A 42,408-nucleotide genomic window follows, 5' to 3' on the forward strand; every position below is an offset into this window, starting at 1 on the left:
GCCAAGGCCCCCACCACCTGGGACGAGCTCGCCGAGGCCGCCGAGAGGCTCAAGGCCAAGGGCGTCCCCACCCCCTTCGCGCTGCCCCTCGGCCCCGAGGAGGCCCAGGCCGAGGCCCTCATGTGGCTGCTCAGCGGAGGCGGCGGCTGGACCGACGCCTCCGACCGCTACGCCGTCGACTCCGACGCCAACGTCCGCACCTTCGAGTGGCTCCGCAAGAACCTCGTCGGCAAGGACCTCACCGGCCCGGTCGCCCCCGGCCGGCTCAACCGCAAGGCCGCCTTCGCCGCCTTCGCGAACGGCCGGGTCGGCATGCTCAACGGCCACCCCTCGCTCCTCAAGGAGGCCGCGAAGAAGGGCGTCCGGGTCGGCCAGGTCCCCCTCCCCGGCGTCGACGGCCCGCCCAAGACCGCCATGGGCGTCGCCGACTGGATCATGGGCTTCAGGCAGAACGGCCACCGCAAGGAGATCGGTGACTTCCTGAACTTCGTCTTCAGCGACGAGAACGTCCTGAAGTTCGCCGGGGACAACGACCTGCTGCCGGTCACCGTCACCGCCTCCACCCGCATGGAGACCGACCCCGCCCACGCCAACCTGCGCGTCTTCCTGGAGGTCCTCCCCGACGCGCAGCTCCCGCCGGTCGGCAAGACCTCCTGGGCCAAGGTCAGCGAGGACGTCAAGCAGAACATCGGCAAGGCCGTCGCCCCCGGCGGCCGCCCCGCCGACGTCCTCGGCCGGATCGGCCGGGCGGCGACGGCGGCGGAGGCGGCCGAGTAATAAGTTGGGTCGTATGACCGAAGAGACGGCGGACGGCGGGAGCGGGCTCGGGGAGCGCGAGCGGGCGCTCCTCGCCGTCGAGCGCCGCTCCTGGCCCGGTCCCGGCGCCAAGGAGCGGGCCGTCCGCGAGCGGCTCGGCCTCTCCCCGACCCGCTACTACCAGCTGCTCAACGCGCTCCTCGACGACCCGCGCGCCCTGGCGCACGACCCCGTGACCGTCAACCGGCTGCGCCGGGTCAGGGAGGAGAAGCAGCGGCGGAGAGAGGCGTGATCCTCCCGGGTGACCCCGGCCACGCTGACGTGACTTCCGTACCTCGGTAGGGTCGGAGCATGGTCAGCAGCCTTCAGCACCCGACCACGCCCGCCGGCCGCGACGGCCTGGACGCGCTCCTCGCGCGGCCCGAGAACGCCGTCGTCGCCCTCGACTTCGACGGCACCCTCGCCGACATCGTCCCCGACCCCGAGCAGGCCCGCGCCCACCCCGGTGCCGTGGCCGCCCTCGCCGAGCTCGCCCCCCGGGTCGCCTCCGTCGCCGTCGTGACCGGCCGCCCCGCCGGGGTCGCCGTCCGCTACGGCGGCTTCGCCGGCGTCCCCGGCCTGGAGCGCCTGGTCGTCCTCGGCCACTACGGCGCCGAACGCTGGGACGCCGTCACCGGCACCGTGCAGGCCGCCGCCCCGCACCCGGGCGTGGCCGCCGTCCGCGCCGAGCTCCCCGGCTTCCTGGACCGGGCCGGGGCCTGGCCGGGCGTCTGGATCGAGGAGAAGGGCCGCGCGGTCGCGGTCCACACCCGCCGCGCCCAGGACCCGGAGGGCGCCTTCGAGGCCCTGCGCGGTCCGCTGGGCGAGCTGGCCGTCGCCCACGGCCTGGTCCTGGAGCCCGGCCGCATGGTCCTGGAGCTGCGGCCGCCGGGCATGGACAAGGGCGTGGCCCTCGCCACGTACGTACGGGAGGTGGGCGCCGGTTCCGTGCTGTACGCGGGCGACGACCTGGGCGACCTGCCGGCCTTCGCGGCGGTCGAGAAGCTCCGCTCCGACGGCACCCCCGGCGTCCTGGTGTGCAGCGGCTCCGCCGAGGTCCCGGAGCTGGCCGACCGCGCGGACCTCGCGGTCCAGGGCCCGGCGGGCGTGGTCGCGTTCCTGACGGAACTGGCGAGGGCGGTACGGGAGGGCTGAGGCCCTTCCGTACCGCCCCGTCAGGTGGAGCCGTGACCGGCGGCTTCCGTACGGATCAGTGCGCGGCCGGGTTGGCGACGCTGATCGTCAGGTCGTCGCCGGCGTCACCGGTGACCGTGACGCGCACGCCGTGGCCGGCGACCTTCACGCTGGCCTGCGGGGCCGTCGTGTCGTAGTACGCGTTCGGGTCGGTGTCGTCGAAGACCGGGATGCCCGGGACGGAGGGGGCGCAGGCCGCGAGGGTCTGGACGGTCTGGTTGCCGCCCTTGCCCACCAGGACCTCCTTGTGGAGGCAGGTCGCGTCCGTGGGCTCCAGGCCGAAGGTCGCGTCGAAGGGCTGGCGCCGGTTGCTGGGCGCGGTCCCGTCGGCGTACCGGAAGGGGGCCGGGCGGGCGTCGACGGCCATCGCCGAGCCGCCGCCGGGGTGGTTGCTGACGTTGTTGTCGTCGTACGACCGGTCGACGTACCAGACCAGCATGCCGTTCTGGAACCTGAACCACTCGACCCAGTCCGGGGCGGTGATGCCCTTGCTGAACTGGTACGGGCCCTCGGCGAGGAGCGCGTCGGAGCCGACGTACTCGCGGTTCTCCACGAGGTAGTACCGCGGGGAGGTGGCCGTCTCGGTGCCGGTCGAGATCTTCCAGCGGTCCTGCGCGGTCCAGCCGGCCACGCCCTGCTCGACGTCGTCCGAGGCCAGGGCCGTCCCGCCGGAGGTCAGCGTGATGTCGTCCAGGAACGCGCCGGCGAAGTGCACGCCGCCGTCGCTCTGGTAGCGGAAGCGGAAGAGGGAGGGCTTGCCGGCGGAGTCGTACGTGAAGCGCAGCGTCGTCCACCTGCCGGCCGAGGAGCCGGAGACGGCCGTGCCCGCGCGGGCCCAGGTGGCGCCGCCGTCGAGGGAGTACTCGGCGAAGAGGTAGTCGAAGTCGGCCTCGATCTCGTACCAGGCGCTCGCCTTGACGGTGACCTTCGGGGCGGCCGGGACGGAGCGGGTGAGGGACTGGTTGAGGCCGTCGGCGGAGCCGGTCCACCAGGCGTGCGTGCCGGAGGTGGGGGTGGCGTAGGTGGTGCTGCTCGTCTTGTCCGGGAGCGCGATGCGGACGGCCTGTTCCTTGCCGGCGACCTGGAGCGCGGCCGGGTTCAGGGTGTACGTGCCGGTGGCGCCGAGCGGCGCGTCGGCGTGGTCCAGCCAGCCGAGGAAGAGCTTCTCCTCGGCGCCCATGAGGCCCGGGTGGGTGCCGATGCCCTCGTCGGCTGCGGCGCCGTGGCCGAGCCAGGAGCCGGAGCTCATCAGGGTCCAGAAGGCGGTGGAGTTCTCGCCGCCGTCGGTGTCGTAGTAGTCCGGCAGGCCGAGGTCGTGGCCGAACTCGTGGCAGAAGACGCCGAGTCCGCCGTTCTCGCCCTCGGTGGTGTAGTCGCCGAGCCAGTACCTGGACTGGCCGATGCGGGCGCCGCCGCCCTTGTTCTGCGTACCGGCCACGACCGGGCCGGTGAGGCCGTAGTCGTCGCCGTTGACGAACCAGCGGTGGGACCAGATGGCGTCCTCGCCCTGCGCGCCGCCGCCCGCGTCCTCGCCCATGCCGGCGTGCACGGCCTGGAAGTGGTCGATGTAGCCGTCGGGCTCGTCGAAGTTCCCGTCGTGGTCCCAGTCGTTGCGGTCCCAGACGTCGAACTGGGCGAGGTAGGCGTCGATCTCGGCGGGGGTCTTGCCGGCGGCGATCTGCGCGTTCCACCAGGCGTCGCCGGTGTCCTGGATGAAGGCCCAGGAGCCGCCGGTGTCCTCGACGGCGTTGTCGCCGTAGGTGGAGGCGTTGCCGGGGACCTTGACCCAGTCCTCGACGACGTTGGAGACCGAGTAGCGGCCGTTGGACAGCTTCTCGTAGAAGGTCTTCATGGACTCGCCGGAGCCGTTGAAGTGGTTCTCGTAGTAGGCCTTCGAGAAGTCGGCGGTCCAGGCGTTGGAGTTGTCCCTGGTCCGGTCGGGCCGGGGTATCTGGTTGTGGAGGGGGCCGGGGACGGTGCCGAGCTTGCCGGAGCCCTGGTCGCCGAACTCGGAGAGGATCGTCCAGATCTTCTCCTGGCGGGTGGCGGTGGTGGTCTCGGTCTCGGCGAACTTGCCGGGCGCGACCTCGACGACGCCCTTGGCGTTCGCCTTGGCCCTGCCCTGGGCGACCAGGTCGATCGCCTGCTCGCGCAGCTTGGTGCGCTGCTTCGTGAGGGGGCCGGGACGGTTGTCGGGCCGGTGGGCGTTCGCGCCCGCCGGTGCGGCGTCCCGGGCTTCCTGCGCGGCGGCGGGGGTGAGCCCCGCGGCGAGGAGTGCGGTGAGCGCCGACCCTATGGTCATGCCCACGACAATCTTCTTCACGTGTCTTGCGATCCTTCCGCTTGCCTCATGCGCCTCATGGGGGAAAACGGATCGCCTGGGGGAACGATCGCGGCAGAGTCTGACACGGGACGACCCCTCAGGAGGAGGGGTCGTCACCGAATACCGGTCAGCGGATCACCGGTGAGCGCACCACCGGTGAGCGCACCACCGGTGAGCGCACCAGCGGCGAGCGCGTCACCGGCGAGTGCGTCACCGGTCGGCGAGCAGCAGGTCCACCACGCCGGTCAGGTCCTCCTCTCCGCTGCCGGCTTCGAGGCGGCGGCGCATGAGCGCGAAGTACGGCTGGAGCAACTCGGGACTCACCCCCTGCTGTTCGGCCGTGGCCAGGAAGGTCGGGGTCCCGGCCACCTGCATGGCGAGGTTGGAGACGACGTTCTCGGTGTAGTCGCCGCTCCTGAGCTGGGCGGCGGTCCCGTGGGCGCCCTGGGCCATGGCGGCGAGCCAGTCGACGAGCAGCGGGGCGAAGGCGACGGGATCGATGTCCTCCCGCCGGATCAGCGCGAAGGCGTGCGCGACGCCCGCGAACATCCCGTACATCGCGCTGAGCAGGGCCACGTCGTGCAGGGCGGCGAACCCGGCGTCCTCCCCGACGTACCTGGTTCCGACCGGGACGGCGAGCGCGGCTCGGTGGAGCTCGAACAGCTCCCGCGAGCCGCTGTAGAAGACGTACCCGCCGGCCTCGGGGACTCCGATCATCGGCGGTACGGCCATGATCCCGCCGTCCAGGTACCGGGCACCCCGCTCCTCGGCCCACGCGGCCCGGGCGCGGGCCCGGGCGGGGGTCGTGGTGGTCAGGTTGACGAGGTCCTTGCCGGTCAGGTCGACACCGTCCAGGGCGGCGCCCACGGAGTCGTCGTCGAGGAGGCAGACCACGACGAGGCCGCTCGCCGCGACGGCCGCGGCCGCGCTGTCCGCGGCCTTCGCCCCCTCGGCGGCCAGCGCCTCGGCGCGGGCCGGGGTGCGGTTCCAGACGGTGAGCGGATGCCCGGCGGCGAGCCAGGCGCGGGCGAGGGCGGTGCCCATGGCACCGAGGCCGAGAAGGGTGACGGGGGACGTGGCAGCACTGTTCTGCGTCATGCCCGAAAGGCTGCTCCCACCCCTCTGACCTGCTCAAGTACCCACTTGGAAGTGGGTGGTTACCCTGAGGTGAGCAAACAGGTCAGAGGGGTGGGGGCAATGGCGACGCCGAACCGGCCGGGTGGGCCCGACGGGCACGTCTGCGGCATCGACACCGCGATGGAGGTGATCGGCGGCAAGTGGAAGGTGCTCATCCTCTGGGCGCTCCACGAACGGCCCCACCGCCGCTTCGGCGAGCTCCGCCGACTGGTCCCGGGCATCACGGAGAAGGTCCTCGCCTCCCACCTGCGCGAGCTGGAGGCGGACGGCATCGTCGACCGCGTCTCCTACGACGAGGTCCCACCCCGCGTCGAGTACGCCCTGACCAGGTCCGGCATCCGCCTGAACGAGGCCCTGGAGCCCCTGGCGGCATGGGGAAGGGAACGGGCGGGGGACACCCCCTAGCCCCTGAGCGCCTCCAACTGGTCCAGGAACCAGCGCCGCGGGGGCCGGGAGGTGGCCGTGGCCGCCAGGCGCTTCGTGCGGTCCGTGCGTTCGGGCGGGGGCATCGTGAGGGCCGCGTGCAGGGCCTCGGCCGTCTCCGTCACGTCGAAGGGGTTCACCGTGAGGGCGTCCTCGTGGAGCTCCTCGTGGGCGCCCGCCTCGCGGGACAGGACCAGGGCGCAGCCCGCCTCCGAGACGACCGGTATCTCCTTCGCGACCAGGTTCATGCCGTCGCGCACCGGGTTCACCAGGGCCACGTCCGCCAGGCGGTAGGCGGCCAGGGAGCGGGTGAAGTCGTCCTTCACCGAGACCAGGACCGGCTGCCAGTCCGCCGTGCCGAACTCGGCGTTGATCTCGTCCGCCAGTTCCCGCACCGACGCCGTGTACGTACGGTACGACTCCAGGTCCTGGCGGGAGGGGTACGCCGAGGCCAGGTGGACCACCCGCTCGCGCCACTCCGGGTGGGCGGTGAGGAACTCCCGGTAGGCCAGCAGGCCGCGCAGGATGTTCTTGGAGAGTTCCGTGCGGTCCACCCGGACGATGGTCCTGCGGTCGCCGACCTCCGCGCGGAGCTCCGCCAGGCGCTCGTCCACCTCCGGGCGGTGCGCCAGCGCCCGCAGCTCCTCGCCGTCGACGCCCAGGGGATGGGCCGCCACCAGCGTGCGCCCGAGGTCGCCCGCGCCCTCCTCGAACGCCGACGCCCAGGCCCGGGTGTGGAAGCCCAGCCGGTCCGCGCCGAGCATCCCCCGCAGGAGCTCCTCGCGGATGTCGGTCGGGAGCATCCGGAGGTACTGGGGGGAGGCCCAGGGCGTGTGCGTGAAGTGGGCGATGCGGAGGTCCGGGCGGAGTGCGCGGAGCTGCCCCGGGACGAGCGCCAGGTGGTAGTCCTGGACCAGGACCGCCGCGCCCTTCGCGGCCTCCGCGGCCAGTGCCTCGGCGAAGGCGCGGTTGTAGGCGCGGTACGACTCCCAGCGGCGGCGGAACTCCGCGTCGAAGACCGGCTCGCGCGGGATGTCGTACAGGTGGTGGTGGAGGAACCACAGCACCGAGTTCGCGATGCCGTTGTACGCGTCGGCGTAGACGGACGGGTCGATGTCCAGCATCCGCACGCCCGGCTCGGCCACGCCCCGCCGGACCGCCTCCCGGTCGCCCTCGCCGAGCGCCGCGCACACCCAGAGACTGTCCTGGGTGCCGATGGCGCTCAGGCCCGAGACCAGGCCGCCGCCGCCCCTGCGGGCGTCGAGCGAGCCGCCCTCGCCGAGCGCGTACGAGACGGGGCCCCGGTTGGATGCGACGAGCACAGTAGCCATGTGGCGAACCTAGCCCGTCCCGTAAACGCTCAAACGTACGTATACGAGACGGGCTGATCCGGCCACGCTCCGTCGTCGCGGATCGATGCCGCGGATCGATGTCGCGGGCCCGTGCCGCAGACCGGTCGCGGGTGCGGCGTCCCGCCTCACGCCACGCGGCGCTGCGCGTACTCCGCGATCTCGGCCATCGGCGGGCGCTCCTCCGTGTCCACCGCGTACGTCCGCGGCTCGAAGCCCGCCTCGCCCCGCTCGAACTGGGTCAGCCAGGGGCGCACCAGGTGGCCCCGCGAGAGCCGCAGCTGCGCCGTCCGGTAGATCGCCGCCGCCATCCGGCCCAGCGCCTGCCCGTCCTGGTGCCGGTGCTTGCGCACCCCCACGTCCACCTGCGCGAGCGCGTCCAGGCCCACCGTGTGCAGGGCGTCCACGAGCAGCCCCAGCTCCACTCCGTAACCGACCGGGAAGGGGAGGCGTTCGAGCAGCGAGCGCCGCGCCGCGTACTCGCCGCCCAGCGGCTGCACGAAGCCGGCCAGCCGCGGCCAGTGCAGGTTCAGGAGCGGGCGGGCCACCAGTTCCGTGACCCGGCCGCCCTGACCTGGAGTGTCCCCGAACGGGCGGTCGTACATCGCCTTCACGAAGTCCACGTCCGGGTCCGTGAGCAGCGGGCCCACGATCCCCGTCACGAAGTCCGCCGAGAAGTCCCGCAGGTCCGCGTCGACGAAGCACACCACGTCCCCGCTCGTCACCATCAGTGACCGCCACAGGACCTCGCCCTTGCCGGGCACGGTCGGTATCCGGGGGAGTATCGCGTCACGCGCGACCACCCGCGCGCCGGCGGCCGCGGCCACCTCCGCCGTGCGGTCCGTGGAGCCCGAGTCGATCACCACCAGCTCGTCGACGAGCGGCACCGTCTCCGTCATCAGCTCGCGGCGGATCACGGCGACGATGTCCCCCACCGTCGCCTCCTCGTTCAGCGCCGGCAGGACGACGCTGACCTTCGTGTTCCGCTTGGCGGCGAGGATCCGCTCCAGCGGCCGGTCCGTCACGGACCAGGACCGCCGGTCCAGCCAGCGCTCCACCTCTTCCAGCACCTGATCTCCATCTCGCGGTTCGGACGGCCGGTCCAAGCGCCCGGGCCTTCGGTTACAGTCTTGAACAACGCGGATCCCCGATGCACGTCGGGGTGCCGACCGCGTCGGAGCGCAGGAACGAAAGTCCACCGCGCTTCACAATCGAATACCGCTCATCCAGAGGGGCAGAGGGAAACGGCCCGTTGAAGCCCCGGCAACCCTCCAGTCGGTTTGTCTCGCCCACCCGTCTCCCGGCCACCACCCCAGGTGGAGCCCTGACGGGCACAGCATTTATGCGCGAGGTCCCCGGCTAGGGAAGGTGCCAAATCCGTCTCATGGCGAAAAATTCGCCATTGGGAAAGATGAGGAGAAAGGGCCTCGCCTCCATGGCTGTACAGACCGCTACCCCCACCACCGTCGACCTCGGTCCCGCGTCCGGGCTCTCCTGTCGCGAATGTGGTGAGCACTTCCCGCTCGGTCCGATCTTCGCCTGCGAACTCTGTTTCGGACCGCTTGAGGTCGCGTACGACCTTCCCACCGGCGACCCCGAGGCGCTGCGCAAGCAGATCGAGGCCGGTCCCGCCAACATCTGGCGCTACGCCCCGCTGCTGCCCGTCCCCGCCGACGTCGCCGAGAAGCCGAACCTGAACCCCGGCTGGACCAAGCTCGTCCAGGCCGACAACCTCGCCCGCGAGATCGGCGTCGCGCCCGGCAAGCTCTTCGTCAAGGACGACTCCGGCAACCCGACCCACTCCTTCAAGGACCGGGTCGTCGCCCAGGCCCTCGAAGCCGCCCGCGCCTTCGGCTTCACCACCCTCTCCTGCTCCTCCACCGGCAACCTGGCCGGCGCCGTCGGCGCCGCCGCCGCCCGCGCCGGCTTCCGCTCCTGCGTGTTCATCCCGCACGACCTGGAGCAGGGCAAGGTCGTCATGGCCGGTGTCTACGGCGGTGACCTCGTCGCCATCGAGGGCAACTACGACGACGTCAACCGCTTCTGCTCGGAGCTCATCGGCGACCCGCTCGGCGAGGGCTGGGGCTTCGTGAACGTCAACCTCCGCCCGTACTACGGCGAGGGCTCCAAGACGCTCGCGTACGAGATCTGCGAGCAGCTCGGCTGGGTCATCCCCGACCAGCTCGTCATCCCGATCGCCTCCGGCTCCCAGCTCACGAAGATCGACAAGGGTCTGCAGGAGCTCATCAAGCTGGGCCTCGTCGAGGACAAGCCGTACAAGATCTTCGGCGCCCAGGCCGAGGGCTGCTCCCCGGTCTCCGTCGCCTTCAAGGCCGGCCACGACGTCGTGCGGCCCCAGAAGCCGAACACCATCGCCAAGTCCCTCGCCATCGGCAACCCGGCCGACGGCCCCTACGTCCTCGACATCGCCCGCCGGACCGGCGGCGCCGTGGAGGACGTGAACGACGAGCAGGTCGTGGACGCGATCAAGCTCCTCGCGCAGACCGAGGGCATCTTCGCGGAGACCGCGGGCGGCGTCACCGTCGGCGTCACCCGGAAGCTCGTCGAGGCGGGTCTGATCGACCCGGACCTCACCACCGTCGTCCTCAACACCGGCGACGGACTCAAGACCCTGGACGCGGTGGCCGACACCTCTCAGGCGACCGCCACCATCCGCCCGAGCCTGGACGCGTTCCGCGACGCCGGCCTGGCGCTCTGAAAGGTTACGAACACATGGCCGTGAACGTCCGCATCCCCACCATCCTCCGCACCTACACGGGCGGCCAGGCCGAGGTCCAGGCCGAGGGCGCGACCCTCGCCGAGGTCATCGCCGACCTGGAGAAGAACCACACGGGCATCGCCGCCCGCGTCCTGGACGACCAGGGCAAGCTGCGCCGCTTCGTCAACGTCTACGTGAACGACGACGACGTGCGCTTCGAGCAGGGTCTGGAGACGGCCACCCCGGCCGGCGCGGGCGTCTCGATCATCCCGGCCGTCGCCGGAGGCTGACCATCGAGCACGGTGCCGGCGGTCGCTGAGCCCCGGCGGAGCCCTACCAGTCAGTACGAATTGCCCCTTCCGCGCGATAAGCGGAAGGGGCAATTCTGCATGGTTGAGCGCGGTAGAGTTGGGGAAGTCCCCTCCGCTGCTCATGCCGAGCGCATATGAGAATGCGTCTCCGCCCGATAAGAAGCAGCCAAAGTGTGTGCGCGTTGTGTACCTTCTGCGTGCTTTGCCGGGCCCGACTTGCCCCGTGATCCAGGGGATTCTCCCCAATTCCCCTTTCCGTCGCGCCCAGAATTCTCGCTCGAATGACCTGTTGCAGAGGGCAGTTGGACAGATACATTCAGCCGCGGTCGACGCGTTCCGGCGCAGAGGTCTGACCCGGGTCCGCGAAGTGCGGGTCCCGCGCAAGGGCCAGTAATAGGGGAGTTAGGCATGGCTCAGGGCACCGTCAAGTGGTTCAACGCGGAGAAGGGCTACGGCTTCATCGCGGTAGACGGTGGTGCGGATGTTTTCGTCCACTACAGCGCGATCCAGATGGATGGCTACCGCAGTCTCGAAGAGGGCCAGCGGGTCGAGTTCGAGATCTCGCAGGGCCAGAAGGGTCCGCAGGCGGACATGGTCAAGCTCGCCGTCTGAGCGCGGCGCGATCGGCCACCGACGCAACGCCGTCGAGGGGTCCGCATCCCTGAGGGGATGCGGACCCCTCGCGCGTTCCCGGGCCTCCCCTTGATCCACCTCCCTGATCCACCTCTGTTCCACCTCCCGAAACTCGAGAGTCGCTTGCACTCTCCTAGGGCGAGTGCTAATCATTGGCGTTAGCACTCGGAAGGTGAGAGTGCTACGTGGATCGGGCAGACGAGGCCCGCGGCCGGGTGGGGCAAGGAACCACCGGGCACGCAGGCCGTCCGTCGCGGGCGTCGGCGCGGTCCTGGAGCGTTATCCACCCCATGTCCGGGAGGACCACTTCACATGGCCAAGATCATCGCGTTCGACGAGGAGGCCCGGCGCGGTCTCGAGCGCGGCATGAACCAGCTCGCTGACGCCGTCAAGGTCACCCTTGGCCCCAAGGGCCGCAACGTCGTCCTCGAGAAGAAGTGGGGTGCCCCCACGATCACCAACGATGGTGTCTCCATCGCCAAGGAGATCGAGCTCGAGGACCCGTACGAGAAGATCGGCGCCGAGCTGGTCAAGGAAGTCGCCAAGAAGACGGACGACGTCGCCGGCGACGGCACGACCACCGCCACCGTCCTCGCTCAGGCGCTCGTCCGCGAGGGCCTCCGCAACGTCGCCGCCGGCGCCAACCCGATGGCCCTCAAGCGCGGCATCGAGAAGGCCGTCGAGGCCGTCTCCGGCGCCCTGCTCGAGCAGGCGAAGGACGTCGAGACCAAGGAGCAGATCGCCTCCACGGCCTCCATCTCCGCCGCCGACACCCAGATCGGCGAGCTCATCGCCGAGGCGATGGACAAGGTCGGCAAGGAAGGCGTCATCACCGTCGAGGAGTCCCAGACCTTCGGTCTGGAGCTGGAGCTCACCGAGGGCATGCGCTTCGACAAGGGCTACATCTCGGCGTACTTCGCCACCGACATGGAGCGCATGGAGGCGTCGCTCGACGACCCGTACCTCCTGATCGTCAACTCCAAGATCTCCTCCGTGAAGGACCTCCTCCCGCTCCTGGAGAAGGTCATGCAGTCGGGCAAGCCGCTGCTGATCATCGCCGAGGACGTCGAGGGCGAGGCCCTGTCGACCCTGGTCGTCAACAAGATCCGCGGCACCTTCAAGTCCGTCGCGGTCAAGGCCCCGGGCTTCGGCGACCGCCGCAAGGCCATGCTGAACGACATCGCCATCCTCACGGGCGGCACGGTCATCTCCGAGGAGGTCGGCCTCAAGCTCGAGAACGCCGGCCTGGACCTGCTGGGCCGCGCCCGCAAGGTCGTCATCACCAAGGACGAGACCACCATCGTCGACGGTGCCGGTGACAGCGACCAGGTCGCCGGTCGCGTGAACCAGATCCGCGCCGAGATCGAGAACTCCGACTCGGACTACGACCGCGAGAAGCTCCAGGAGCGCCTCGCGAAGCTGGCCGGCGGCGTGGCCGTCATCAAGGCCGGTGCCGCGACCGAGGTCGAGCTCAAGGAGCGCAAGCACCGCATCGAGGACGCCGTCCGCAACGCGAAGGCGGCCGTCGAGGAGGGCATCGTCGCCGGTGGTGGCGTGGCCCTGCTCCAGGCGTCGAACGTCTTCGAGAAGCTCGAGGCCGACCTGACGGGCGACGAGGCCACCGGTGCCAACATCGTCAAGCTGGCCCTCGAGGCCCCGCTGAAGCAGATCGCCGTCAACGCCGGCCTCGAGGGCGGCGTCGTGGCGGAGAAGGTCCGCAACCTGCCCGTCGGCCACGGCCTGAACGCCGCGACCAACGAGTACGTCGACCTCATCGCCGAGGGCATCATCGACCCGGCCAAGGTCACGCGCTCCGCGCTGCAGAACGCCGCGTCGATCGCCGCGCTGTTCCTCACCACCGAGGCCGTCATCGCCGACAAGCCGGAGAAGGCCGCCGCGCCGGCCGGCGGCGGCATGCCGGGCGGTGACATGGACTTCTGATCCTGACGGATCGGCAGTCCGGCGCTGAACGCGCAGCTCGCGCAAGCGAACGAGGGCGGCACCCCCTGGTGGGGGTGCCGCCCTCGGGCGTTTCACCGTCCTGGGGAAGGGCTCACTGTCGTGCGGGAGGACTCACCGTCCTGAGGGAGGGCTCGCGGTCCTGCGGAAGGACTTGCCTTCCTGCGGTAGGACTCAGCGCACGTCGACGTAGTCGGCCCACGGGGCCGGCGAGTGGAAGTGCGTGGAGTCGCCCCAGCGCCGGATTACCGGATGCGCCGGCTGCCGTCCACGGGCGCCTTCGCCTTCAGCGAGACCCCCTCGTGCGCCCCGGCTCCGGGTCGGCGTCGGCGTTCAGCCCCATGATCCGCGTGGGCGTGCGGGAGCCTGCGCGTCGAGCGCGGCAAGAGGGACCCCCACAGGTCGTGAGGGCGGCTCGTACGATCGGGGTGGCCGCAGGGGAGCACCTTGGCCCCAGGGCTTTGAACGTGTTCACTCGCTTTGCCGCGCCGCCGGGGTGATCCTGGAATGGCCCCTTCGTGAAGGGAAGGTCCGATGGTCACCCTTCTGACGACGCCGGCCGATCGCGAGCTGGTCGTCACCCGCACCTTCGACGCCCCGCCGGCCCGCGTGTGGGAGGCCTGGACCCGGCCCGAGCACGTACGGGAGTGGTACGGGGGAGCCGGGCTGACCACGTCCGTCGTCGACATCGACCTGCGGGCGGGCGGCGCCTGGCGCTGGGGCCAGACCGGGCCGGGCGGTCAGGAGATCGTCTTCTCCGGCACGTACGAGGACGTCGTCCCGGTGGAGCGGCTCGACTACACGGAGGTCTTCGAGCAGATGCCGGACGCCGGGCCCGTCCGCGTGACCCTCACCTTCGACGCGACCCCCGACGGTGGCACGGCCCTGACCAGCATCTCCTTCTGGCCCTCGAACGAGGTCCGGGACCAGGCGCTGGCGGCGGGCATGGAGGCGGGGGTGAGGGAGCAGTACGACCGGCTGGCGCGGCACCTGGAGGGGATGCGGTGAGCCTCCGGCGGGGTCAGCGGCCGGGGTGGTGGTCGGTCCGGCGGTCGGGGCGGCGCCGGAAGAGGGCCGTCCAGAGGAAGGACTCGCCGAAGACGGGGGAGTCGGCGTCCTGGGCGCGCATGCGGCGCAGCTCGATCTCCGTCAGGTCGGTGAAGATCGTGCGGAGCGAGGCATCGGTGTAGGCGAGCCCGCCCTCCAGGCGGCCCTTCCGGTAGAACTCGGCGTCCGGGAGCTCGGAGCCCATGCCGCCCTCGCCGGCCGCGAACGCGGTGAGTGCGAAGTGGCCGCCGGGGGCGAGGACGCAGTCGAGGAGCGCGAGGTAGCTGACGCGGCGGTGCGGGGGCAGGTGGTGGAAGCAGCCGGAGTCGTAGACGAGGTCGTACGGGCCGTCGAGGGGTGCGGTGAAGGCGTCGGCGCACAGGAACCGGACGTTCTCGGCGCCCGCCTCGGCGGCCCGTTCCTCCGCCCAGGCGATCGCGGTGGGCGAGAGGTCGACCGCGGTCACGTCGAAGCCGGCCGAGGCGAGGTGGAGGGCGTTCCGGCCGGGCCCGCAGCCGAGGTCGAGCACCCGGCCGCCGGCCGGGAGCAGGCCCTGCTCGACGTACGCCACGAGGTTCTCGTCGGGCTTGGCGACGAAGAACGGCACGGGCTTCTCCCGGTCCGCGTAGAAGCCGTCCCACCATGCGGCCCCGCCCTCCGTCCACCGGTCGGCACCGGGCGAGAACAGGCCGTCGAGCAGGACGAGGACGTCGTCGATCGTGCGGATGTGGCGGTCGGTCTGGCTCATGTGGATCTCCCCTCCGAGTCCCCTAAGAATACGGGGAGTTGGGGAGAAAGCCCAGGTCAGAGGCGGTGTGGCGAGGTGGTGAGCGGGGCGTGGGCGGCCTCGTGGAAGGCTCTCGGGGGTGGGGGAGGTGCGCGGCCCCCTGGCGGCCGGGCGGGGGCCTCCAGGGCCGGGAAGGGGTCGTTCCCGGCCGTCGCCGGAGGGTTTTTCCGTCAGGTGCGGGAGGGGGAGTTGAACAGGTTCGAAAAAAGTTCCGCAGGAGCTCCGGCCTCTGTTGCTCACTGTCGGGCTGCTCGCGGGGGACGAGCGGCGAGACCACAGGCCCCTTCCCCGCGCCGTATGCCCCGGGGAGGGACTCCCACGTGATCAATCCGTCGGACCGACGGAGGATCCGCCGTGTGGCGGGTCCTCGCCGGGGACGGACCCGCCGACCTGCCGGCCCGCGACACGTCCGGGTGGCCGTGGCGCTACAGCGGTACGGGGACGGGGTTCTACGGGGCCCGGGCGATGATCGGCTCGGGCGGGTGGAGCGCCTTCAAGGTCCTCTGCCGACGGGGTCGTTCGACTCCGGGGGCCCGGTCGCGATGGCGCGGCCGGGCCCCCGGGCGTCTCCCGTCCGCTCCCCGTCCGTTCCCCGGGCGTCTTCCGTCCGCTCCCCGTCCGTTCCCCGTCCGTCTCCCGTCCGTCAGGCCGGCGGGGCCAGCAGTCCCGCCTCCTGGCCCGAGCGGCGCAGCGACTCCGCGACGAAACCGTTCGCCTTCAGCTCCTCGACCGTGTCGCGGAGGAAGGCGACCGTCTCCGGCGAACGGGACACCGTCGTCCCGACCGCCTGCCGGATCTCCATGAACCGGCCCTCGACCAGCCGGACCTCCGGATGCGCGGCGGCGTACGCGGTCATCGGCTGGCGGATGCCCGCGCCCGCCTCCAGGCCCTCGGACCGGAACGTGTCCACGCCCTCGTCGCCGCGCACCACGGTCGCGTGCACGAGGTTCCTCGACAGGAACAGGTCGTACGCGGAACCCTCCTTGACGCCGATCCGCACGCCTGGCGCGTCCACCTCGGCCACGGTGCCGAGCGCCGAGTCGCGCGGCACGGCGTACACGCCCTCGATGACGACGTACGGGGCGGTGAACGCGACCTCCGTCTCCCGCGCCGGGTCCACGGCGAGGAAGCAGAGGTCGGCCCGGCCGTCCGCCATCGCCTCGAAGGACTTCCGCGCCGCGTCGAAACAGAGCAGCTCCACGGGGAGGCCGAGCCGCGCCCCGATCTCCCGTGCCAGATCCACGGTGACCCCGGCCGGCGCGTCGGGCGTGCCCTGCGCGAGGACGGGGTTGCCGAGGTTGATCGAGGCGCGGAGGGTGCCGGTGGGGGCGAGGTCGGCGGGGACCGTGGGTGTCGTCATGGGGCGGAGTCTAGGAGCCGGCGCCCCCGCCCCCACCCTGCCGGTGCGGGACCCACGCCCTGCGGGACGGCGCCCTCCTGCACCTCCGTGTGGGGCCCGCGTCCGCGGGGACGACTCCTCCGCCCGTGCGCGCCCGCGCCCCCGCCCACCCCCGTGTGGAGCCCGCGCCCTGCGGGGCGGCGCCCCCGCCTCGCCCGTGCGGGCTGCGCCCGCGCCCGGGTGGGCGGTGCCCCTGCCCACCCGCCGTGTGGGCAATCGTCCCGCTGGGGCGGGACGGGTGGGCACACGGGACGGCGCCCTTCAGCGGCGCCTCCGCGTTCCGCGCCTGGACCCGCACCCCGTGTGCGCCGTACCTGTCGGTGCGGGTTCAGGCACATCAGCCTCGGGCGCCGGCAGGGCGCGGGTCCGTTGTGCCCACCCGTCCCGCCCCAGCGGAACGATTGCCCACAACGGGGGCGCGGGGGTGGGCACCGCCCGGCGGGCCCGCCCACAGCGGGGGCGCGGGGGCACCGCCCGGCGGTGTGCGCCTACAACGGGGGCGTGAGGGCACCGCCCGGCGGTGTGCGTCTGCAGCGGGGGCGCGGGGGTGGGCGCCGTCCCGGCGGGGGGCCGCAACAGGGGGCGTTCGGGCGGGGGTTGGCCCCACCCCCGGGGCGCCAGCCTGCCGGATGGGGCCCGGAGGACGGGTCCGCGAAGCTGTGCGCATGACAACGAATCGTGGACGCAAGGCCCTGATGCTCGCCCTCTCCGTCGCCGCCGTCGCCGGCGCCGCCCTCACCGGCGGTGGGGCCGCGCCCGCCTCCGCCGCCTCCCCCGCCGGACTCGACTGGGGTGCCTGCGACCCCGCCGTGAAGCCCCTGCCGGGGCAGCAGTGCGCCACGCTCTCCGTCCCCCTCGACTACGCCCGTCCCGACGGAGACCGGATCCGGCTCGCCGTCGCCCGGCTGCCCAGCACCCGGCCCGGTGCGCGGCGCGGGACGCTCATGGTGATCCCGGGCGGGCCCGGCAGCTCCGGGGTGCAGCGGCTCGGGCAGAAGGGGGCCGCCCTGGCGAAGGAGACGGACGGCGCGTACGACCTGGTGGCCTTCGACCCGCGCGGCGTCGGCGGCTCCACGAAGGCCCGGTGCGGCTTCGCCGAGGAGGACCGGCGCCTGGTGACCCTGCGGTCCTGGCCCGCCGCCGACGGCGGCATCGGCGAGAACGCGGCCCGCTCGCGGAGGATGGCCGAGGCCTGCGCGCGGAACGGCGGCGCGACGCTGCGCGGACTGACCACCGCCAACCAGGTGCGGGACCTGGAGCAGCTGCGGCAGGCGCTCGGCGAGCGGAAGCTGTCCGCGTGGAGCGTGTCGTACGGGACGTACGTGGCCGCCGTGTACGCCCAGAAGTTCCCGGAGCGCACCGACCGCTGGGTCCTCGACAGCAGCTCCGACCCCGACCCGAAGCGCGTCGCCCGGGGCTGGCTGGCGGGCATGGCGCGCGGCGCCGAGGACCGCTTCCCGGACTTCGCGGCCTGGGCCGCCGACCCGGACCGGGCCGGCGAAGGGCTGCGCCTCGCCGAAAGGCCCGAGGACGTACGGCCCCTGTTCCTCGACCTCGCCGCCCGCCTCGACCGCGCACCGCGCGCCTCGACGACCCCCGGCGCACCCCTGACCGGCACCGTGCTGCGGCAGGCGCTCCAGCAGACCCTCTACTCCGACGCCTCCTTCCCGGCCTTCGCGCGCCTGGTGTCCCAGGCCCTCGACCCGGCGGGCGTGCCGGTCCTCCCGCCCGAGCTGGCCGGGCCGATGCCCGACGAGGCGGCGACCGTCAGCGTGGGCGTGATCTGCAACGACGTGGACTGGCCCGCCTCCGCCCCCGCGTACGAGAAGGCCGTCGCGGCGGACCGGGAGCGGTACCCGCTGACGGCCGGGATGCCGGCGAACATCACGCCGTGCGCCTTCTGGAAGGGCGGCGCGGTGGAGAAGCCGACCCGGATCACCGACCGGGGCCCGTCCAACGTCCTCATGATCCAGAACCTGCGCGACCCGTCGACCCCGCACTCCATGGGCCTGAGGATGCGGGCGGCCTTCGGTGACCGGGCGCGCCTCGTCTCGGTCGACAAGGGCGGCCACGGCGTCTACCTCGGGAACGGGAACGCCTGCGGCGACCGTGCCGTGACCCGCTTCCTGACCGAGGGCGTGCGGCCCGCGGAGGACGTTCTCTGCCGGTGACGACGGTGACGACGGTGACGACGGTGACGACGGTGACGACGGTGACGACGGTGACGACGGTGACGACGGTGACGACGGTGACGAGGGCGACGAGGGTGACGGGCCGGGTCGGGGTCACTCGGCGGGCGTGTGCAGCGCCGCGCGCAGGTGACCCTCGGAGGCGGTCAGTCGCTCGGCGGCCGTGGGGGCGTCGATGTCGGCGAGGATCATGAGGATGGCGTTCTTCACCTCGCCGTCGGCGGCGGCGAGCGCGGTCTCGATCTGCTCGTCCGGCGCTCCGGTGGCCAGGGCGACGATCCGCCGCGAGCGGGCCTGGAGCTTGTCGTTGGAGGCGCGGACGTCGACCATCAGGTTTCCGTACGTCTTGCCGAGGCGGATCATCGTGAGGGTCGAGATCATGTTGAGGACGAGCTTCTGGGCGGTGCCCGCCTTGAGGCGGGTGGAGCCGGTGAGGAGCTCGGGCCCGGTGACGACCTCGATGCCGTGCTCGGCGGCGGCGGCGAGCGCGCTGTCCTCGTTGCAGGCGAGGCCGATGGTCAGCGCGCCCTGGGCGCGGGCGTGTTCGACGGCGCCGACGGCGTACGGGGTGCGGCCGGAGGCGGAGACGCCGACGACGGTGTCGTCGGCGGTGAGGCCGAGCGCGGTGAGGTCCGCGACCGCGAGTTCCTTGGAGTCCTCGGCGCCCTCGACGGCCTTGACCATGGCGGTGGGACCGCCCGCGATGAGGCCGACGACCTGCGTCGGGTCGGTGTTGAAGGTGGGCGGGCACTCGCTGGCGTCGAGGACGCCGAGGCGGCCGGCGGTGCCCGCGCCCAGGTAGATCAGGCGTCCGCCGCGGGCCATGCGGGCGGCGGTGGCGTCGATGGCGGCGGCGATCGCGGGGAGCTGCCGCTCGACGGCTTCGGGGACGGTCCGGTCCTCGTCGTTCATGAGGCGGGCGATGTCCAGCGTCGGGAGCCGGTCGATCTCGGCGAGTTCGGGGCGGAAGGCCTCGGTGGTGAGGGTGGCGAGCTGGGCGCGGAGTTCGGAGTACGTGGTGGGCACGGGGGCTCTTTCGGTACGGCGGCGTCGTCGGCGCCGGTGAACGTCTGGATCAGCGGGTGCGGGGGGAGTGGCGGTGGGCGAGGGCCTCGTACGAGGCGGCGAGGGCGGGGGCGGCCGTCTCGTACGTGCGCTGGGTGACGCAGGTGAACAGACAGTCCACGACCAGGAGTTGGCTGGTGCGGGACGACATGGCGGCGGGGCGCAGTTCGCTCTCGCGGGCCGTGGAGGTGGTCAGGACGTGGTCGGCGTACTGGGTGACGGGGCCGTCCGGGCGGCCGGTGATGGCGACCGTGGTGGCGCCGTGGTCGAAGGCCACGCGCAGGGGTTCTATGACGTCGCCGGTGGAGCCGGAGTGGGTGATGGCGATGGCGACGTCCCCGGAGCGGAGCTGCACGGCGTTGGTGACGGCGAGGTGCGGGTCGCTGGGGGCGTGGGCGATCAGGCCGATCCGGAGCAGCTTCTGGCCCAGGTCCTGGGCGACGAGGCCGGAGGCGCCGATGCCGTAGATGTCGATGCGGCGGGCGGTGGCGAGGGCGGCGACGGCGGCGCCGAGCTGGACGGTGTCGAGTCCGGCGGCGGTGTCGGCGAGGGTCTGCTGCTCGTCGTAGGCCAGCTTGGCGACGACGTCGGCGACGGGGTCGTCGACGGCGATGTCGGCGGTGACGGCCGGGGCGCGGCCGGACTGCTGCTGGGCGGCCAGGCCGGCGAGGGCGAGGCGGAGGTCGCGGTAGCCGGGGTAGCCGAGGAGCCGGGCGGTGCGGACGACGGTCGCCTCGCTGGTGCCGGTGAGCTCGGCGAGGCCGGTGACCGTGAGGGCGGCGCAGCCGGCCGGGTCTCCGGCGACGGCCTCGGCGACCCGCTGCATGGAGCGGGTCATGGACGGCGCGAGGGTCCGCACCTTGGCCGCGAGGGCGGCGGGGGCGGGGGGCGCGTCGCCGGTGAAACTTTCCTTCACGTCATTGGTCACACGTGAAAGCTACTTTCGGGAGGGTGGGGGGACAAGACCCCGTGGGCCCTCTTCGGCTCCGGACCGGCCTCTCTCCGGCTCCGGACCGGCCCCTCTCCGGTCCCGGAGCGGCCTCCCTCCGGTCCCGGAGCGACCTCCCTCCGTCCCGAAGCGGCCTCCCTCCGTCCCGAAGCGGCCCCTCTCCGCCCCGGAACCGGAGCGGTCCTTCCCCCTTCCTCCTCCCCGGCACGCCCGCCGGGGGACAATGTGTCCATGGACGACATCGACCCCGTGGAGCAGGCGCTGCACGCCGCTCGCGCGCTGGTTCTGGCCGACCTCGCGGCCCGGCAGGTGGCCGCTGCCCAGGTCGTGTCGATGGTGGAGGACGCGGTGACCCACCGGCGCTGGTGGGTCGAGCAGTGGCCCGAGGGGGTGTCGTACGTCGCCGGGCTCGTCGCCCAGGACGTGCAGGACGCCCTGCTCGAACGGTACGGACGCTGGCCGCTCTGCCCGGTCTGTTCCTCGGGCGACCCGCACGCCCTCGACGTGGAACCGGAGCTCGGCCCCGACCCGCACTGGGTCTGCGGCAAGCAGGGCGTGGTGGTGGCCCCGGTGGGGGGCCTGACGTGACGGGAGCCGGCGAGTGACCCTCTACATCGACCCGCCGACCTGGCCGGGCCACGGCCGCATGTGGTCGCACCTGGTCAGCGACGTCTCCTTCGAGGAGCTGCACGCCTTCGCCGCCTCGATCGGCGCCCCGCCGCGCGCCTTCGAGCGGGACCACTACGACATCCCCTCCGACCGGTACGCGGACGCGGTGGCGGCGGGCGCGGTCGAGGTCGGCTCGAAGGAGCTGCTCCGCCGCCTCACGAAGGCGGGTCTGCGCCGCCCGAAGGGCCGCCCGGTCGCCTGAGGCGGGTGCCGTTCACGGCAGGACGGTGACGCCGACCTGCATGTGGACGTGGTCCTGGTGGGCCTGGCGGAGCGCGGCGTTGGCGCTGCCGGCGGGAGCGTCCGGGGCGTAGTCCGGGTAGATCACGAAGCCGGTGCCGCCCAGTTCCGGCATGGGCCACTTGTTGGCCGGTCCGATCGCCGTGGCCTCGCACTCGAACGTGGCGAACCGGAAGGCGGTCGTGAAGAGCCCGTACCCGAGGGCGTCCGTGGCGGGGCTGATGCGGACCTTGACGCCGGGCGGGCGCGGCAGGTTGCCCCAGTCCTTCTTCACCGACCGGGTGAAGGCCGCACCGTCCGATTGGCCGGCGAAACCCGAGAGGTCGAGCGCGCGGCCCTGGTTGTGGCAGTCCTTCAGGTTCGGTCCGCCGTGCCCGATGCCCAGGTGGAGGAGCTCGGCGACGTCCGGCGCCGAGGAGTCGATCCAGCGGGTGAGGCGGTACAGCGCGATCAGCATGGACTGGTCGAGGTTGTCGATGACGGCGGACGCGGGGGCGATCTGGTTCGTGTAGCGGACCGTGCCGAACGACGGCGGGCTCACCACGACCCGCTGTCCCGGTTTCGGCGACACGATCCCGGCCGGGCCGTCCACGAAGGCCGGGCTCTTCAGGGTCAGCACGCCCCGCCGGACCAGGTCGGCCATCAGCTGGTTCGCCTGGACGGCGGTCAGCAGCCGGGCCGGGGCCAGGGCTCCGGGCGGGGTGGGCGCGAGGCGGAAGGAGGCGTCCAGGGAACCGCTCGCGTCCACCCGGTCGGCGTCCACGTCGAAGCGCTGGAACTCCTCGCCGCGGAAGAAGTAGGCGAACCGGCCGCCCGGGTGGACGACGGCGTCCACGCCCTCGGTGAAGAGCCCGGTCCAGTTGCCCGCGATCGTACGGGGATAACCGGGGTCCACCCGGTCGGCGGTGATGTCGTACCGCACGTACGAGTCGCCCTTGAAGAAGTACAGCTTGCCGTTCCCCCAGTTCACGGCCGCGTCGACGCCCGTGCGCCAGTCGGTGCCGCCGCCCGAGCCGTCGGGCATCCCCGCCCAGCCGAACGCGACGGTGAACGGGTCGTCGGGCACCAGGTACTCGGGGTCGACCCGGTCGGCGACGGCGTCGTACCGGAAGTAGACGTCCTCCGTGAAGGCGTAGGCCTTCCCCGCGCCCCACCAGACGAAGGCGTCCGGCGAGCGGGGCAGGCCGCTCCAGCGGCTGATCGGAAGGCCGGCCTCCTCGAGGCCGCCCGTGACCGAGTCGTACCGGTCGTAAGTGTCGTCGGCGTGGAACAGATACGTCTTGTCGTTCGGCCAGGAGACGGCCGACCTCACTGTGGTCATCGCGGTCTCGGCTCCTTCCCGCGGGGGCGGGCCGCTCGGCGGGCGGCCCGCCCCCTTCCCTTCCCTCACGAAGGTCTCGTCACAGGACGCCGGTCCACCGGCAGCCCGTCGGCGCGCACTGCCAGCCGCGGCCGTAGTCGTGGCCGAGCGGCCGGGGGTCGGACGGCAGCGAGCCGAAGTTGCCTCTCGGCTGCTTGTGCACCCGCTGCAAGGTCCCGTCGACGTCCACGAACGTGACGACGATGCGGTACGGCGGGTAGTGCTCCCGCCGGTCCACCGCCGGCACCTGTTTCGGCAGATCGAGTCGCATGGTTCTTCCTCGGACGGGGCGGGACCGGGCCGGTCACGGGGGCGCGGCGCGGTCCCGCCGATGGCGCGGGACTCAGAACGGCAGGACCTGGCTGAGGAGGCCGCCCAGGAACCCGCTGGCCGCCGCACCGCCGGAGGCGTCGGCGCCCTCGGGGTGCTTGCCGCGCTGGACGGGTGCGGACTGCTGCGGCAGTTGGAGCCGGAGCTGTCCCGGCGCGGAGCGGCGGGCCGTCTCGACGCCGCCCTCCTGGTGGGCTTCGGTCTCGTTGAACATGGTGCGCTCCTTTCCTTTCGTCTCCTGCGGGGGAGCGGGAGGTCCTCATCCGGGACGTCTGGTGGTCTCCGGGGTACGGGGCCTCAGATCGGGATGATGTCGCCCAGCAGGCTGCCCAGCAGGCCGCTGGCCGCCGCGCCGCCGGAGTCGTCGGCGCCCTCGGGGCGCTTGCCGCGCTGGACGGGTGCGGACTGCTGCGGCAGCTGGAGCCGGAGCTGTCCGGCGGCGGACCGGCGAGGCGTGTCACCGCCGGTCTCGGGGGTGGTGTGGGTCTCGTCGAACATGACGGTTTCCTTTCCTCTCTCTTCCGCTCCGGGCCGTCAGACGTAGACGCCGTGGCCGGCGTAGCACATCTGCCGGGCGGGGCCGGTCATGGTGGCGCAGGAGGACATGGCTGCCTCGGCGCCGGTACGGGCGTCCCGGGCTCCGGGCGCGTGGCCCTCGCGCCGCACGGGACGGGCTTGGAGCGGCACGGCTCCCGGACGGTGGTCTCCGCGTCGGGTGTCCATGGCGGTGTCTCCTCTCGGTGGTCGGCGGACGCCTCAGAACGAGCCGAGGAACGTGTGGACCGGGGCGAGGGTGACCGGCAGTTCGTCGCTCACGTCGACGGTGAACAGGTACGAGAGCCGGGACCTGCGGTCGTCCTCCGGGTCGTAGAAGGTCACGGTCACGTCCTGGCAGTCCGAACCGACCCTGCAGTACGGGCTCTTGGTGACGGTGATCGTGTCGAGCGCGTACAGGTTCATCGTCGAGCCCGGCACCTTGTTCGCCGACAGCAGGCCTTCCTTGATCTTGTCCCCGAACAGGAAGGCGTTGGTGCCCATGAAGTTGAGCGCGCGGTCGGCGGAGGTCTGCCCCAGGTTGCGGAACTGGTAGTAGATCTTGTCGAGGAAGGCGCGGATCGTCAGCTTCAGCTGTGCGTCGTCACGGACCTGTACCCGCTGCTGCTGCATGGGCGGGGTCGGGGGCGGCACGGCGGGCTGCGCGGCGCCGGGCTGCGCGGCATCGGGCTGCGCGGCGTCGGGCTGCGCGGCGTCGGGCTGCGCGGGGTCGGACGGCGTGGCGTCGGGCTGCGTGCCGTCGGTTTGATCGGCACCGGTGTCCTTCATGACCTGGTCGAAGACGGCGTCGACGAGTGCCGCCTCGTTCCAGGTGTAGAGACCGCGGCTCTTCACCTCGACCACCGGCACGATCTGGCCGGAGTAGAGGCGCGTGGTGCGGTTGGTGAGGACGCCGGGCACGGAGACGCGGGAGATGTATCCGGCGCGCTCGTCCTCGTCGTCCGGGTCGAGGGCCTGGCCGAAGATGGCATCACGGAAGACCCGGTACACCGTCGACACCGGCGGGTTGGCGAGCATCCTGAACAGGTCGGCGTCCGCCTTCCCTTCCTCGGCCGCGATGCGGTCCGGTGCCTTGCGGAGGCTCTGGGCCTGCACGGGCGGGACGAGCGGCTCGCTCCAGTCCATGCCGGCGGACGGCTCGGCCTCCAGGGCGTACACCGTGGCGCCGTCCATCATGAGCGTCCAGGTGACCTTGTCGGAGGCCCACGGGTTGGTCGCGAGGTAGTCGCGGAGCTGACGGGGGTTGTACGGGTCGGGCGCCTGCTCGACGGCCTTGCCGCCGACCTCCGTCGGGTAGTACGGCATCGACTGCCGGAAGCTGTCCCGGCGCGCCTCGGTCGGGTAGTCGAAGCCGATGGTGCCGATGGCGTAGACCAACTGCCGTGGGGACGCGCCGCCCTCGCCGCCGCAGCTGCACGAGGCCGGGTCGCCGCCGCAGCCACAGGCGGGGCGCACACCGGCGCTCGTTGTGGTGTGAGAGGCGTGAACTGGGGGCGCAGTGAGGGTTGGTGCGGTGGTCGCGGCCGGTGCGGCCGCCGCCACGGCGGGAACCGGGGCCACCGGGGCCGGGGCGGACGCCTGGACCGGTGCCGCCGCGGGCGGCGCCGACGGGACCGACGGGGCCGACGGGGCCGGGGGTACCGGCGGGACCGGGGGCGGGGGAGGCGCGCCGCCGTCGGCGGCGATGCCCGCCGGTACGGGCGGGGCCGCCGGTGCGGGGGCCACGGGCTGCGCGGGCGCGGCGGGCGTTCCGTACGGGCCGGGAGCCTCGTGCCCGGCCGGGGCGACGTGCGGCGCCAGGGCCTCTGACGGCGTGGGGGCGGCTGCGGGAGTGGTCACGGCTGTCTCCTCTTTGCTGGTGACGAAGGCGAGAGCCCGGACGGCGTCCAGGCTGCCGCCGAGCCCGCGGCGGCAGGCCGGGGCGTCCGGGTCGGCGCAGTCGGCGGGTGCGGTGGCGGTCGAGAGCAGCGCCTGACCGGCGGCCCTCGGGTCCGCGTCCCCGCCGCCGGCCAGCTGGGCCGCGACGAGCAGGGCCGCCGTACCGGCCACGAGGGGGGTGGCGAAGCTGCTGCCCGTCAGGGAGGCGAGGCCGCCGCCGGGAGCGGCTCCCTCGATGTCCTGTCCGGGGGCGAGGATCCCGTGGGTCCGGTAGGCGCCGCCCCAGTTGCTGATGTCGAGCGGGGTGCCGTCGGCCGCGGCGGCGCCGACGGCCAGGACGGAGGGGACGGCGGCCGGGACCTGGAGGGTGTCGGCCCCGTCGTTCCCGGCGGCGGACACGACCAGGACGCCCCGGTCCTCGCAGAGCCGCAGGGCCCGTTCGAGGAGGGCGTCGGCCTGGCCGGCGTCGGTCCGTTCGCCGCCGCTGATGTTGACGATGTTCGCGCCCTCCTCGACGGCGCGTTCGATGGCACGGGCCAGGTCCATCTGGGGGATCCGGCCGCTTCCGCCGTCGCGGAAGACGGGGAGGACCAGGCCGCGGCAGCGTGGCACGAGCCCCGTGACGGGGGAGCCGGGCATCCCGAACAGGAGGCTGGCCACATGGGTGCCGTGCAGGGACATCGGGCCGGGCCCGGCGGGGTCCTGCACCAGCGTGGTCAGGCGCGTGAGGTCCGCACCGGCGAAGCAGGGGTGGGACAGGTCCACGGGGCCGTCGAGCAGAGCGACGCACACCCGGGGGTCGCCGTACGGCCCGTCCGGTCGTGGGCGGAGTTCTCCCAGGATCGCCCGAGGCTTCATCTCGGTCCTGCCTTCCGTGCCCGGGGGCACCGCGCGGGAAAAGGTCTGCTCCCGACTCTGGAAGGCCGTCGTCGGCGGTTCGTCACCCGGAATGTGCAAGCGGCGTCCGCCGAGCGTTTCCAGGGTGTTGCCGATCCGTTCGAGGGGGCGTTTGGTGGCCGGTCAGCCCCGGTGGAACGGCGGACGGGCCGCGTTCCGAAAAATGTCGCGGACCGGGTGGCGCGGCGTGGCGGACACGTACGGCCGGGGTTCTGACGTGCGGACGAGCGGATGCGTGATCCACCGCCCGGTTGCACAGTGAGGGATGTGTCATCGAACGGCGTATACCTCGAACTGCTCGGGGCCTTCGAGCTCTCTTACGCCGGATGCCGCATCCCTCTCCCCTCAGGCGCACAGCGTCTGCTGGCGCTTCTCGCCGTGCACACGTCCGGCGTGTACCGGGGTGCGGCAGCCGAGCGGCTCTGGCCCGACTGCAGCCCGACCAGGGCTTCGGCGAACCTCAGGACCGCCCTGTGCCACGGGCGGCGCGCGGGTCCGCTGACGACGGTGGAGTGCGTGGACCGGCGGCTGCGGCTCGCACCGGTGGTGGAGGTGGACCTGCACCGTGCGCGGTGCAGGGCCCAGGACGCGATAGGCGACCGCCGGTCGCCCGAGGATCCCGAGGACCTCGCGGCCACGTTCGGGGAGGAGCTGCTGCCGGAGTGGCCGGACGAGTGGCTGGAAGTGGAGCGGGAGCGCTGGGACCAGCTGCGGCTGCACGCCCTGGAGGGGCTGGCGCAGCGGCTGCGGCGGGACGGGGAGTATCTGGCGGCGCTGCAGACGGCGCTGACGGCCACGCAGATCGACCCGTTCCGGGAGACGGCGCACCGCATCCTCATAGAGATCCACATCGCGGAGGGCAACAGGGCCTGTGCGATGAAGTGCTACAAGGAGTACCAGCGGTTGCTGAGGCGGGAGTTGGCGGTGGACCCCTCCCCGCTCATGACCCGGCTGGTCGAGGACCTCACCTCGGCGTGAGGGTCGTCCCGGCTCGAAACGGCCGCTCTGGGGCCTCGCCCCGGTGCGGATGTCACCCCAGTCTGGCCGCGATGGCGCGGGCGCACTCCAGGGACTCGGCGTGTGTCGTGTCGACCTCCACGTCGTACTCCACGCCCGCGTGCACCATCAGCGCCTGCTGTGCGGCCATTCCGACGGTCCGGTCCCCGCGGGCGAGCTCGCGGCCCGCGGCGACCGTGGTCTCGCAGTGGACGCCGACCCACAGCACGGGCAGGTCGCCGAGGGCCTCGCGCCAGCGCTGCTGGGAGGCGGCGCCGCCGAGGAAGACGTCGTCCACGATGATCCTGGCACCGGCCCTGGCCATCGCCGCGAGCCCGCCGGCCCAGGCGGCCTCCAGGGCCCGGAAGTCGGCACCGACGCTGACGCCGCCGTCGGCGTCGAAGACGATGCCGGAGTCCGCCGACTGCATCCTCGCGGGCAGCGCGTCGACGAACGAGTCGACGCCGAACGCCAGCCACGGGTCCGGCAGTACGGACTGCAGGCACCGCACGATGCCGGACTTCCCCGCGCTGGAACCGCCGTTGATGATGATCAGCCGTGTCGACACGGGCGTCGTCCCGGGCACGTCAGCGGACGACGTCGAACACGTTCTTCTGCAGGCCGTTCGCGTAGGCCTCGTGCTCGACCAGCTTCAGCTTCTGCGTGTCCTTGTCCGTGGTGCTGAAGAGGCGCTTGCCCGCGCCGAGCAGGAGCGGGAAGACGAGCAGGTGGTACCGGTCGATCAGGCCGGCGTCCGAGAGGGCCTGGTTCAGGGAGGCGCTGCCGTGGACGATGATCGGACCGCCCTCGGTCTCCTTGAGGGCGGCGACCTCGTCGAGCGAGCGCAGGATCGTCGTCTCGCCCCAGTTCGACACGAGGTCGTCCTCGGTGAGGGTGGTGGAGACGACGTACTTCGGCATCGCCTTGTAGTCGGCGAACTCCTCCATGTCGGGCCACACGGGGCTGAACGCCTCGTAGCTGGTCCGGCCCAGCAGCATCGCGGACGCCTCCTTCTGCTCGCGGCCCTTGATCTCGAACGCCTCGGGGAGGAACTCGACGTCCTTGAAGGTCCAGCCGGAGTTGCGGTAGCCGGGCTCGCCGCCCGGCGCCTCCACGACGCCGTCGAGCGAGATGAAGGCGGTGCTGATCAGGGTGCGCATCTGGGGTTCCTCGGCTTCCGGTGTCCTGTGTGGGCAGTCATGACGTACGACCGGTGATCATGGCAAAACTCATCGCCCGCCGCCGCCTTCTTTTCGATGGACTCCTCAGCAGGACGCCCCGGCCTGCCGCTCCCGCTCCCGATTCTCCCTGGCCTGGCCCGAAGTCACCACCCGGGACGGCGACTTGTGGAGCTTGAGGGCGACCGCCGCGGTGGCGAGGCCCAGGGCGGTCATGGCCGCGCCCGCCCAGGCCGTGGAGGCGTAGCCGAGGCCGGCATCGATGACGGTGCCGCCGAGCCAGGGGCCGCCGGTGTTGCCGAGGTTGAAGGCGGCGGTGGTGGTGGCGCCCGCGAGGGTGGGGGCGGCGCCGGCGACGTTGAACATCCGGGCGTTGAGGGCCGGGGCGGTGTAGAAGGCGGAGACGCCGAGGAGGAAGGCGAGCAGGACCGTGACGACGGGGCTGGACGCGAAGAGGGCCAGGGCCGTCAGGAAGACGGTCGAGGCGGCGATGCCGCTGAGCAGCACCCCGAAGAGGTGGGCGTCGGCGACGCGCCCGCCGATCGTCGTACCGACCAGGGCGCCGATGCCGAAGAGCCCGAGGACGGCCGAGACCCAGCTCTCGTCGAGCCCGGAGACGTCGGTGAGGAGCGGGGCGAGGTAGGAGAAGGCGCAGAACACGCCGCCCGCGGCGAGCGCGGTGACCGTGACGGAGAGGAGGACCTGCCGGTCGCGGTAGATGGACAGCTCCCGCTTGAGGCGGGGCCTGGTCTCGGGGAGGGGGATGTGCGGGATGCGGGCGACGACCCCGACGAGCGCGATCGCGGAGGCCGCGCCGACCGCCCAGAACGCCGAGCGCCAGCCGAGGTGCTCGCCGAGGAACGCGCCGGCGGGGACGCCGAGGACGTTCGCGATGGACAGGCCGCCGATCATGACGGCCATCGCCTTGGCGCGGGACCCGACCGGGACCATCGCGATGGCGACGGCCGCGCCGACCGCCCAGAACCCGGCGCAGGCGAGCGCGCTCACGACGCGGGAGGCGAAGAGGACGGCGTAGTTCGGGGCCAGCGCGCCGGCGATCTGCCCGAGGCCGAAGACGGTGATGAGGGCGACGAGCGTCGTCTTGCGGGGGAGCCGGAGCGTCGCGGCGGCGAGCAGCGGCGCGCCGACGACCATGCCGATGGCGAAGGCGGAGATGAGGAGTCCGGCGCGGGGGATGGAGACGCCCATGTCCTCGGCGATGGGCGGCAGGAGCCCGGAGAGCATGAACTCGCTCGTGCCGAGGGCGAAGACGGACAGGCCGAGGATGTAGACGGCCAGGGGCATACGGGTGGGGGGTACGGAGGGGGCGGCGGTCGCGGGGGAGGTCGTGTGCTCGGCTGAGGAAGACGGCATGACATGCGTCAACCCCTGCTTTGTGCCTGTCATTCCGTGCTCGCAGGACTTCTCGGGATGCGAGACGCTCCCCCGTTCCCCTCCTCCGGTCAGCCCGCCAGCTCCGCCAGTTCCCGTTCCAGGTTCTCCCGGGCCCGTTCCTCCCAGACCGCCGCGCCGTAGGGGGTGCGGAAGAGGCGGGGGAGGCCGAGGAGTTGGCGCAGGACGGCGGCGCGGCCTTCGCGGAAGGCGTCGGCGGGGACGAAGGAGTACTCCTCGCGGACCGCCGCCGCATACCCCCCGTACGTATCGGGGTCCGTGGCCAGGATCGCGAGGTCGGCGTCGCAGAGGGTCTCGCCGTTGAGGTCGCCCGGGTCCGGGTCGTGGGTGGTGGTGAGGCGGACCAGGCGGGCCACCTCGGCGACCTCGTGCGGGGTGAGGCCGGCCTCGGTGAGGGCCTTCTCGGCCAGGGCGGCCGAGCGCTCCTCGTTCTCCGAGCGCTCGGGGCGGTAGACGGCGTCGTGGAACCAGGCGGCGAGCCGTACGAGCTCCAGCTCGCCGCCCTCCCCGCCCTGGTCGGCGAGCTCGTCGATGCGGTCGAGGACCGCCCGGAGGTGGGTGACCGTGTGGTAGCGGCGCTGGGGCTCGGCCCAGCGGGACAGCAGGTTCCGGCCGTACGGGGCGGGGTCGGGGCCCTCGCGGCCGGCGCGGGCGGCGAGCAGGGTGGTGTTCCAGCGCTGGAGCAGGGCGGGGTCCTGGTCTGCGGTCATGGGGGCATTCTGCCCGGCCGGGGGCGCGGAGCGGGCGCTTCCCGCGCGCCGCCGTACGTGCGGAGCGGGTGCGGAGGCAGTGCTTCCCGCCCGCCGCCCCATGCGCGGAAGCAGGGCCTCCCATGCGTTCCCCTCACCCTTACATACCCCCCATGGGTATGCTACGGTGCTCCGCACAGGTACCCCCTAGGGGTATGCAGCAGCGAGTGAAGGGTCAGGGCAATGTCAACCGTCAATCCCCGGCGCTGGTGGGCACTTGTCGTGCTCGCCGCCGCTCAGTTCATGGTCATCATGGACACCTCGATCATCGGGGTCGCGCTCCCCGAGATGCAGAAGGACCTGGGCTTCTCGCAGAGCGAGCTCCAGTGGATCTTCAACGCGTACGTGATCGTCTTCGGCGGCCTGCTGCTCCTCGGCGGACGCCTCTCCGACCTCGTCGGAGCCCGGAAGATCTTCGTCTCCGGCTGGGCGGTCATGATCGCCGGCTCGGTCGTGGCCGCGGCCGCGCAGACCGCCTGGGTCGAGATCGTCGGCCGCGCCGTCCAGGGCGTCGGCGGCGCGCTGATCGCGCCCTCCGCCATGACCCTGCTCATGATGCTCTTCATGCACGACCCGAGGGAGCTCGGCAAGGCGATGGCGCTCTACGGCGCCGCGGCCCCCGCCGGCGGCACCGCGGGCGTCTTCCTCGGTGGCGTCTTCACCGAGTGGGTGAGCTGGCAGTGGGTCTTCATCATCTACATCCCGATCGGCCTCGCGACCCTCGCCGCCACCAAGCTCCTCCCGAACGTCGAGTCCCGCCGCGGCTCCGTCGACGTCCTCGGCGCCGTCGCGGTCACCGCCGGCCTCGCGCTCGCCGTCTTCGCCGTCGTCCGCGCCCCCGAGGTCGGCTGGGGCGCCACCGCCACCATCCTGGAGCTGGCCGGCGCCGCCGTCCTGCTGGTCCTCTTCTTCGTGATCCAGAAGAGCATCCGCGAGCCCCTCATGCCGCTCAGCGTCTGGCGGGTCCCGCGCCTGGGCTCGGCCAACCTGGCCATGACGCTGCTCGGCGCCGCGTGGATCCCGATGTGGTACTTCCTCAACCTGTACCTCCAGCAGGTCCTCGGCTTCGGCGCCTTCGAGTCCGGTGCCGCGCTGCTCCCGATGACCGTGCTCCTCATGATCTTCATGACGGCCATCACGGCCCGGCTCATGATGAAGGTCGGCGCCAAGCCGCTCATCGCGGGCGGTCTGCTGGTCCTCGCCGCCGGTCTGGTCTGGCTGGCCGCCGTCGAGCCCACCGGCACCTTCCTGGTCGACGTCCTGCCGGCCTCGCTGGTCGCCGCGCTCGGCATGTCCCTCGCCTACATCCCGACGATGATGACCGCCATGTCCGGCGCCCCGCAGGAGCAGGCCGGTCTCGCCTCCGGCATCGTCAACACCACCTACAACGTGGGCTCCGCGCTCGGTCTCGCCGCGCTCACCGCCGTCGCCATGTCGCAGGGCGCCGACCAGCTCGGCAACCTGCCGAAGCTGACGGACGGCTTCTCCTCCGCCTTCGTCGGCGCCGCGATCATCGCCGCCGTCGGCGGTGTGGCCACCCTCCTCGTCATGAAGGGCGACAAGGCGGTCGCGGCCGGGGCCGCCGCCCCCGCCCCGCAGGGCGAGAAGGTCGCGGCCTGATCGGAGGAGCCTGATCGGAAGAGCCTGATCAGAAGACAGAAGGGGCCGCCCGATGTCCGTTCCACCGGACGTCGGGCGGCCCCTTTCCCGTACCCAGGAAGGAACGCCGTGGAGCTCAACACCCGTGCCGTGCACATCATCAACGAACCTTTCCAGAGCGGAAGTTGGCCGCTCTCCGTCCCCCTCGTCCAGTCCTCCGCCTTCGCCTTCGACTCCGCCGCCGAGCTCGCCGGGGCGATGGCCGACCCCGACGGCCGGTACGTCTACAGCCGTCGTGGCAACCCGACCGTCCGGGCCCTGGAGCAGACCCTCGCCGGCCTCGAAGGAGGGGAGGGGGCCATCGCCTTCGCCTCCGGCATGGGCGCCCTCAGCGGGGTGCTCCTCGCCCTCCTGCGGCCCGGCGACCGGGTGGTCGCCCAGCGCTGCCTGTACGGGGGGACGCACGCGGTCCTGTCGGACCTGGCCGAGCGGTACGGCATCGAGGTCGTACGGATATCCGGCGACGACCCGGGCGAGCTGGAGGCCGCCGCCGTCCACCCCGCCACCCGGCTCCTCGTCCTGGAGACGATCGCCAACCCCACCGGCCAGGTCCCGGACCTGCCCGGACTGCTCGCCGCGGCCCGCGCCCTCGGGGTGACGAGCCTGGTCGACAACTCGCTCGCCTCGCCCGTGCTGTGCCGCCCCCTGGAGCTCGGCGCCGACGTCGTCGTGCACTCCACGACCAAGTACCTCTCCGGGCACTCGGACGTCCTCGGCGGCGCCGCCGTCTTCGCGGACGACGGGCTGCGCCGCCGGGTCTGGCCCCGCACGGTCGAACTCGGCGCCTGCGCCGACCCGTTCGCGGCCTGGCTCACCCTGCGCGGGATCCCCACGCTGCCGCTGCGGATGCGCGAGCACTGCGCCAACGCCGCGGCCCTCGCCGAACTCCTCGCGGCCCGCCCCGGCGTCACGGCCGTCCACTACCCCTGGCGCGCCGGCCACCCCTCGTACGACACCGCCCGGAAGGTCCTCGCGGGCGGCGGCGGACTGCTCTCCTTCGAGCTCGCCGGGGGCCGGGAGGCGGGCCGGGCCTTCGTCGAGCGCGTACGGCTCGCGAAGCTCGCGCTCTCGCTCGGCGGCGTGGAGACGCTGGTGGCCCATCCGGCGTCCACCTCCCACCGCGAGCTGGACGCGGACGCCCTCGCGGCGGCGGGGATCGCTCCCGGGCTCGTGCGGATGTCCGTCGGCATCGAGGACGCCGAGGACCTCTGGTCCGACGTCGAACAAGCGCTGCCGTGAGCCTTCTTTTGGGTTGACAAAATAAATGACTGATTCGTAGATTGGGTGATGCCAGGAAACGCAGACTCCTAGGTCAAGGGGGGCGCGCGATGCGCTACTTCGAGGACTTCCGGCCCGGCGACGTCCACGAACTGGGCACCGTCACCGTCACGACGGAGGAGGTGCTGGAGTTCGGCAGGCGCTTCGACCCGCAGCCCTTCCACACGGACCCCGAGCTCGCCAAGGACTCCCCGTTCGGCGGTCTGATCGCGAGCGGGTTCCACACCCAGTCGATGTTCATGCGCCGCTACGTCGACGGACTGCTCGCCTACAGCGCCTGCACGGGCTCGCCCGGCATCGACGAGGTCCGCTACCTGCGGCCCGTCCGCCCGGGCGACGTCCTCACCGCCCGCGTCGAGATCCTCGGCGCCACCCCGTCGCCGTTCCAGCCCGCCACCGGCACCGTCAAACCGCGGTGCACGCTCGTGGCCCCCGACGGGACGGCCGTGTTCAGCATGATCCTGCACAGCACCTTCCGCCGGCGCCCCGCCGACGCCGAGGCCGGCCATCTGTCGTCGATGCCCGCGGCCGAGGACCCCGTCGCCTGCGCGCGACCGGCCAAGACCTGCGCCCCGGCCATGAGCGCCTGACGGACCGTCCGTCCGACGGGCCCCTGAACACGGCCGTCCGAATCTCCGTAACCCAAGTGAAGGGGGACCTCCTGTGGAGGCCGTATCCCGCACCGCCCAGTGGACCGCCGCCGCGCGCGCCCTGGAGACCGAGCGCGAGGACCGGCTGTTCGCCGATCCCTACGCGCGCACCGTCGCCGACGAGATCGGCTTCGAACTGCTCGCGCGCTACGACGGGGGCGGCATCGTGCCGTTCCTCGCCATCCGCACCACCTACCTCGACCGGGCCATCGTGAAGGCGGTGGAGGAGCGCGGCATCCGGCAGGTCGTCTTCCTCGCCGCCGGCATGGACACCCGCTTCTTCCGGCTGCCCTGGCCCGACGGCGTCACCGTCTACGAACTCGACCGCCCGGCCCTCCTGGAGGCCAAGGCCGAGATGCTCGAGGACGAGCCGCAGCCCGCCGGCCGCACCCGGGTCCCGATCCCGGTCGACCTCACCCAGGACTGGACCGGACCCCTGAAGGAGGCCGGCTGGAAGAGCGAGGAGCCGGTCCTGTGGGTGGTCGAGGGCCTGCTGTTCTTCCTGCCCGAGCAGGCCGTCCGCACCCTCATCTCGACCCTGTCCGCGCACGCCGCGCCCGGCTCCGTGCTGCTCGGCGACGTCATCTCGAAGTCCGCCCTGGAGAACCCGCTGGCCCGCACCTTCATGAGCGCGCTCAAGGAGGACGGCAACCCGTGGCTCTTCGGCACCGAGGAGCCCGAGGCGCTGCTCGCCGACTGCGGCTGGGCCGTGCGCGAGGTCAAGCAGCCCGGTGAGGACGGCGCCGCCTTCGACCGCTGGCCCTACCCGGTGCCGGACCGCTCCGTGCCGCGCGTCCCCCGCTCCTTCCTGTTCACCTGTGATCTGCCGACGTACGAGGAGGAGCAGGCCGCATGAGCGCCCACGACTTCCACCAGCGCGTCATCACCGACGCGGGCGCGGCCGTCCGCGGCCTGACCGTCGCCCTCGGCGAGCGCCTCGGCCTCTACAGGGCCCTCGCCTCCGAAGGCCCCCTGACCGCCGGACAGCTCGCCGAGAAGACCGGCACGAACGAGCGGTACGTCGAGGAGTGGCTGCACGCCCAGCTCTCCGCCGGGTACGTCGAGCGGCACCCCAGCTCCCTCACGTACACGCTCCCCGCCGACCACGTCGAGGTCCTCGCCGACCCGAAGGCCGTCACCTACGCCGCCGGGTTCTTCACCGCCCTCAAGGCGCTGTACGCCACCGAGGACCTGCTCGTCGAGGCGTACCGCACCGGCGACGGCGTCGGCTGGGCCGAGCACGACGCGGCCCTCGACACCGGCATGGGCTCCTTCTTCCAGCCCACCTACGAGCACAAGCTCGTCCCGGACTGGCTGCCGTCCCTCCACGGGGTCACGGAGAAGCTGAGGAACGGCGGCACCGTCGCCGACGTCGGCTGCGGCGTCGGGCACACCACCCTGCTCATCGCGAAGGCCTTCCCGAACGCCACCGTCCACGGCTTCGACTACTCGGAGGAGGCCATCTCGATCGCGCGGCAGCTCGCCGAGGAGGCCGGCCTCTCCGACCGGGTCGTCTTCGAGGTCGCCTCCGCCGACGACTACCCCGGCTCCGGCTACGACCTGGTGTGCTTCTTCAACGCCCTGCACGACATGGGCGACCCGGTGGCCGCCGCCCAGCACGTCCACAAGTCGCTCGACGCGGACGGCACCTGGATGCTCGTCGAGTCCAACGTCTCCCCGCAGGACGTCGACGCCCAGACCCCCGCCGCCCGCATGTTCATGGCCCTGTCCGCCGTGATGTGCCTGCCGGTCGCGGTCGCGCAGCGCGGCCCGCACGCCCTCGGCAACCACTCCGGCGAGAAGGCCTTCCGGGCCATCGCCGAGGAGGCCGGCTTCACCCGCTGGCGGCGCGCCACCGAGACGCCGGTCAACGCGGTCTACGAAGTCCGCCCGTAACCCTCCGAAGGAGCGAGATCATGGGCGTCGCCGCCCCCCTGCCGGTCACCGACCGCTTCATGGAAGTCCTCAGCCGCCTCAGCGAGCGCTCGGTCGAGGACTACTACAACCCGTACCAGACCTTCCAGTGGCCCGAGACGCTGGAGGAGAACCGTTTCTGGATGACGCCGGAGCTGCTCACCGTCCACGGCACCGAGCACTTCGACACCCTCGGCGAGGAAACGCTCCAGCGCCTGTCGAAGTGGGAGTCCATCAACTTCTACAGCCTCAACGTGCACGGCATCCGCGAACTCCTCATCGAGGTCGTCGGCCGCATCCACATGCCCGGCTTCGAGGTCCCCTCGGACTTCTTCCACCACTTCATCGGCGAGGAGAACGAACACATGTGGTTCTTCTCCGAGTTCTGCCGGCGCTACGGCCACAAGATCTACGGCTCCACCGCCATGCGCGCCGACGCCGCCTGGGAGCCCGAGGTCGAGAACTTCCTCGTCTTCACCCGCATCCTCTTCTTCGAGGAGCTCGTCGACCACTACAACTCCCGGATGGCGAAGGACGACACCCTCTGCCACACCATCCGCGAGGTCAACCGCATCCACCACCAGGACGAGTCCCGCCACATCGCCTTCGGACGCGAGCTGGTCTCCCTCCTGTACCAGCGGATGTGCCAGGCCGTGAGCGCCGACCGGGTCCGCGAGGTCGAGGCGTACCTCAAGCGGTACGTCGTCTACAGCATCAACTCCCTCTACAACCCGCACGTCTACCGCGACGCCGGCATCGCCGACCCGCTGGCCCTGCGCAACGCCCTGGTCGCCGACGAGCGCCGCCGCCCCCACGAGCGCAAGGCGATCCGCAAGCCGCTCGCCTTCTTCCTGAAGACCGGGATCTTCTCCGACGACACCCTGCCCGTCGTCTGAGCTCCAGGAACCTCCCACCCGAGAGGTGCACCGACCATGACCACGACGACCCCCGAGCAGAACGTCGGGGAGACCAGGGGCCTGCCCTCGCTCGGCCCGGAGGGGACCCGCCTGCTGCGGCTCCTCGACGACACCTTCGAGGGCTGGGGAGTGACCGCGGGCGCCCGCCCGATGACCATGCCCCCGCTCCTGCCCGCCGCCGACCTGGCGAAGCTCGACTACTACGACAACTTCCCCCACCAGGCCGTCGTCGCCGCCCCGCTCGACCTGGAGCGCCGCGCGACCACGCCCTTCGACACCACCGCCGGCCGCTTCCCGAGCGACGCGCTCGAACCCGCCGCGCTCGGCCTGCCCTCGGCCTCCTGCTACGCCGTCTACCTCGACCACCAGGGCACCCGGGTCGCGGACGACACCCTCGTCACCATCTGCTCCTGGTGCTTCCGCAAGGAGACCCACTACGAGGGAATGCGGCGCCAGCTCGGCTTCCGCATGCGGGAGGTCGTCGCGATCGGCTCGCGCGAACACGCCGAGACGCACCTCGCGGACTTCACCACCCGCATCCAGGCCTTCGCCGCGGCGCTCGACCTGCCGCTGCGCAAGGAGGCCGCCTGCGACCCCTTCTTCGACAAGGGCAGCTCCAAGGCGGTCCTCCAGCGGCTCACCCCGGTGAAGTACGAGTTCCTGTACGAGGACCTGGCGATCGCCTCGGTCAACACGCACCGGAACTTCTTCGGCGACCGCTGCGACATCACCCTCGCGTCGACCGGCGGCCCCGCCTTCACCAGCTGCGTCGCCTTCGGCCTGGAGCGCTGGCTGTCCGCGCTGACCCGGCGCCACGGCAGCTGGGAGACCGCCACCCGGGCGGTGCGCGACGCCTCCCGCCGGGTGTCGGCCGGTGCGAGCGGCGCGGCCGGGCCGGTGATCTGACGTGCCGGCCCGTCCCGCCGCCCCGCCGGCGGGCGGACTGGGGTGGGCGAACCTCGGCATGGACATCGTGTCCGTCAACCGTGTCCGCAGGCTCCTCGCCCAGTACGGGGAGCGGTTCTTCGAGCGGATGCTCACCCCCGGCGAGCTCGCCGACTGCCGCACCTCCTCCGGGCTCGACGTCCTGAGCCTGTGCGGGCGGATCGCGGCGAAGGAAGCGGCGTTCAAGACCTTACGGGTCCGAGGCAGGTTCCTGCCGTGGCCGGACATCGTCGTGCGGCGCTCCGAGGGCGGCTGGCCGCTCGTGGAGCTGCACCGGACGGCCGCCGAGATGGCCGCGGAGTCCGGCATCACCGAGATCACCGTGTCCATCAGCCACGACGTGGACTACGCGGTCGCGGTCGCGGCGCCGATCATCGCCCCCACCCCCTACGTATCCAGCATCCCCAACGAGCAGTAGCGAAAAGGAGAGCAACCATGGCCGACGGCCTGCAGACGGTGAAGAACTGGATCCTCGAGCGTCACCCCGAGCGCGACGACATCGCGCCCGACCTCGACCTGATCGAGAACCGGCTCATCGACTCGCTGTCCTTCGTCGAGTTCGTCTTCCTCCTGGAGCAGGAGAGCGGCACCGCCATCCAGATGGAGACCCTGGAGGTCGACTCCATCCGCACCCTCGGCGCCATCGAGCAGCACTTCTTCAAGACCCCGGTGGAGGTCCAGGCATGAGCCGCCGCCTCTTCACCTCGGAGTCCGTGACCGAGGGCCACCCCGACAAGATCGCCGACCGGATCAGCGACACGATCCTCGACGCCCTGCTCGCCGAGGACCCGCACTCCCGGGTCGCCGTCGAGACCCTGATCACCACCGGCCAGGTCCACATCGCCGGCGAGGTCACCACCTCCGCGTACGCGCCGATAGCCCAGCTGGTGCGCGACGCCGTCCTCGACATCGGCTACGACTCCTCCGCGAAGGGCTTCGACGGCGCCTCCTGCGGCGTGTCGGTGTCCATCGGCGCCCAGTCGCCGGACATCGCGCAGGGCGTCGACACCGCCCACGAGGCCCGGGTGGAAGGAGTGGAGGACGAGCTGGCGTCCCAGGGCGCCGGCGACCAGGGCCTGATGTTCGGCTATGCCTGCGACGACACGGCCGAGCTGATGCCGCTGCCGATCGCCCTCGCCCACCGCCTCTCCCGGCGGCTCACCGAGGTCCGCAAGGACGGCACCGTGCCCTACCTGCGTCCCGACGGCAAGACGCAGGTCACCATCGAGTACGACGGCGACCGCCCGGTCCGCCTCGACACGGTCGTCGTCTCCTCGCAGCACGCCGCCGACATCTCCGTCGAGGGCCTGCTCACCCCGGACGTCCGCGAGTACGTCGTCGAGCACGTCCTCAAGCAGCTCGTCGAGGAGGGCGTCAGCCTGGAGTCCGACGGCTACCGGCTCCTGGTCAACCCGACCGGGCGCTTCGAGGTCGGCGGCCCGATGGGCGACGCCGGACTCACCGGCCGGAAGATCATCATCGACACGTACGGCGGGATGGCCCGCCACGGCGGCGGCGCCTTCTCCGGCAAGGACCCGTCCAAGGTGGACCGCTCGGCGGCGTACGCCATGCGGTGGGTCGCGAAGAACGTCGTCGCGGCCGGCCTGGCGAAGCGCTGCGAGGTGCAGGTCGCGTACGCCATCGGCAAGGCCGAGCCGGTCGGCCTCTTCGTGGAGACCTTCGGGACGGGCACGCTCCCGGACGAGCGGATCCAGGAGGCCGTGAGCGAGGTCTTCGACCTGCGGCCGGCGGCGATCATCCGCGACCTGGACCTCAAGCGGCCGATCTACGCGGCGACGGCGGCGTACGGCCACTTCGGCCGCGAACTCCCCGACTTCACCTGGGAGCGCACGGACCGGGTGGAGGCCCTGAAGAAGGCAGCGGGGGTCTGAGGGAGATGCGCATCGCTGTCACGGGATCCATCGCGACCGACCATCTGATGACCTTCCCCGGCTGGTTCAGCGAGCAGCTCCTCGCGGACCGGCTCGACCGGGTCTCCCTGTCGTTCCTCGCCGACAACCTGGAGGTCAGGCGCGGCGGAGTGGCAGCGAACATCGCCTTCGGACTCGGTGTCCTCGGCCTGCGGCCCGCCCTCGTGGGCGCGGTCGGCGCCGACTTCGAGCCGTACCGGGTCTGGCTCAAGGACCACGGCGTGGACACCGACTCGGTGCGCGTCAGCGAGTCGCTCCACACCGCCCGCTTCGTCTGTACCACCGACCGGGCCCAGAACCAGATCGCCACCTTCTACGCCGGGGCGATGGCCGAGGCGCGCGAGATCGACCTCCGCGAGGTCGCCGCGCGCACCGGCCGCCTGGAACTGGTCCTGGTCTCCCCGGACGACCCCGAGGCCATGCTCCGGCACACCCGCGCCTGCCGTGACCTGGGGATCCCCTTCGCCGCCGACCCCTCGCAGCAGCTGGCGCGGCTCGACGGGGAGCAGGTGCGGGAGCTGGTGGACGGGGCCCGGTTCCTGTTCACCAACGAGTACGAGACGGCGCTCCTCCTGGAGAAGACCGGCTGGCCGCAGGAGGAGGTCCTGCGCCGCGTCGGCACCTGGGTCACCACCCAAGGCGAGGCCGGCGTCCGCATCCGCGGCGAGGGCCGCGCCACCCTCTCCGTGCCCGCCGTGGAGGTCCCGGCGGTCGTCGACCCCACCGGCGTCGGGGACGCCTTCCGCGCCGGATTCCTCGCGGGGACGCTGTGGGGCGTGCCCGAGCGGTGCGCGGCACAGCTGGGCTGCGCGGTCGCGGCCACCGTCCTCGACTACGTCGGCACGCAGGAGTACCGGCTGCACCGGGACTCCCTCCTGGACCGGATCAGGACGACGTACGGCGTCGGCTGCACGGCGACGCTCGTCACCCACCTGAGGGGGCTGACATGAGGTCCGAGGGGGCTGACACGAGGCCGGCCGAGAGGACTCGCACGAGGCCGTCGCTCAGGGACGAGTTCGCGACGCGGGTCGTCGTCGCCGACGGGGCCATGGGCACCATGCTCCAGGCCGCCGACCCGTCGATGGACGACTTCCGGCAGCTGGAGGGCTGCAACGAGATCCTCAACCTCACGCGCCCCGACATCGTCGCCGCCGTCCACGACGCCTACTTCTCCGTCGGCGTGGACTGCGTCGAGACCAACACCTTCGGGGCGAACCTGGCCGCGCTCGCCGAGTACGGCATCGAGAACCAGGTGTACGAGCTGTCCGAGGCCGGCGCCCGCATCGCCCGCGCCTCCGCCGACGCCCACACGGCCGCCGACGGCCGCCCCCGCTGGGTCCTCGGCTCCATGGGACCCGGCACGAAACTGCCGACCCTCGGCCACGTCACGTACGAGCCGCTCCGGGACGCCTTCCAGCAGAACGCGGAGGGCCTGATCCGCGGCGGCGCCGACGCCCTGCTCGTCGAGACCTCGCAGGACCTGCTCCAGACGAAGGCGGCCGTCATCGGCGCCCGCCGGGCCCTGGACTGGGTCGGCGTGGACCTGCCCGTGATCGTGCAGGTCACCGTGGAGACGACCGGGACGATGCTGCTCGGCTCCGAGATCGGCGCCGCGCTGACCGCCCTGGAGCCCCTCGGCATCGACATGATCGGCCTGAACTGCGCCACGGGCCCGGTGGAGATGGCCGAGCACCTGCGGCACCTCTCCCGGCACGCCCGGATCCCGATCTCGGTCATGCCGAACGCGGGCCTGCCGGTGCTCGGGAAGGACGGCGCCCACTACCCCCTGTCGCCGGGCGAACTGGCCGACGCACAGGAGCAGTTCGTACGGGAGTACGGCCCGGCCCTGGTCGGCGGCTGCTGCGGGACGACCCCGGAGCACCTGCGGGAGATCGTGGCGCGCGTGCGCGGCGCCGCCGTGCTCGACCGCCGGCCGGTCTCCGAACCCGGCGCCGCGTCCCTGTACGGCCACGTGCCGTTCCGGCAGGACACCTCGTACCTGGCGATCGGCGAGCGGACCAACGCCAACGGGTCGAAGAAGTTCCGCGAGGCCATGCTGGAGGGCCGCTGGGACGACTGCGTGGAGATGGCGCGGGACCAGATCCGCGAGGGCGCGCACATGCTGGACCTGTGCGTGGACTACGTGGGCCGGGACGGCGTCGCGGACATGCGGGAGCTGGCGGGCCGTTTCGCCACCGCCTCGACGCTGCCGATCGTGTTGGACTCCACCGAGGTGGACGTCCTGCGGGCGGGTCTGGAGAAGCTGGGCGGCCGGGCCGTCATCAACTCGGTCAACTACGAGGACGGCGACGGACCCGACTCCCGCTTCGCCAAGGTCACGGCGCTCGCGAAGGAGCACGGCGCGGCGCTGATGGCGCTGACGATCGACGAGGAGGGCCAGGCCCGGACGGCCGAGACGAAGGTCGCGATCGCCGAACGGCTCATCGCGGACCTCACCGGCAACTGGGGGATCAGGGAGTCGGACATCCTGATCGACACCCTGACCTTCACCATCTGCACCGGCCAGGAGGAGTCCCGCAAGGACGGCATCGCCACCATCGAGGCGATCC

The 42,408-nt window shown here is 72.2% G+C and carries 43 protein-coding genes and 1 riboswitch (1 of these 44 only partly in view); of the genes, 25 read left to right on the forward strand and 18 right to left on the reverse strand.

Annotation, left to right across the window (positions count from 1 at the left end):
- The 3 genes in view from ACIGW4_RS31820 to otsB are tightly spaced (at most 59 nt apart) and all read left to right on the forward strand, a layout consistent with a single transcriptional unit that may run on beyond the window.
- On the forward strand, positions 1–777 hold the 3' portion of the coding sequence (locus tag ACIGW4_RS31820) for an extracellular solute-binding protein (protein WP_399584557.1). 507 nt of this gene lie to the left of the window's left edge; 777 of the gene's 1,284 nt are visible here — the last part of the coding sequence; the start codon falls outside the window, past its left edge; its stop codon occupies positions 775–777.
- Between the two features lie 13 nt (positions 778–790).
- Positions 791–1,048, forward strand: coding sequence for a DUF3263 domain-containing protein (locus tag ACIGW4_RS31825; protein WP_123454108.1), 258 nt, complete (start codon positions 791–793; stop codon positions 1,046–1,048).
- 59 nt (positions 1,049–1,107) lie between these two features.
- Entirely contained in the window at positions 1,108–1,950 is an 843-nt protein-coding gene (otsB, locus tag ACIGW4_RS31830; RefSeq protein WP_398713873.1) for a trehalose-phosphatase, read from the forward strand.
- Between the two features lie 55 nt (positions 1,951–2,005).
- Here the strand turns inward: otsB and ACIGW4_RS31835 are convergent, their stop codons facing one another.
- Positions 2,006–4,312, reverse strand: coding sequence for an immune inhibitor A domain-containing protein (locus tag ACIGW4_RS31835; protein WP_399584561.1), 2,307 nt, complete (start codon positions 4,310–4,312; stop codon positions 2,006–2,008).
- Between the two features lie 210 nt (positions 4,313–4,522).
- Positions 4,523–5,410: an NAD(P)-binding domain-containing protein gene (locus ACIGW4_RS31840; protein ID WP_398713869.1), complete on the reverse strand. Its 888-nt coding sequence runs from the start codon at positions 5,408–5,410 to the stop codon at positions 4,523–4,525.
- Between the two features lie 99 nt (positions 5,411–5,509).
- Here ACIGW4_RS31840 and ACIGW4_RS31845 point away from each other — a divergent pair, with 99 nt between their 5' ends.
- The gene (locus ACIGW4_RS31845) at positions 5,510–5,854 is read left to right on the forward strand and encodes a helix-turn-helix domain-containing protein (protein WP_123454115.1); all 345 of its coding nucleotides are present in this window, start codon (positions 5,510–5,512) and stop codon (positions 5,852–5,854) included.
- On the opposite strand, the gene ACIGW4_RS31850 is transcribed toward ACIGW4_RS31845, so the two are convergent.
- Entirely contained in the window at positions 5,851–7,203 is a 1,353-nt protein-coding gene (locus tag ACIGW4_RS31850) for a trehalose-6-phosphate synthase (protein ID WP_399584564.1), read from the reverse strand. The genes ACIGW4_RS31845 and ACIGW4_RS31850 overlap by 4 nt on opposite strands.
- A 146-nt stretch (positions 7,204–7,349) precedes the next feature.
- Complete coding sequence (locus ACIGW4_RS31855; protein ID WP_123454119.1) at positions 7,350–8,291, reverse strand: glucosyl-3-phosphoglycerate synthase; 942 nt, start codon at positions 8,289–8,291, stop codon at positions 7,350–7,352.
- A gap of 149 nt (positions 8,292–8,440) precedes the next feature.
- A riboswitch (SAM riboswitch) is annotated at positions 8,441–8,639 on the forward strand.
- On the opposite strand from ACIGW4_RS31855, the gene thrC reads away from it, so the two are divergent.
- The 5 genes from thrC (at position 8,633) to ACIGW4_RS31880 (ending at position 13,851) form a co-directional block, all read left to right on the forward strand.
- A complete protein-coding gene (thrC, locus tag ACIGW4_RS31860) occupies positions 8,633–9,940 on the forward strand; it encodes a threonine synthase (RefSeq protein ID WP_398713865.1) in 1,308 nt (435 codons plus the stop codon). Its footprint overlaps the riboswitch before it by 7 nt.
- Positions 9,941–9,954: 14 nt before the next feature.
- Positions 9,955–10,230, forward strand: a complete 276-nt coding sequence (locus ACIGW4_RS31865) for a MoaD/ThiS family protein (RefSeq protein ID WP_359591853.1) — start codon at positions 9,955–9,957, stop codon at positions 10,228–10,230.
- A 429-nt stretch (positions 10,231–10,659) separates the two neighbouring features.
- Positions 10,660–10,863 (forward strand): cold-shock protein, encoded by a 204-nt coding sequence (locus tag ACIGW4_RS31870; RefSeq protein ID WP_015035246.1) that lies wholly within the window; start codon positions 10,660–10,662, stop codon positions 10,861–10,863.
- Between the two features lie 333 nt (positions 10,864–11,196).
- The gene (gene groL, locus ACIGW4_RS31875) at positions 11,197–12,825 is read left to right on the forward strand and encodes a chaperonin GroEL (protein ID WP_123454123.1); all 1,629 of its coding nucleotides are present in this window, start codon (positions 11,197–11,199) and stop codon (positions 12,823–12,825) included.
- 552 nt (positions 12,826–13,377) lie between these two features.
- Entirely contained in the window at positions 13,378–13,851 is a 474-nt protein-coding gene (locus ACIGW4_RS31880) for an SRPBCC domain-containing protein (protein WP_123454126.1), read from the forward strand.
- Between the two features lie 13 nt (positions 13,852–13,864).
- On the opposite strand, the gene ACIGW4_RS31885 is transcribed toward ACIGW4_RS31880, so the two are convergent.
- Together ACIGW4_RS31885 and ACIGW4_RS31890 are read right to left on the reverse strand one after the other, a co-directional pair.
- Positions 13,865–14,638, reverse strand: a complete 774-nt coding sequence (locus ACIGW4_RS31885) for a class I SAM-dependent methyltransferase (protein ID WP_399584569.1) — start codon at positions 14,636–14,638, stop codon at positions 13,865–13,867.
- Between the two features lie 682 nt (positions 14,639–15,320).
- Positions 15,321–16,037, reverse strand: coding sequence for a transporter substrate-binding domain-containing protein (locus tag ACIGW4_RS31890; protein ID WP_398713859.1), 717 nt, complete (start codon positions 16,035–16,037; stop codon positions 15,321–15,323).
- A 704-nt stretch (positions 16,038–16,741) separates the two neighbouring features.
- Here ACIGW4_RS31890 and ACIGW4_RS31895 point away from each other — a divergent pair.
- Positions 16,742–18,247, forward strand: coding sequence for an alpha/beta hydrolase (locus ACIGW4_RS31895; RefSeq protein WP_399584572.1), 1,506 nt, complete (start codon positions 16,742–16,744; stop codon positions 18,245–18,247).
- 114 nt (positions 18,248–18,361) lie between these two features.
- On the opposite strand, the gene murQ is transcribed toward ACIGW4_RS31895, so the two are convergent.
- Both murQ and ACIGW4_RS31905 read right to left on the reverse strand, forming a co-directional pair.
- Complete coding sequence (gene murQ / locus ACIGW4_RS31900) at positions 18,362–19,291, reverse strand: N-acetylmuramic acid 6-phosphate etherase (RefSeq protein ID WP_123454134.1); 930 nt, start codon at positions 19,289–19,291, stop codon at positions 18,362–18,364.
- 49 nt (positions 19,292–19,340) lie between these two features.
- The gene (locus ACIGW4_RS31905; RefSeq protein ID WP_123454136.1) at positions 19,341–20,258 is read right to left on the reverse strand and encodes a MurR/RpiR family transcriptional regulator; all 918 of its coding nucleotides are present in this window, start codon (positions 20,256–20,258) and stop codon (positions 19,341–19,343) included.
- Between the two features lie 252 nt (positions 20,259–20,510).
- Here ACIGW4_RS31905 and ACIGW4_RS31910 point away from each other — a divergent pair, with 252 nt between their 5' ends.
- Together ACIGW4_RS31910 and ACIGW4_RS31915 are read left to right on the forward strand one after the other, a co-directional pair.
- Positions 20,511–20,867: a hypothetical protein gene (locus ACIGW4_RS31910; RefSeq protein ID WP_123454138.1), complete on the forward strand. Its 357-nt coding sequence runs from the start codon at positions 20,511–20,513 to the stop codon at positions 20,865–20,867.
- A 13-nt stretch (positions 20,868–20,880) separates the two neighbouring features.
- The gene (locus tag ACIGW4_RS31915) at positions 20,881–21,150 is read left to right on the forward strand and encodes a DUF4031 domain-containing protein (RefSeq protein ID WP_123454140.1); all 270 of its coding nucleotides are present in this window, start codon (positions 20,881–20,883) and stop codon (positions 21,148–21,150) included.
- Between the two features lie 12 nt (positions 21,151–21,162).
- Here the strand turns inward: ACIGW4_RS31915 and ACIGW4_RS31920 are convergent, their stop codons facing one another.
- From ACIGW4_RS31920 to ACIGW4_RS31945, 6 genes are all read right to left on the reverse strand, one after another.
- Positions 21,163–22,509, reverse strand: a complete 1,347-nt coding sequence (locus ACIGW4_RS31920; RefSeq protein WP_359591846.1) for a hemopexin repeat-containing protein — start codon at positions 22,507–22,509, stop codon at positions 21,163–21,165.
- 79 nt (positions 22,510–22,588) lie between these two features.
- Positions 22,589–22,819, reverse strand: coding sequence for a hypothetical protein (locus tag ACIGW4_RS31925; protein ID WP_399584577.1), 231 nt, complete (start codon positions 22,817–22,819; stop codon positions 22,589–22,591).
- A 72-nt stretch (positions 22,820–22,891) separates the two neighbouring features.
- Positions 22,892–23,092: a hypothetical protein gene (locus tag ACIGW4_RS31930; RefSeq protein ID WP_123454148.1), complete on the reverse strand. Its 201-nt coding sequence runs from the start codon at positions 23,090–23,092 to the stop codon at positions 22,892–22,894.
- An 83-nt stretch (positions 23,093–23,175) separates the two neighbouring features.
- Positions 23,176–23,376, reverse strand: coding sequence for a hypothetical protein (locus tag ACIGW4_RS31935; RefSeq protein WP_123454150.1), 201 nt, complete (start codon positions 23,374–23,376; stop codon positions 23,176–23,178).
- A 36-nt stretch (positions 23,377–23,412) separates the two neighbouring features.
- Positions 23,413–23,601 (reverse strand): hypothetical protein, encoded by a 189-nt coding sequence (locus ACIGW4_RS31940; RefSeq protein ID WP_123454152.1) that lies wholly within the window; start codon positions 23,599–23,601, stop codon positions 23,413–23,415.
- Between the two features lie 33 nt (positions 23,602–23,634).
- Positions 23,635–26,169, reverse strand: a complete 2,535-nt coding sequence (locus ACIGW4_RS31945; RefSeq protein WP_399584579.1) for a S8 family serine peptidase — start codon at positions 26,167–26,169, stop codon at positions 23,635–23,637.
- A 417-nt stretch (positions 26,170–26,586) separates the two neighbouring features.
- On the opposite strand from ACIGW4_RS31945, the gene ACIGW4_RS31950 reads away from it, so the two are divergent.
- Positions 26,587–27,186, forward strand: coding sequence for a BTAD domain-containing putative transcriptional regulator (locus ACIGW4_RS31950; RefSeq protein WP_398713851.1), 600 nt, complete (start codon positions 26,587–26,589; stop codon positions 27,184–27,186).
- A gap of 52 nt (positions 27,187–27,238) precedes the next feature.
- Here the strand turns inward: ACIGW4_RS31950 and cpt are convergent, their stop codons facing one another.
- The 4 genes from cpt to ACIGW4_RS31970 all read right to left on the reverse strand — a co-directional run bounded on the left by cpt (position 27,239) and on the right by ACIGW4_RS31970 (position 30,505).
- The gene (cpt, locus tag ACIGW4_RS31955) at positions 27,239–27,772 is read right to left on the reverse strand and encodes a chloramphenicol phosphotransferase CPT (RefSeq protein WP_399584582.1); all 534 of its coding nucleotides are present in this window, start codon (positions 27,770–27,772) and stop codon (positions 27,239–27,241) included.
- Positions 27,773–27,791: 19 nt separating this feature from the next.
- Positions 27,792–28,364: a dihydrofolate reductase family protein gene (locus ACIGW4_RS31960; protein ID WP_123454158.1), complete on the reverse strand. Its 573-nt coding sequence runs from the start codon at positions 28,362–28,364 to the stop codon at positions 27,792–27,794.
- 105 nt (positions 28,365–28,469) lie between these two features.
- On the reverse strand, positions 28,470–29,687 hold the full coding sequence (locus ACIGW4_RS31965; protein WP_185094772.1) for a Cmx/CmrA family chloramphenicol efflux MFS transporter: 1,218 nt from the start codon (positions 29,685–29,687) through the stop codon (positions 28,470–28,472).
- Positions 29,688–29,845: 158 nt separating this feature from the next.
- Complete coding sequence (locus ACIGW4_RS31970; RefSeq protein ID WP_399584585.1) at positions 29,846–30,505, reverse strand: hypothetical protein; 660 nt, start codon at positions 30,503–30,505, stop codon at positions 29,846–29,848.
- A 222-nt stretch (positions 30,506–30,727) separates the two neighbouring features.
- Here ACIGW4_RS31970 and ACIGW4_RS31975 point away from each other — a divergent pair, with 222 nt between their 5' ends.
- The 12 genes from ACIGW4_RS31975 to ACIGW4_RS32030 form a co-directional block, all read left to right on the forward strand.
- A complete protein-coding gene (locus ACIGW4_RS31975; protein ID WP_399584588.1) occupies positions 30,728–32,164 on the forward strand; it encodes an MFS transporter in 1,437 nt (478 codons plus the stop codon).
- A gap of 108 nt (positions 32,165–32,272) precedes the next feature.
- Positions 32,273–33,442 carry a trans-sulfuration enzyme family protein gene (locus ACIGW4_RS31980; protein ID WP_399584590.1) on the forward strand — a complete coding sequence of 390 codons (1,170 nt, stop codon included), beginning with the start codon at positions 32,273–32,275 and terminating at the stop codon, positions 33,440–33,442.
- Between the two features lie 89 nt (positions 33,443–33,531).
- A complete protein-coding gene (locus ACIGW4_RS31985) occupies positions 33,532–34,071 on the forward strand; it encodes a MaoC family dehydratase (protein WP_399584592.1) in 540 nt (179 codons plus the stop codon).
- A 73-nt stretch (positions 34,072–34,144) separates the two neighbouring features.
- On the forward strand, positions 34,145–34,987 hold the full coding sequence (locus tag ACIGW4_RS31990; protein ID WP_399584594.1) for a class I SAM-dependent methyltransferase: 843 nt from the start codon (positions 34,145–34,147) through the stop codon (positions 34,985–34,987).
- Positions 34,984–36,027 carry a class I SAM-dependent methyltransferase gene (locus ACIGW4_RS31995; RefSeq protein ID WP_123454171.1) on the forward strand — a complete coding sequence of 348 codons (1,044 nt, stop codon included), beginning with the start codon at positions 34,984–34,986 and terminating at the stop codon, positions 36,025–36,027. The genes ACIGW4_RS31990 and ACIGW4_RS31995 overlap by 4 nt, the downstream gene beginning before the upstream one ends.
- A gap of 20 nt (positions 36,028–36,047) precedes the next feature.
- The gene (locus ACIGW4_RS32000) at positions 36,048–36,941 is read left to right on the forward strand and encodes a diiron oxygenase (protein WP_123454173.1); all 894 of its coding nucleotides are present in this window, start codon (positions 36,048–36,050) and stop codon (positions 36,939–36,941) included.
- Positions 36,942–36,977: 36 nt separating this feature from the next.
- A complete protein-coding gene (locus ACIGW4_RS32005; protein ID WP_398713841.1) occupies positions 36,978–37,868 on the forward strand; it encodes a hypothetical protein in 891 nt (296 codons plus the stop codon).
- A gap of 1 nt (position 37,869) precedes the next feature.
- A complete protein-coding gene (gene acpS, locus ACIGW4_RS32010) occupies positions 37,870–38,325 on the forward strand; it encodes a holo-ACP synthase (protein ID WP_123454177.1) in 456 nt (151 codons plus the stop codon).
- 17 nt (positions 38,326–38,342) lie between these two features.
- Positions 38,343–38,594: an acyl carrier protein gene (locus ACIGW4_RS32015; protein WP_123454179.1), complete on the forward strand. Its 252-nt coding sequence runs from the start codon at positions 38,343–38,345 to the stop codon at positions 38,592–38,594.
- On the forward strand, positions 38,591–39,799 hold the full coding sequence (gene metK / locus ACIGW4_RS32020) for a methionine adenosyltransferase (RefSeq protein WP_123454181.1): 1,209 nt from the start codon (positions 38,591–38,593) through the stop codon (positions 39,797–39,799). Before ACIGW4_RS32015 ends, metK begins: the two co-directional genes overlap by 4 nt.
- A 5-nt stretch (positions 39,800–39,804) precedes the next feature.
- Positions 39,805–40,788: a carbohydrate kinase family protein gene (locus ACIGW4_RS32025; protein WP_399584598.1), complete on the forward strand. Its 984-nt coding sequence runs from the start codon at positions 39,805–39,807 to the stop codon at positions 40,786–40,788.
- Positions 40,785–42,408, forward strand: a 1,624-nt coding sequence (locus ACIGW4_RS32030) for a homocysteine S-methyltransferase family protein (RefSeq protein WP_399584600.1), incomplete at its 3' end; no start/stop codon positions are given. The genes ACIGW4_RS32025 and ACIGW4_RS32030, both read left to right, overlap by 4 nt.

Origin of the sequence: Streptomyces sp. NPDC053513, from assembly GCF_044544765.1 — a bacterium.
Classification (GTDB): domain Bacteria; phylum Actinomycetota; class Actinomycetes; order Streptomycetales; family Streptomycetaceae; genus Streptomyces; species Streptomyces litmocidini.

Bases quoted from the DNA above. Each gene is read 5' to 3' on its own strand.
- ACIGW4_RS31825 (WP_123454108.1), top strand. From the start codon at position 791: ATGACCGAAGAGACGGCGGACGGCGGGAGCGGGCTCGGGGAGCGCGAG.
- otsB (WP_398713873.1), top strand. From the start codon at position 1,108: ATGGTCAGCAGCCTTCAGCACCCGACCACGCCCGCCGGCCGCGACGGC.
- ACIGW4_RS31840 (WP_398713869.1), bottom strand. From the start codon at position 5,410: ATGACGCAGAACAGTGCTGCCACGTCCCCCGTCACCCTTCTCGGCCTC.
- ACIGW4_RS31845 (WP_123454115.1), top strand. From the start codon at position 5,510: ATGGCGACGCCGAACCGGCCGGGTGGGCCCGACGGGCACGTCTGCGGC.
- ACIGW4_RS31850 (WP_399584564.1), bottom strand. From the start codon at position 7,203: ATGGCTACTGTGCTCGTCGCATCCAACCGGGGCCCCGTCTCGTACGCG.
- thrC (WP_398713865.1), top strand. From the start codon at position 8,633: ATGAGGAGAAAGGGCCTCGCCTCCATGGCTGTACAGACCGCTACCCCC.
- ACIGW4_RS31865 (WP_359591853.1), top strand. From the start codon at position 9,955: ATGGCCGTGAACGTCCGCATCCCCACCATCCTCCGCACCTACACGGGC.
- ACIGW4_RS31870 (WP_015035246.1), top strand. From the start codon at position 10,660: ATGGCTCAGGGCACCGTCAAGTGGTTCAACGCGGAGAAGGGCTACGGC.
- groL (WP_123454123.1), top strand. From the start codon at position 11,197: ATGGCCAAGATCATCGCGTTCGACGAGGAGGCCCGGCGCGGTCTCGAG.
- ACIGW4_RS31880 (WP_123454126.1), top strand. From the start codon at position 13,378: ATGGTCACCCTTCTGACGACGCCGGCCGATCGCGAGCTGGTCGTCACC.
- ACIGW4_RS31885 (WP_399584569.1), bottom strand. From the start codon at position 14,638: ATGAGCCAGACCGACCGCCACATCCGCACGATCGACGACGTCCTCGTC.
- ACIGW4_RS31890 (WP_398713859.1), bottom strand. From the start codon at position 16,037: ATGACGACACCCACGGTCCCCGCCGACCTCGCCCCCACCGGCACCCTC.
- ACIGW4_RS31895 (WP_399584572.1), top strand. From the start codon at position 16,742: ATGACAACGAATCGTGGACGCAAGGCCCTGATGCTCGCCCTCTCCGTC.
- ACIGW4_RS31910 (WP_123454138.1), top strand. From the start codon at position 20,511: ATGGACGACATCGACCCCGTGGAGCAGGCGCTGCACGCCGCTCGCGCG.
- ACIGW4_RS31920 (WP_359591846.1), bottom strand. From the start codon at position 22,509: ATGACCACAGTGAGGTCGGCCGTCTCCTGGCCGAACGACAAGACGTAT.
- ACIGW4_RS31925 (WP_399584577.1), bottom strand. From the start codon at position 22,819: ATGCGACTCGATCTGCCGAAACAGGTGCCGGCGGTGGACCGGCGGGAG.
- ACIGW4_RS31930 (WP_123454148.1), bottom strand. From the start codon at position 23,092: ATGTTCAACGAGACCGAAGCCCACCAGGAGGGCGGCGTCGAGACGGCC.
- ACIGW4_RS31935 (WP_123454150.1), bottom strand. From the start codon at position 23,376: ATGTTCGACGAGACCCACACCACCCCCGAGACCGGCGGTGACACGCCT.
- ACIGW4_RS31940 (WP_123454152.1), bottom strand. From the start codon at position 23,601: ATGGACACCCGACGCGGAGACCACCGTCCGGGAGCCGTGCCGCTCCAA.
- ACIGW4_RS31945 (WP_399584579.1), bottom strand. From the start codon at position 26,169: ATGAAGCCTCGGGCGATCCTGGGAGAACTCCGCCCACGACCGGACGGG.
- ACIGW4_RS31960 (WP_123454158.1), bottom strand. From the start codon at position 28,364: ATGCGCACCCTGATCAGCACCGCCTTCATCTCGCTCGACGGCGTCGTG.
- ACIGW4_RS31965 (WP_185094772.1), bottom strand. From the start codon at position 29,687: ATGCCCCTGGCCGTCTACATCCTCGGCCTGTCCGTCTTCGCCCTCGGC.
- ACIGW4_RS31970 (WP_399584585.1), bottom strand. From the start codon at position 30,505: ATGACCGCAGACCAGGACCCCGCCCTGCTCCAGCGCTGGAACACCACC.
- ACIGW4_RS31975 (WP_399584588.1), top strand. From the start codon at position 30,728: ATGTCAACCGTCAATCCCCGGCGCTGGTGGGCACTTGTCGTGCTCGCC.
- ACIGW4_RS31985 (WP_399584592.1), top strand. From the start codon at position 33,532: ATGCGCTACTTCGAGGACTTCCGGCCCGGCGACGTCCACGAACTGGGC.
- ACIGW4_RS31995 (WP_123454171.1), top strand. From the start codon at position 34,984: ATGAGCGCCCACGACTTCCACCAGCGCGTCATCACCGACGCGGGCGCG.
- ACIGW4_RS32000 (WP_123454173.1), top strand. From the start codon at position 36,048: ATGGGCGTCGCCGCCCCCCTGCCGGTCACCGACCGCTTCATGGAAGTC.
- ACIGW4_RS32005 (WP_398713841.1), top strand. From the start codon at position 36,978: ATGACCACGACGACCCCCGAGCAGAACGTCGGGGAGACCAGGGGCCTG.
- ACIGW4_RS32015 (WP_123454179.1), top strand. From the start codon at position 38,343: ATGGCCGACGGCCTGCAGACGGTGAAGAACTGGATCCTCGAGCGTCAC.
- metK (WP_123454181.1), top strand. From the start codon at position 38,591: ATGAGCCGCCGCCTCTTCACCTCGGAGTCCGTGACCGAGGGCCACCCC.
- ACIGW4_RS32025 (WP_399584598.1), top strand. From the start codon at position 39,805: ATGCGCATCGCTGTCACGGGATCCATCGCGACCGACCATCTGATGACC.